The organism is Photobacterium salinisoli (assembly GCF_003614885.1).
GTDB classification, from domain to species: Bacteria; Pseudomonadota; Gammaproteobacteria; order Enterobacterales; family Vibrionaceae; genus Photobacterium; species Photobacterium salinisoli.
The window spans coordinates 1,440,447-1,498,117 of the sequence record NZ_QZMS01000007.1 but is presented as its reverse complement, the minus strand read 5'-3'; the positions used below and the strand labels follow the sequence as shown (position 1 = coordinate 1,498,117).

At 49.5% G+C, this 57,671-nt stretch carries 51 protein-coding genes, 3 tRNA genes and 1 other annotated feature (2 of these 55 cut by a window edge); of the genes, 30 read left to right on the top strand and 24 right to left on the bottom strand.

Annotated features, from left to right (window positions below; translation table 11 throughout):
* On the top strand, positions 1-460 hold the 3' end of the coding sequence (locus D6M16_RS07545) for a Na+/H+ antiporter NhaC family protein (protein WP_120511269.1). The gene continues 1,127 nt to the left of window position 1, outside the view; the window shows 460 of its 1,587 coding nt (coding positions 1,128-1,587); the start codon falls outside the window, past its left edge; it ends in the stop codon at positions 458-460.
* Positions 461-653: 193 nt separating this feature from the next.
* Positions 654-1,259, top strand: a complete 606-nt coding sequence (locus D6M16_RS07540; RefSeq protein WP_120511268.1) for a thymidine kinase — start codon at positions 654-656, stop codon at positions 1,257-1,259.
* A 75-nt stretch (positions 1,260-1,334) separates the two neighbouring features.
* Here D6M16_RS07540 and hisIE read toward each other — a convergent pair whose 3' ends face one another.
* From hisIE to D6M16_RS07480, 12 genes are all read right to left on the bottom strand, one after another.
* A complete protein-coding gene (gene hisIE, locus D6M16_RS07535; RefSeq protein WP_120511267.1) occupies positions 1,335-1,967 on the bottom strand; it encodes a bifunctional phosphoribosyl-AMP cyclohydrolase/phosphoribosyl-ATP diphosphatase HisIE in 633 nt (210 codons plus the stop codon).
* Entirely contained in the window at positions 1,964-2,737 is a 774-nt protein-coding gene (gene hisF, locus D6M16_RS07530; protein WP_120511266.1) for an imidazole glycerol phosphate synthase subunit HisF, read from the bottom strand. The genes hisIE and hisF overlap by 4 nt, the downstream gene beginning before the upstream one ends.
* Positions 2,738-2,750: 13 nt before the next feature.
* Positions 2,751-3,485, bottom strand: coding sequence for a 1-(5-phosphoribosyl)-5-[(5-phosphoribosylamino)methylideneamino]imidazole-4-carboxamide isomerase (gene hisA, locus D6M16_RS07525; protein ID WP_120511265.1), 735 nt, complete (start codon positions 3,483-3,485; stop codon positions 2,751-2,753).
* Between the two features lie 17 nt (positions 3,486-3,502).
* Positions 3,503-4,135 carry an imidazole glycerol phosphate synthase subunit HisH gene (gene hisH / locus D6M16_RS07520; RefSeq protein WP_120511264.1) on the bottom strand — a complete coding sequence of 211 codons (633 nt, stop codon included), beginning with the start codon at positions 4,133-4,135 and terminating at the stop codon, positions 3,503-3,505.
* Positions 4,135-5,205: a bifunctional histidinol-phosphatase/imidazoleglycerol-phosphate dehydratase HisB gene (hisB, locus tag D6M16_RS07515; protein WP_420812210.1), complete on the bottom strand. Its 1,071-nt coding sequence runs from the start codon at positions 5,203-5,205 to the stop codon at positions 4,135-4,137. The genes hisH and hisB overlap by 1 nt, the downstream gene beginning before the upstream one ends.
* 17 nt (positions 5,206-5,222) lie before the next feature.
* Positions 5,223-6,278, bottom strand: a complete 1,056-nt coding sequence (gene hisC / locus D6M16_RS07510) for a histidinol-phosphate transaminase (RefSeq protein WP_120511263.1) — start codon at positions 6,276-6,278, stop codon at positions 5,223-5,225.
* A gap of 1 nt (position 6,279) precedes the next feature.
* Positions 6,280-7,596: a histidinol dehydrogenase gene (gene hisD / locus D6M16_RS07505; RefSeq protein ID WP_120511262.1), complete on the bottom strand. Its 1,317-nt coding sequence runs from the start codon at positions 7,594-7,596 to the stop codon at positions 6,280-6,282.
* 5 nt (positions 7,597-7,601) lie between these two features.
* On the bottom strand, positions 7,602-8,498 hold the full coding sequence (gene hisG, locus D6M16_RS07500; RefSeq protein WP_120511261.1) for an ATP phosphoribosyltransferase: 897 nt from the start codon (positions 8,496-8,498) through the stop codon (positions 7,602-7,604).
* A 47-nt stretch (positions 8,499-8,545) separates the two neighbouring features.
* Positions 8,546-8,685: a sequence feature (His leader region), on the bottom strand.
* 157 nt (positions 8,686-8,842) lie between these two features.
* Positions 8,843-9,331, bottom strand: a complete 489-nt coding sequence (locus D6M16_RS07495; protein WP_120511260.1) for a YchJ family protein — start codon at positions 9,329-9,331, stop codon at positions 8,843-8,845.
* On the bottom strand, positions 9,332-10,546 hold the full coding sequence (locus D6M16_RS07490) for an EAL and HDOD domain-containing protein (protein ID WP_120511911.1): 1,215 nt from the start codon (positions 10,544-10,546) through the stop codon (positions 9,332-9,334).
* A gap of 296 nt (positions 10,547-10,842) precedes the next feature.
* On the bottom strand, positions 10,843-11,586 hold the full coding sequence (lpxH, locus tag D6M16_RS07485; RefSeq protein WP_120511259.1) for a UDP-2,3-diacylglucosamine diphosphatase: 744 nt from the start codon (positions 11,584-11,586) through the stop codon (positions 10,843-10,845).
* A gap of 47 nt (positions 11,587-11,633) precedes the next feature.
* A complete protein-coding gene (locus tag D6M16_RS07480; protein WP_120511258.1) occupies positions 11,634-12,131 on the bottom strand; it encodes a peptidylprolyl isomerase in 498 nt (165 codons plus the stop codon).
* 243 nt (positions 12,132-12,374) lie between these two features.
* On the opposite strand from D6M16_RS07480, the gene cysS reads away from it, so the two are divergent.
* The gene (cysS, locus tag D6M16_RS07475) at positions 12,375-13,754 is read left to right on the top strand and encodes a cysteine--tRNA ligase (RefSeq protein ID WP_120511257.1); all 1,380 of its coding nucleotides are present in this window, start codon (positions 12,375-12,377) and stop codon (positions 13,752-13,754) included.
* A gap of 89 nt (positions 13,755-13,843) precedes the next feature.
* Here the strand turns inward: cysS and D6M16_RS07470 are convergent, their stop codons facing one another.
* Positions 13,844-14,692 carry an ion transporter gene (locus tag D6M16_RS07470; RefSeq protein WP_120511910.1) on the bottom strand — a complete coding sequence of 283 codons (849 nt, stop codon included), beginning with the start codon at positions 14,690-14,692 and terminating at the stop codon, positions 13,844-13,846.
* A gap of 649 nt (positions 14,693-15,341) precedes the next feature.
* Between D6M16_RS07470 and adhE the strand changes: the two genes are divergently transcribed.
* Complete coding sequence (adhE, locus tag D6M16_RS07465) at positions 15,342-18,056, top strand: bifunctional acetaldehyde-CoA/alcohol dehydrogenase (RefSeq protein WP_120511256.1); 2,715 nt, start codon at positions 15,342-15,344, stop codon at positions 18,054-18,056.
* Positions 18,057-18,159: 103 nt separating this feature from the next.
* On the opposite strand, the gene D6M16_RS07460 is transcribed toward adhE, so the two are convergent.
* The 9 genes from D6M16_RS07460 to D6M16_RS07420 form a co-directional block, all read right to left on the bottom strand.
* On the bottom strand, positions 18,160-18,849 hold the full coding sequence (locus tag D6M16_RS07460; protein WP_120511255.1) for an SDR family oxidoreductase: 690 nt from the start codon (positions 18,847-18,849) through the stop codon (positions 18,160-18,162).
* 247 nt (positions 18,850-19,096) lie between these two features.
* On the bottom strand, positions 19,097-19,618 hold the full coding sequence (locus tag D6M16_RS07455; RefSeq protein WP_120511254.1) for a VC2046/SO_2500 family protein: 522 nt from the start codon (positions 19,616-19,618) through the stop codon (positions 19,097-19,099).
* Between the two features lie 88 nt (positions 19,619-19,706).
* Positions 19,707-20,855 carry a MalY/PatB family protein gene (locus tag D6M16_RS07450; RefSeq protein ID WP_120511253.1) on the bottom strand — a complete coding sequence of 383 codons (1,149 nt, stop codon included), beginning with the start codon at positions 20,853-20,855 and terminating at the stop codon, positions 19,707-19,709.
* A gap of 109 nt (positions 20,856-20,964) precedes the next feature.
* Positions 20,965-21,936: an alpha-L-glutamate ligase-like protein gene (locus D6M16_RS07445; protein WP_120511252.1), complete on the bottom strand. Its 972-nt coding sequence runs from the start codon at positions 21,934-21,936 to the stop codon at positions 20,965-20,967.
* Between the two features lie 3 nt (positions 21,937-21,939).
* A complete protein-coding gene (locus D6M16_RS07440; protein ID WP_120511251.1) occupies positions 21,940-23,445 on the bottom strand; it encodes an inactive transglutaminase family protein in 1,506 nt (501 codons plus the stop codon).
* A 97-nt stretch (positions 23,446-23,542) separates the two neighbouring features.
* Positions 23,543-24,298 (bottom strand): ATP-dependent zinc protease family protein, encoded by a 756-nt coding sequence (locus D6M16_RS07435; RefSeq protein ID WP_120511250.1) that lies wholly within the window; start codon positions 24,296-24,298, stop codon positions 23,543-23,545.
* A 102-nt stretch (positions 24,299-24,400) separates the two neighbouring features.
* Entirely contained in the window at positions 24,401-25,375 is a 975-nt protein-coding gene (gene cmoB / locus D6M16_RS07430) for a tRNA 5-methoxyuridine(34)/uridine 5-oxyacetic acid(34) synthase CmoB (protein ID WP_120511249.1), read from the bottom strand.
* A 30-nt stretch (positions 25,376-25,405) separates the two neighbouring features.
* Entirely contained in the window at positions 25,406-26,134 is a 729-nt protein-coding gene (cmoA, locus tag D6M16_RS07425; protein WP_120511248.1) for a carboxy-S-adenosyl-L-methionine synthase CmoA, read from the bottom strand.
* A 168-nt stretch (positions 26,135-26,302) separates the two neighbouring features.
* Positions 26,303-27,178, bottom strand: a complete 876-nt coding sequence (locus tag D6M16_RS07420; protein WP_240435543.1) for a DUF72 domain-containing protein — start codon at positions 27,176-27,178, stop codon at positions 26,303-26,305.
* A gap of 297 nt (positions 27,179-27,475) precedes the next feature.
* On the opposite strand from D6M16_RS07420, the gene aspS reads away from it, so the two are divergent.
* The 20 genes from aspS (at position 27,476) to D6M16_RS07320 (ending at position 48,295) form a co-directional block, all read left to right on the top strand.
* On the top strand, positions 27,476-29,257 hold the full coding sequence (aspS, locus tag D6M16_RS07415) for an aspartate--tRNA ligase (RefSeq protein ID WP_120511246.1): 1,782 nt from the start codon (positions 27,476-27,478) through the stop codon (positions 29,255-29,257).
* A gap of 172 nt (positions 29,258-29,429) precedes the next feature.
* Positions 29,430-30,173, top strand: a complete 744-nt coding sequence (locus tag D6M16_RS07410) for a YebC/PmpR family DNA-binding transcriptional regulator (RefSeq protein ID WP_120511245.1) — start codon at positions 29,430-29,432, stop codon at positions 30,171-30,173.
* A 5-nt stretch (positions 30,174-30,178) separates the two neighbouring features.
* Complete coding sequence (ruvC, locus tag D6M16_RS07405) at positions 30,179-30,700, top strand: crossover junction endodeoxyribonuclease RuvC (RefSeq protein WP_027253444.1); 522 nt, start codon at positions 30,179-30,181, stop codon at positions 30,698-30,700.
* A 173-nt stretch (positions 30,701-30,873) separates the two neighbouring features.
* Complete coding sequence (locus D6M16_RS07400; protein WP_120511244.1) at positions 30,874-32,331, top strand: methyl-accepting chemotaxis protein; 1,458 nt, start codon at positions 30,874-30,876, stop codon at positions 32,329-32,331.
* 102 nt (positions 32,332-32,433) lie between these two features.
* Positions 32,434-33,054, top strand: a complete 621-nt coding sequence (gene ruvA, locus D6M16_RS07395) for a Holliday junction branch migration protein RuvA (protein WP_120511243.1) — start codon at positions 32,434-32,436, stop codon at positions 33,052-33,054.
* A 10-nt stretch (positions 33,055-33,064) separates the two neighbouring features.
* On the top strand, positions 33,065-34,078 hold the full coding sequence (gene ruvB / locus D6M16_RS07390) for a Holliday junction branch migration DNA helicase RuvB (protein WP_120511242.1): 1,014 nt from the start codon (positions 33,065-33,067) through the stop codon (positions 34,076-34,078).
* Positions 34,079-35,121: 1,043 nt separating this feature from the next.
* Positions 35,122-36,705 (top strand): cytochrome ubiquinol oxidase subunit I, encoded by a 1,584-nt coding sequence (gene cydA / locus D6M16_RS07385; protein ID WP_120511241.1) that lies wholly within the window; start codon positions 35,122-35,124, stop codon positions 36,703-36,705.
* 25 nt (positions 36,706-36,730) lie between these two features.
* Positions 36,731-37,867, top strand: a complete 1,137-nt coding sequence (gene cydB, locus D6M16_RS07380) for a cytochrome d ubiquinol oxidase subunit II (protein WP_120511240.1) — start codon at positions 36,731-36,733, stop codon at positions 37,865-37,867.
* A gap of 11 nt (positions 37,868-37,878) precedes the next feature.
* Positions 37,879-37,998 (top strand): cytochrome bd-I oxidase subunit CydX, encoded by a 120-nt coding sequence (gene cydX, locus D6M16_RS07375; RefSeq protein WP_046222334.1) that lies wholly within the window; start codon positions 37,879-37,881, stop codon positions 37,996-37,998.
* Entirely contained in the window at positions 37,970-38,296 is a 327-nt protein-coding gene (locus D6M16_RS07370) for a cyd operon YbgE family protein (protein WP_120511239.1), read from the top strand. Before cydX ends, D6M16_RS07370 begins: the two co-directional genes overlap by 29 nt.
* A gap of 223 nt (positions 38,297-38,519) precedes the next feature.
* On the top strand, positions 38,520-38,924 hold the full coding sequence (ybgC, locus tag D6M16_RS07365) for a tol-pal system-associated acyl-CoA thioesterase (protein ID WP_120511238.1): 405 nt from the start codon (positions 38,520-38,522) through the stop codon (positions 38,922-38,924).
* Positions 38,925-39,611, top strand: a complete 687-nt coding sequence (gene tolQ, locus D6M16_RS07360; RefSeq protein WP_027253435.1) for a protein TolQ — start codon at positions 38,925-38,927, stop codon at positions 39,609-39,611.
* Between the two features lie 4 nt (positions 39,612-39,615).
* Complete coding sequence (tolR, locus tag D6M16_RS07355) at positions 39,616-40,065, top strand: protein TolR (protein WP_240435542.1); 450 nt, start codon at positions 39,616-39,618, stop codon at positions 40,063-40,065.
* Positions 40,066-40,073: 8 nt separating this feature from the next.
* Positions 40,074-41,120 carry a cell envelope integrity protein TolA gene (gene tolA / locus D6M16_RS07350; protein ID WP_120511237.1) on the top strand — a complete coding sequence of 349 codons (1,047 nt, stop codon included), beginning with the start codon at positions 40,074-40,076 and terminating at the stop codon, positions 41,118-41,120.
* Between the two features lie 13 nt (positions 41,121-41,133).
* On the top strand, positions 41,134-42,480 hold the full coding sequence (gene tolB / locus D6M16_RS07345) for a Tol-Pal system beta propeller repeat protein TolB (RefSeq protein WP_120511236.1): 1,347 nt from the start codon (positions 41,134-41,136) through the stop codon (positions 42,478-42,480).
* 36 nt (positions 42,481-42,516) lie between these two features.
* Positions 42,517-43,050: a peptidoglycan-associated lipoprotein Pal gene (gene pal / locus D6M16_RS07340; protein WP_027253431.1), complete on the top strand. Its 534-nt coding sequence runs from the start codon at positions 42,517-42,519 to the stop codon at positions 43,048-43,050.
* 14 nt (positions 43,051-43,064) lie between these two features.
* Positions 43,065-43,814 carry a tol-pal system protein YbgF gene (gene ybgF / locus D6M16_RS07335; protein WP_120511235.1) on the top strand — a complete coding sequence of 250 codons (750 nt, stop codon included), beginning with the start codon at positions 43,065-43,067 and terminating at the stop codon, positions 43,812-43,814.
* 158 nt (positions 43,815-43,972) lie between these two features.
* A complete protein-coding gene (gene nadA / locus D6M16_RS07330) occupies positions 43,973-45,034 on the top strand; it encodes a quinolinate synthase NadA (RefSeq protein ID WP_120511234.1) in 1,062 nt (353 codons plus the stop codon).
* 343 nt (positions 45,035-45,377) lie between these two features.
* On the top strand, positions 45,378-46,319 hold the full coding sequence (locus D6M16_RS07325) for a TAXI family TRAP transporter solute-binding subunit (RefSeq protein ID WP_120511233.1): 942 nt from the start codon (positions 45,378-45,380) through the stop codon (positions 46,317-46,319).
* Positions 46,320-46,393: 74 nt separating this feature from the next.
* Entirely contained in the window at positions 46,394-48,295 is a 1,902-nt protein-coding gene (locus D6M16_RS07320; protein WP_120511232.1) for a TRAP transporter permease, read from the top strand.
* A gap of 60 nt (positions 48,296-48,355) precedes the next feature.
* Here D6M16_RS07320 and D6M16_RS07315 read toward each other — a convergent pair whose 3' ends face one another.
* Positions 48,356-48,931: a UPF0149 family protein gene (locus tag D6M16_RS07315; RefSeq protein WP_120511231.1), complete on the bottom strand. Its 576-nt coding sequence runs from the start codon at positions 48,929-48,931 to the stop codon at positions 48,356-48,358.
* A gap of 247 nt (positions 48,932-49,178) precedes the next feature.
* Here D6M16_RS07315 and D6M16_RS07310 point away from each other — a divergent pair.
* The 3 genes from D6M16_RS07310 to D6M16_RS07300 all read left to right on the top strand — a co-directional run bounded on the left by D6M16_RS07310 (position 49,179) and on the right by D6M16_RS07300 (position 52,881).
* Positions 49,179-49,266: transfer RNA gene (locus D6M16_RS07310), tRNA-Ser, on the top strand.
* Positions 49,267-49,934: 668 nt separating this feature from the next.
* Positions 49,935-51,767 carry a M4 family metallopeptidase gene (locus D6M16_RS07305; protein ID WP_120511230.1) on the top strand — a complete coding sequence of 611 codons (1,833 nt, stop codon included), beginning with the start codon at positions 49,935-49,937 and terminating at the stop codon, positions 51,765-51,767.
* Positions 51,768-52,437: 670 nt separating this feature from the next.
* Positions 52,438-52,881, top strand: coding sequence for an L-alanine exporter AlaE (locus D6M16_RS07300; protein WP_276131388.1), 444 nt, complete (start codon positions 52,438-52,440; stop codon positions 52,879-52,881).
* A 63-nt stretch (positions 52,882-52,944) separates the two neighbouring features.
* Here the strand turns inward: D6M16_RS07300 and mscM are convergent, their stop codons facing one another.
* On the bottom strand, positions 52,945-56,259 hold the full coding sequence (mscM, locus tag D6M16_RS07295) for a miniconductance mechanosensitive channel MscM (RefSeq protein ID WP_120511229.1): 3,315 nt from the start codon (positions 56,257-56,259) through the stop codon (positions 52,945-52,947).
* A gap of 199 nt (positions 56,260-56,458) precedes the next feature.
* On the opposite strand from mscM, the gene D6M16_RS07290 reads away from it, so the two are divergent.
* From D6M16_RS07290 to D6M16_RS07280, 3 genes are all read left to right on the top strand, one after another.
* Positions 56,459-56,546: transfer RNA gene (locus D6M16_RS07290), tRNA-Ser, on the top strand.
* Positions 56,547-56,552: 6 nt separating this feature from the next.
* A tRNA-Ser gene (locus D6M16_RS07285) sits at positions 56,553-56,643 on the top strand.
* Positions 56,644-57,507: 864 nt separating this feature from the next.
* A protein-coding gene (locus tag D6M16_RS07280; protein WP_120511228.1) for a LuxR C-terminal-related transcriptional regulator crosses the window boundary here: on the top strand, positions 57,508-57,671 show its beginning. 499 nt of this gene lie beyond the right edge of the window; the window shows 164 of its 663 coding nt (coding positions 1-164); the start codon lies at positions 57,508-57,510; its stop codon lies off the right edge, out of view.

The window sequence follows — 57,671 nt, the reverse complement described above, 5'->3', positions numbered from 1 at the left end:
TAAATTCCTGTCGACTTTGGTACAGGGCAACATTAACCCTGTCTGGTTACCTGTGATTCTGTTTCTGCTGGCCGGCATTATGGCTTTCTCGACCGGTACGTCCTGGGGCACGTTTGGTATCATGCTGCCGATAGCTGGCGATCTGGCCGCGGCAACGGACATCAGCCTGATTCTGCCTATGCTCAGTGCGGTACTGGCGGGGTCCGTATTTGGTGATCATTGTTCACCTATCTCAGACACCACCATACTGTCTTCAACGGGCGCACGCTGTAACCACATAGATCATGTGTCAACTCAGTTACCTTATGCATTATCCGTGGCGCTCGTCTCTGCGGTAGGTTTTACCGTCTTAGGGATGACAGATTCTCTGTCGGTGTCTTTCGTGGCAGCGATGGCCGCTTTCTTACTGGTCTGTATCTGCCTTGGCTGGATTGCCAAACGCCCGCTGAAAAGCGCGTAAGAGAAGTCTGAATAATATCCCCGCCTAACATGGCACTAAACCGGCTTGGTACGCACTGAGCCGGTTTTTTTTATTTCTGTGTACGGTAAGTCACCGAAAAGTGGCTTCACCGCATGAAGCTGGGAGCCAGGCTTCCATTTCACATTTTTCTTCGGTAGCATCTTGCGACATTCAGAGTGATGCGGAAAGCCTGATGGCGCAAATGTATTTTTATTACTCGGCGATGAATGCCGGGAAGTCGACGACGCTGTTGCAGTCGTCGTTCAATTACCGTGAACGCGGTATGTCACCGGTTATTTTTACCGCGGCGATTGATAACCGGTTTGGTCAGGGTAAGGTCAGTTCGAGAATTGGCCTGTCTGAAGAGGCTGAGCTGTATAGCCCGGAAGATAACCTGTGGGATAAGTTGTCTCAGATGAACGGGCTATCACGCGTTGATTGTGTGTTAATGGATGAATGCCAGTTTCTGACAAAAGCTCAGGTGCACCAGTTAACTGAAGTGGTGGATAAACTGGATATCCCGGTACTTTGCTATGGCCTGCGTACCGATTTTCGTGGTGAGCTGTTTGAAGGCAGTCAGTACCTGCTGGCCTGGGCCGACAAACTGGTAGAACTGAAAACTGTTTGCCATTGCGGCCGAAAAGCGAACATGGTGATTCGTCATGACGCGTCAGGTAATGCGATTGCGGATGGCGATCAGGTCGAAATTGGTGGTAATGACAGATACGTATCGGTTTGCCGTAAGCATTATAAAGAAGCGATGGATCAAGCTCGCCAGGCTGCGAAAAGCGCCTGCTAATAAAGTACACGCAAAATGCAAGCACAATAAAAAGGAAGCTGTTGACGCTTCCTTTTTTAATGGGTTGTCGCAGGGTTAACCTTTGTGTCTTTCCTGAAGCTTGGCAATCACATCAGACAGACTCAGCCCCTGATCCTGAAGCAACACTATCAGGTGATACATCAGGTCGGCAGATTCGGAAATCACTTCCTCCTTATCACCCGCCGTTGCCGCAAGCGCGACTTCAACGCCTTCTTCGCCCACCTTCTGCGAAATCCGCTTGGTGCCACGCGCGTAAAGGCTGGCGGTGTAAGAAGATTCAGGATCGGCGCCTTTACGGGCTGCCAGCACTTGCTCCAGTCGGTGAAGAAACACCAGATCAGGGGCGGCGGCACTTTCACCGTTGTCTGTGCTGCCCTTATCGAAGCAGGTGGTTGTGCCAAGGTGACAGGTGGGACCAATAGGCTCGGCGCTGACCAGGAGGGTGTCCTGATCACAGTCGAGCTGAATCTGCTTAAGTTGCAGCACATTGCCGGATGTTTCGCCTTTGGTCCAAAGCCGCTGTTTGCTGCGAGACCAGAAGGTCACCTGGCGGGTATCCAGCGTTTTGCTGAGGGCTTCATCATTCATGTAGCCCAGCATCAGCACCTGGCCACTGCGGCTGTCCTGTACCACGGCAGGAACCAGACCATCGACCTTGTCCCAATTAATTTCACTGCTCAGGCTCATAGTCGGATCTCCACCTGTTGTTGTTTAAGGTATTGTTTGAGTTCGCCAATATTAATGATTTGCTTGTGGAAAACCGAAGCGGCCAGTGCGCCGTCAACTCTGGCGATAGTAAAGGCATCGGCAAAATGCGCCATTTCACCAGCGCCGCCGGAGGCAATAAGCGGTACTTTGCAAAGGTCACGAACCCGATTTAGCTGAGTCAGATCATAACCCTGGCGAACACCATCCTGGTTCATCATGTTCAGCACGATTTCACCTGCCCCGCGGCGTTGCACTTCCTCAATCCAGTCAGCGGTTTGCCATTGGGTGACCTGAGTGCGGCTCTCATCACCGGTAAACTGGTAAACCTGGTACTGCCCGGTTTTGGCATCAAAGTAAGAGTCGATACCCACCACGATACACTGTACGCCGAATTTATCGGCCAGCTCAGTGATCAGTGCAGGGTTTGCCAGCGCCGGCGAGTTGATAGAAATCTTATCCGCGCCATATTGCAGAATTTGCCGGGCATCGTCGGCAGATTTAATGCCACCTGCGACACAGAACGGAATGTCGATGACTTCGGCGACACGTTCGACCCAGCTTTTGTCGACCACCCGGCCATCGCTGGACGCCGTAATATCGTAGAAAACTAACTCATCAGCCCCTTCTTCGGCGTAGCGTTTTGCCAGCGGAACTATGTCGCCAATGATTTCATGATTGCGGAACTGAACGCCCTTTACGACCTGGCCGTCACGAACATCCAGGCAGGGAATAATACGTTTTGCTAACATGTCTGGCTCCTAATCATTCGTTCCAGCAGGCAAATGCCTGTTCTGCGGTAAATTTACCATCCAGCAGGGCACGGCCGACAATCACACCGGTAACGCCTGTGCCTTTCAGCGCAGCAATGTCGTCCAGTGACCCGATACCGCCGGATGACTGGAACTGAACGTCCGGGTACTGGGCACAGAGGTCGCGGTATAGATCGACATTAGAGCCAGCCAGAGTGCCATCGCGGGAGATATCCGTGCACAGAACATGCTTAAGGCCCACGGTGCGGAAGTCTTCAATCAGGGCTTCAATGGTGACGCCTGAATCTTCCTGCCAGCCGGAGACGGCCACTTTGCGCTGGCCGTTGTCATCAATGTTGACGTCCAGCGCCAGTACGATACGCTCCGGGCCGTACTTTTCCATCCAGGCCTTAACGACTTCCGGTTGTTTTACTGCAGTTGAACCAATCACAACACGCTGCGCGCCGGCATCCAGTAAATCAGCAACATCTTGCTCACTGCGAACGCCGCCTCCAATCTGGATATTGGCTGGTGTGCTGGCAAGCAGGGTGCGAATTAAATCGAGCTGACGAGCTGAAGTGTCTTTCGCGCCAGTCAGATCAACCAGGTGCAGCCAGTCAGCCCCTGCCTGATGATACAGCGCAAATTGTTCTGCAGGATTCACTTTATACTCGGTCACCTGACCGTAATCGCCCTGAAACAGGCGGACGACCTGACCATCTATTAAATCGAGTGCGGGAATAATCATAACCAGTCCTTGTCGTCCTACATATCGAGAAAGTTTTGAATCAGTTGCGCACCGGCTTTACCGGAGCGTTCAGGGTGGAACTGAACCCCGTAGTAATTGCCGCTTTGCACTGCTGCAGTAAAGGGCTGGCCGTATTCACAGCTGGCTATCGTTCTGCCTTGCTCGGTATTAAACGCTGGCATGGCGTAACTGTGGACGAAATAAAAATAGCTGCCAGCAGGAATGCCTTTGAACAGGGGGTGACCCTCTTCCGGGGTAATGGTATTCCATCCCATGTGCGGTAAGGGCAGTTCACCGGTGCGCATTTTCTGCACCGGAGCCGGACAGAGTTTCAGGCACGGCACTTGTTCCGTACCATTCTGGCCTTGCTCTTCTGAGTAGTCGCCCAGCAGTTGCATGCCTAAACAGATACCCAACAAAGGCTTGTCGACCTGGCTGATCAGTGTGATAAGGTCGCGTTCAGCCAGGTTTCTCATGGCTTCACTGGCTGTACCTACGCCGGGCAGGAAGAGTTTATCTGCCGCCAGCACAATGTCAGGATCCCGGCTGACGGTAACCGGATAGCCCAAACGTTCAATGGCAAATCGCACGGATGAAACGTTGGCGCATCCTGTATCAATGATCACAACTTTCTGTGTTGAATCAGTCATTACAATACCCCTTTGCTGCTCGGCAGCTCGTTGCCTTCCACTTTTATGGCCTGGCGCAAGGTACGGCCAAAGGCTTTAAACAGGCTTTCAACGATGTGGTGATCGTTGTTGCCATCGGAAGAAAGGTGCAGCGTGCAGGCCAGTGTATCGGTCAGGGAGCGAAAGAAGTGCGGGACCATTTCTGTTGACAGATCACCAACATTTTCACGGCTGAACTTGGCATCGAATTTCAGATAGGGGCGGCCGGACAAATCCAGCGCACACTGAGCCAGGCATTCGTCCATTGGCAGGCTGAAGCCAAAGCGACCTATGCCGCGTTTGTCGCCCAGCGCTTCTTTCAGCGCCTGGCCCAGTGCCAGCGCGGTATCTTCCACGCTGTGGTGATCATCAATGTGCAGGTCGCCATCCACTGTCAGGATGAGCTGGAACCCGCCGTGAGTGGCAATCTGATCCAGCATGTGATCGAAAAAGCCCAGACCGGTCTGAATCAGGTTGCCGCCGGACTGATCCAGATTAACCTTCACTCTGATATCGGTTTCTTTGGTTTTGCGGACTACTTCAGCAATGCGTGGGCGAGTGGTAAGGTCGGCCACAATTTGCGCCCAGCCCAGGTTTTCACGCTGGTACTGGATACCCTGGATAGCCATGTTACTGGCCAGCTGCAGATCGGTCTGACGATCGCCGATAACGGCAGAGGTGGCAAAATCGACCCGGCCCTGTTGCAGGTAGTCTTTAACCAGGCCAAGCTTTGGCTTGCGGCAACTGCAGTTGTCGTGTTCAAAGTGCGGGCAGATCAGCACGTCATCGAAGCGAACTCCCTGAGACTCGAAAATGGCCATCATCATATTGTGCGGGGCATCAAAGTCAGCCTGCGGGTAGCTGTCTGTGCCCAGCCCGTCCTGATTGGTCACCATGACCAGTTTGTAGCCTGCCTCTTGCAGTTTTAGCAGGGCAGGGATGACGAATGGCTCAAGCTCAAGTTTGTCCAGCCGATCGACCTGAAAGTCTACCGGCGGTTCGGCAATCAGCGTGCCGTCGCGATCAATAAAGAGAATTTTTTCCTTGCTCACAATAGAATCCTTCCAAATTACGAAATCTTTTCCAGCTGAGTGCGGATGAAGGCCAGCGTCTTCTCGCACTCATCCCGGCTGCCAATACTGATACGGATACAGTTATCAATCGGAGAGCGGCGCAAAATAATGCCGTTATCCCACAGGGCTTTGAACAAGGCATCACCGTCAGGAAAACGCACCAGCAGATAGTTACCATAGCCGTCGTATACCGTCACGCCGGGTAACATACTCAGCCCTGCCTGCAGGTAAGCCCGGTTGGCGCTCAGGTCGAGCACCTGAAACTTGGTTCTGGCCAGACCGGCGGGCGACAGGGCCTGGACCGCAATATCCGCCACAGGGACAGGTACCGGGTAAGGCGCAATGACTTTCAGCAGCAAATCAATCACTACAGAGTTCGCCAGCGTGAAACCACAGCGCAGGCCAGCCAGTGCAAAAGCTTTAGACAGGGTACGCAGGATCACCAGATTCGGGAACTGGGCCAGTAAATCAACGGTCGAAGCTTCCGGACAGAAATCGATATAAGCTTCATCCATTACCACCAGCGCTTTGTCTTGTGTCATGTTCAGCAGCTCAATAATGTCATCACGACGAATGAGATTACCAGTCGGATTGTTGGGGCTGCAGACAAATACCAGTTTGACGCCGTCCAGATTATCGGCAATAGAAGGTAAATCCAGCTGCCAGTCCGCAGTCAGCGGTACCTGCTTAACGCCTACATCAAAAGTTTCCGCGCTGATACTGTACATGCCGTAAGTCGGCGGGCAGTAAAGAATGCTGTCTTGCTTAGGCTCACAAAAAGTGCGGACCAGCAACTCAATGCCTTCGTCAGCACCGCGAGACGTCAACACCTGGGATGTCTCCACACGCGCATAATCGGCATAGGCCTGAATCAGCGCTTCTGGCTGGCAGGAGCTGTAGCGGTTCAGGCGATCACACTGAATCTTGAATTCATTGACGAACGGCGACTCGTTGGCATTCAGCCAGATGTCACCACTGCCACCAAGGCGGCGTGCTGACTGATACGGCGTAAGATCGCGAATGGTTTTACGAGCCAGTAATTCAGGGTTCATCTTAAGCCTCTTTCAACGTCGATGAGCGTGATTGTTTGATTTTTTCTACCCGGATGCTGACGGCACGACGGTGTGCGTCCAGACCTTCTGCGGTAGCCATGGTTTCTACAGTCGGAGCCAGTTCAAGCAGGCCATCGGCACTGAGTTCCTGCACCGTCATACGCTTGGTAAAATCGGCCAGGCCCAGGCTGGAGTATGTTTTGGTATAACCGTATGTGGGTAGTACGTGGTTAGTGCCTGAGGCGTAATCGCCAACGGATTCCGGCGACCAGTGGCCCAGGAAAATAGAGCCTGCGTTATCCAGCAGGGGCACTAAATCACGTGGATTGCGGGTCTGGACAATCAGGTGTTCAGGCCCGTAGTGATTAGAGATAGACACGCACTGAGTGATGCTGTCGGCAATGATCATCAGGCTCGAGCCGAGTGCCTGACGGGCAATATCGGCGCGGGACAGTGTGCTGAGTTGTTGTGCAATGGCATCCGCGACACGGTCAGCAATACTTGGCTCAGGCGTGACCAGTACAACCTGTGAGTCTGGTCCGTGCTCTGCCTGACTGAGTAAATCAGCCGCGATAAAATCCGGGTCAGCGCCACTGTCGGCAATCACCATGACTTCAGACGGGCCGGCTGGCATGTCAATGGCGGCGCCGTTGAAATCGTTGCTGACTTGACGTTTGGCTTCGGTAACAAACGCATTTCCTGGGCCGAAAATTTTGTCGACTCTGGATACAGATTCTGTGCCGTATGCCATTGCAGCGACAGCCTGCGCCCCACCGATATTGTAGACATCGGTAATGCCGCACAGTTGGGCGACATACAGGATCTCATCGGCGATAGGCGGGGGCGAACAAAGCACCACACGCCGGCATCCGGCAATTTGTGCCGGTACGCCCAGCATCAATACAGTCGATGGCAAGGGTGCACTGCCGCCCGGAATGTAAAGACCAACGGCATTAATTGGCCGGGTGACCTGCTCACAGATTACACCGGGTTGTGTTTCAACCTGAAGCGGCTTGGCTTTTTGCGCTTTGTGGAACTTGGCGATGTTGGTATAAGCCTGCTGCAGCGCTTGCTTCATCTGCTCTGACAGTCTGTCAGAGGCGGCCTGAATTTCTTCCTGTCTGACTGTGATGGATTCCGGACGGACTTTATCGAATTTTTCTGCCAGTTCCAGCAAGGCCTCATCGCCACGTTGACGAACATCGGTAATGATGTCTTTGACAATGGCCGTTACATTCTCGCCTGCTGTGATGGCCGGACGTTGCAGTAACGATTCACGCTGCTGTTCACTCAGAGATTGCCATACAACCGTTTTCATGGTCTTTACTCCATCATTTTCTCAATGGGCAGAACGAGAATTGAGCTGGCGCCCAGTGCTTTTAATTGTTCCATGGTTTCCCAGAACAGATTTTCTGAGCTGACAAGGTGAACGGCAACCCGGCTCTTGTCGTGAGACAGTGGCAGAACGGTAGGGTCTTCTGCGCCAGGCAGTAAAGCTGTCACTTGTTCCAGGCATTCAGTCGGTGCGTGCAGCATGATGTATTTTGACTCTTTGGCCTGAATCACACCTTGCATACGGGTTAACAGACGCTCGATCAATGCTTGTTTATCAGCGCTGAAATCACCAGAACGCTGAATCAGTACCGCTTTAGACTGCAGGATCACTTCGACTTCTTTCAGGCCGTTGGCTTCGAGTGTCGCACCGGTAGAAACCAGATCACAGATGGCATCGGCCAGACTGGCACGAGGGGCGACTTCGACAGAACCATTTAGCATACAGGTGCTGAACGTCACACCCTGTTCTGTCATGTAGCGTTTCACCAGTTGCGGATAGGTAGTGGCAATGCGCTTACCTTGCAGATCTTGCGGGCCTTGGTATTCCTCGTCTTTATCAATCGCAATAGACAAGCGGCAGCCACCGAAATCCAGACGGCGCAGCATTTCATAGTGGCTGGGTTCACCTCGCGCTGCACGCTCAAGCCCGACTTCTTCCAGTTCATTCTCGCCAATGAAACCCAAGTCGACGACACCATCCATGATCAGACCGGGAATGTCATCATCACGAACCAGTAGTAAGTCGATAGGCATGTTTTCACAGTGAACCACAAGGCGCTCACCGATTAGGTTAAATTTTACACCACAGCGTTTCAGGAGATCTTTGCATTCAGTGCTCAGTCGTCCTTTCTTCTGGATAGCAATGCGTAGTCGTTGTGTTTGCATGATGACATTCCCTATATGCTTAATTTATTTTTTAATTTCAATGCTAAAACGAAAAACCCCCGGAAGAGTTATCTTCCGGGGGTCTGAATGCTGCTTATATGTAGCGACCGCTGGAAGAGGCGAATTGTCGTCTTCCAGAGTGAGGCGTATCCTCCTGAAAGACTAATCAGGATGATGATGGTGGTGTAGGTTTACCATTTGGATACGCATAATTATGTACTCTGTCTAAATCATTATTGACTGTGGACTTGCTATTCACACTAACCAAGCTAAGGCGGTTTTGCAATAGTTAATTAGTACATTTTGAAAATTTCTTCGTGCTGCATGCCGCCATTGAGATTGGCTTACAGACAGCACTTTTTAAACTTCTTGCCGCTACCGCACGAACAGGGATCATTTCGGCCAATTTTCATCGGTTCGGCTGCTTCCGGATACTCACCGTCTACATAGAACCATTGCGGACTGTTTCCGACCATTTCACGTAAAAAGCGTGACTTTTCGTGCAGGCAATAGTCTTGGTTATCGTCACGGTAAAAGGCTTTGAATTCAACATAGCCTTCTGTATCACTGGCGATCCGGCTGCTGATAACCTCAAGCCCAAGCCATTCACTATTGACGGAGTCTGCGATGGCATCCCGGTATTGTTCTGCCTGGCAACTGGGATGGTAAGTCGCGACGACAAAATCGACTAATCCCAGAACATGCGCGCTGTATCGGGCACGCATAAGCTGCTCAGGATGGTGAGCCTCTGACGGATGCTGATGGACAGGCTGGCAGCAAAGGGACAAAGGTTGTTGGCTGCCACAAGGGCATAATTGTGTGTTCGTTATCATTTATTGCAGTTCTTCTATGCTGGTCACCCATTCTAAAGATTCCAGATAGCGGTTAGCAACATGTTCACTCGCCAGACCCAATTTAGCGCACATGGTATCTACCTGGTCCCAGTCCGCATGATCATAGGCACAGACCAGTGACAGCAGATATCCCAGTTTGCCGCTGCGGCGAATCAGGGCGTCCTGAATGCTGATATCGAGCGGCAGCATAGGGATCAACACATCAAGCGGCTGATCAAGCAGCGAATCCAGCATCGAGAAAAGCCCCGTCAGGAAAGCACGGTTACCATTTAATTTCGGTGAAATATCAGCAGCCAGCAGTTCACACAAGTGAGCCCGTTGTAAAGACAGGCAGTACAGTGATGGCGGTTTATCACGGGTAACGTGCGAGGTCGCGACAAAACTGATAAAGCGGCGGAGCCTTTCTTCACCCAGATAAATGAGCGCCTGCTTAAATGAAGAGATAGGGACGGCACGGTTTGATGTGATGGCATTCACATGGCGTAACAATTTGTACGATAGGGACAAATCGGTCGCAATGATCTCTTCCGCCTCATCAAAGTTCACGACATCCTGGCAGATTTGCTGATAGAGCCGCAGGGTGGTCAGCGCGGAAGGGCTGAGGGTCTTTTGCTGCATCATTTCGGGCTTGCTGAAAAAGTATCCCTGAAACAGATGAAATCCCGCTGCTTTGGCTTCTTTAAATTCGGCATAGGTTTCCACTTTTTCGGCCAGAAACTGAATTGGCTTGTCTTTGTGGCGGCGAATAAAGAATCGCGCTTTATCAATAGGTGTCAGCTGTAAATCAAATTTAATGATGTGGACGAAAGGTAAAAACCGGTTCCATTCTACGCTCGGATTAAAATCGTCCAGTGCTATCTGGTAGCCACGCTGATAAAGGTCCTTTACCGTTTCCAGAAGTGTGTCTGAGGGGATGCAGTCTTCCAGCACTTCAATAACAAAAGTATGGGATGGGAAAAGAAGAGGCGTGCCTTTAAGCAGGCTTTTTTCAGGGAAATTGACAAAGGCGAGCTTGCCACTGCATACATCGTTTGAACCGTTAGAGAAGAAATTGTCCAGTAACAAGCGATTTGTTGCCTCTTCGGGCGGCACATCCGGAAAACAATTTTTGGGCCCGTCGCGAAAGAGCAATTCGTAGCCAATGGTCGTTTTGTCGCGATCTAAAACGGGCTGCCGGGCAAGATAAGAATACATGATATCAGCACTGTTTATGGTTATCGTTGTGTTGGCGAGGGCTTGCATTGCCAGTGATTCTCTTTGGTGAATAGTCCGCATGACAGGAGTGAGCCAGTATATTACTAATAATTATCACTGTTGCGTAACATTAGCAGTAGAATTTTCCACTGGCTGTGACCTTTCGCTGAGAAATTGCGCGGCTTGTGATCTTAAGCCCAAAAGATAGGGTTGATAAGTAAAAGTAATGCCCGGTGCTGACCCGAATTCAGTCTCTGGTTATGAATCACCGGGTTATGCGTGGGTTTGAGTATGTGTCACTGATTTTGTTCTGCCATTCTGAAGCTGCGCGTTTGAAGCTGACAGCCTGCAGGTGTGCAGAGCAAAACGGAGCCCTGATCATACCAGTCTCCCAGTACGGTTCGCGTGGCATGTTGACCATCAATGGTTAAATCATGAACGGCCGGACGATGGGTATGGCCGTGTATCATATGGCTCACCTTGCGTTCTGACATCAAGTCAATCACAGCTTGCGGCGTCACATCCATGATGTCATAGGATTTCATTTGATTGTTGCTACTGCTGCCAGAGCGCATCTTGCGGCCGACAGCCTGGCGCCATGCCAGAGGTAAGCGTAAAAATAGCCACTGAATAAATGGGTTATGGACTTTTTTTCGGTAACGCTGATAGCTTTCATCCAGGGTACACAAAGTGTCACCATGCAAAATCAACGTTGGCGTACCGAACAGGTCAATCACTGTGTGTTCTGGTAATAACTTGACGCCCGTTTCACGGCTGAATTGCTTGCCGATCAGGAAATCACGGTTGCCGTGGATGAAAAAGCAGGGCACACCAGAATCCGTCAATGCTTTGAAGGCACTTTTGATCTGGCGGTGAAAGGTATTGTCATCATCATCACCAATCCACATTTCAAACAGATCACCCAACACATAGAGTGTGTCGCATTGGGTTGCTTCAGTTGACATAAAGTGCAGAAAACAATCGGTAATATCAGGGCGATCCGCACTCAGGTGCAAATCAGCTATAAAACATATGGTCATAAGTATTGAGACAGGTGGCCGGTGTGAGCGGCCACCTTGGCAGGAAATTATTCTTCGATGGTAACAGAATTGATGACAACTTCTTCAACCGGCACGTCCTGATGGACATAACCCCAGTTACCTGTCGCAACCGATTTGATCTTGTTGACGATATCCATACCTTCGACCACTTCACCAAATACGCAGTATCCCCAACCATCTGGTGTTTCAGATTTGAAATCCAGGAAGTTGTTGTCATTGACGTTGATGAAGAATTGAGAGCTTGCGGAATGTGGCTCCATGGTGCGGGCCATCGCGATGCTGCCAGTTTTGTTGCTCAAACCATTGTTAGCTTCATTCTTGATGGGTGCGCGGGTTTCTTTTTCAACCATGCCAGACGCCATGCCGCCGCCCTGAACCATGAAGCCGTCAATCACACGGTGAAACAGCGTACCATTGTAGAAACCGTCACGGCAGTACTGCAGGAAGTTCGCACTGGTTTCCGGAGCTTTTTCTGTGTTGAGCTGGATTTTAATATCACCAAAAGTGGTGTGAAGCGTTACCATGAGCTTATCCTTAACTGGAGTGTATTGCTTTAAACCCTGAATTCTAACGAACTAAGGCAAAGCGTCAATACAGTTTATATAGGTGAACCAAGTTAATTCTATAACTATAGAAGAGGGTTGGGATTGGTAAAATCGGTAGTGTGGCCGTTAACCATGCCAATCGCGCTGAACCTAGCATCTTGAGGCGACTTGGGTATAATCAGCCCTTTGAATCGTAACCCCTGAAATGAGTAATTATCAGACATGTTAAAGATCTATAACTCACTGACTAGACAAAAAGAGGAATTTAAACCCATAGTGCCAGGTAAAATCGGCATGTACGTCTGCGGGGTTACTATTTACGATTTATGTCACATCGGCCACGGCCGTACCTTTGTTGCATTCGACGTGGTGTCACGCTACTTGCGTTACAGCGGCTATGATCTGACATTTGTCCGTAATATCACAGATATTGACGATAAAATCATTAAACGCGCGGCAGAAAACGGTGAAAGCTGTGATTCTCTGACAGAGCGCCTGATTGGCGAAATGTACGCCGATTTTGATGCCTTGGGCATGGCGCGTCCGGATATTGAGCCTCGTGCAACCAAATTCATTCCTGAAATTATTGCGCTGTGTCAACGTCTGATCGAGCGTGGTTTCGCGTACGTCGCAGATAACGGCGATGTCATGTTTGAAGTCAGTAAATTTGACGAATACGGTAAGCTGTCTGGTCAGGATCTGGAGCAGCTGCAAGCCGGTGCACGTGTCGACATTGAAACAGCAAAACGCAGCCCGCTGGATTTTGTACTGTGGAAAATGTCCAAGCCGGGTGAGCCGACCTGGGAATCGCCATGGGGTCCTGGCCGTCCGGGCTGGCACATAGAATGTTCTGCGATGAACTCTGCCATTCTGGGCGATCATTTTGATATTCACGGCGGCGGCTCTGATCTTCAGTTTCCGCATCACGAAAATGAAATTGCACAATCCTGTTGTGCCCATGATACCCAGTATGTGAATACCTGGATGCACAGCGGTATGGTCATGGTTGATCGTGAGAAAATGTCCAAATCACTAGGTAACTTCTTTACTATTCGTGACGTACTTGGGCATTACGACGCTGAAACTGTTCGTTATTTCCTGATGTCAGGTCATTATCGCAGCCAGCTTAATTACAGCGAAGAGAACCTGAAGCAAGCGCGTTCCGCGCTGGAGCGTCTGTATACGGCACTGCGTGGCTTGGATACGGACGTTGCCGCACAGGGTGGTGAAGCCTTTGTCGCACGCTTTACCACGGCCATGGATGACGATTTTAATACACCGGAAGCCTACTCTGTGATGTTTGATATGGCGCGTGAGATTAACCGCCTGAAAGGTGAAGATCTGCAGGCGGCCTCAGCGCTCGGTGCTCAGTTGCGTGAACTGGGCGAAGTACTGGGACTGCTGGCGCAGGATCCAGAAACCTTCTTACAAAGCAGTGCTAAGGCAGATGATGTGGCTGAGATTGAATCTCTTATCCAGCAACGCCTGGATGCCCGTGCTGCCAAAGACTGGGCAGCTGCAGATGCCGCCCGTGATACCTTGACTGCAATGGGCATTATTCTTGAAGATGGCCCGCAAGGCACGACCTGGCGTCGTAAATAACCGTTTATCGGATCATGGCAAAACTGAATGAGAAAGCCCTCTTGCGAGGGCTTTTTTGTGCGTGCTGATCCGGCTTCGTTATTCTGAAATCATTTTGAGACAGGTGCAGAGACGACCCTGTCGTCGGGATGGGCGAGCTCGCTGCCGCAGTGCTTACAGAAGACAGCATCGGGTTCATGCCCTGAGCGTGAGCAGTTCATGCATTTCACCAGGGTTCGGTGTAACTGACTCTGATGGCCAATTTCTGCCGTGATAATACCGGTGGGGATGGCAATAATGGAGTAACCCAGCAGCATAGTGAAAGAGGCGAGTGTTTTGCCGAGATCTGTCTGAGGCACCAGATCACCATAACCTACAGTAGTTAAGGTCACTATAGCCCAGTAAATACTGTAAGGAATGCTGGTAAAACCATGCTCCGGCCCTTCAATGACAAACATGAGTGAACCAAACACAGTGACCAGTATTGCGACCGTAGTGAAAAAGATAAAAATCTTACGGCTGGATTGTAACAATGACCTCAGCAGCAAATTAGAATCCTGCAGATAGCGGACCAGCTTTAGTACCCGAAATATGCGCATTACTCTCAGTAACCGGATGACCATCAGGTAATGGGCGGCCGGGAAAAAAAACACCAGATAGGTCGGTAAGATAGCGAGTAAATCGACAATGCCGTAAAAACTGCGGGCATAGGCGGCCGGCTTGGGAGAGCAGTACAGCCTGAGCAGATACTCAAGCGTAAAGATCAGCGTAAACCCCCATTCCATCAGGTAGAACACCTGTCCCCACTCCTGGCTTATCGGACTGATAGACACGAGCATCAGAACAATGATTGATGCCAGTATGGTCAGAATTAATGTGATATCAAATGCTTTGCCCGCCGGGGTGTGGGTGCCAAATATGGTGATGTAGAGTCTTTCTTTTAGTGTTGAGTGGGACATAAATAACATCTGAGCGATTGAAAAATAAAGCATACTTAAGAGTCGCGGCCTTTGCCAGAGCCATTTCCGCGCTGTGTGCACCTGCTGCCGGTAAGAGCTGACTCAGTTGACAGCAGCAGGGAGAAGACAAGGTTGGCTGCTTCTATTTCACTGTTTTTCTTTGTTATTCCTGCTTTCTCTACTAGGTTTATGCTCGGTGTTGCTTATTGGCAGTAAAAAAGTCATACAGTGACATTGTCGTTCTGAGCGTTACTGGATTAGGCTTTATGTGGTGTGAATACTACCCAGAAAGGGGTATGGACCGGTAGCCGTTAAGTTGAGCCAATCCGCTGTCTCTTTGTGAATAAAAATTACCAAAATGAAATTTATTTTCATGGTGGCGAGTGTGTAAACATTTGTTTTGTGAATGATTTCAATTGGGTTGCTTTTTAAATAATTGACTTAATTGCTTTTTTCTGGGTAGTGACATCGTGTTGATGTGTGCATTTAGTATGATCCAGATCAAGCCTCACCTGGCAATGAAGTCATAAAATCAGTTTTGAAAGCAATTTACTAAGTGTGCTCAATCGGCGATAAGCGATCTCATGGCAAGGAATCTGAGAGGTATCCTTACTAAAAAGTTTTCAATCTTAAAGTTAGGAGTTTGACTATGCCTGTAACGAATTTGGCAGAACTCGATGCAATGGTTGCCCGTGTTAAAGCCGCACAGAAGATTTTTGCCACTTACTCGCAGGAGCAAGTAGACAAGATTTTCCGTGCCGCCTCACTGGCGGCAAACAATGCCCGTATTCCTCTGGCCCAGCAAGCCGTACAAGAGTCCGGTATGGGAATCGTTGAAGACAAGGTGATCAAAAACCACTTTGCCTCTGAATTTATTTACAACAAATACAAAGATGAAAAGACCTGCGGCATTCTGGAAGAGAATGACGAGTTCGGCACTATCACCATCGCAGAGCCTGTCGGTATTATCTGCGGCATTGTGCCGACGACCAATCCCACCTCAACGGCTATTTTCAAATCCCTGATTTCACTCAAAACCCGTAACGGTATTATTTTTTCTCCGCACCCACGGGCGAAAGCATCCACCAACGCAGCGGCGAAACTGGTGCTGGATGCCGCTGTTGCGGCTGGCGCACCCAAAGATATCATTGGCTGGATTGATCAGCCTTCGGTTGAGTTGTCCAATGCCCTGATGAAACACCCGGATCTTAACCTGATTCTGGCCACTGGTGGTCCGGGCATGGTGAAAGCCGCATACTCGTCAGGTAAGCCGGCCATTGGCGTCGGTGCGGGTAATGTGCCTGTGGTGATTGACGAAACGGCCGATGTAAAACGTGCGGTGGCATCTGTGCTGATGTCTAAGACATTTGATAACGGCGTGGTGTGTGCCTCAGAACAGGCCGTGATCGTGATGGATGAAATCTATGACGAAGTGAAGGCGCGTTTTGCCAGTCATAAAGGTTATGTACTGAACAAGGAAGAAGCCGATAAAGTACGCAAAGTCATCTTGATTGAAGGCAGCCTGAATGCCGATATCGTGGGCCAGCCAGCTACAAAAATTGCTGAAATGGCAGGGGTGTCAGTGCCTTCCGATACTAAGGTGCTTATTGGTGAAGGTGATGCCATTACTATTGATGAAGAGTTTGCCCACGAGAAACTGTCACCAACCCTGGGGATGTTCCGTGCCAAAACCTTCGAAGATGCAGTAGATATGGCCTGCAAGATGGTTGATCTTGGCGGTATTGGTCACACCTCGGGCTTGTACACCAACCAGGATATCAATGAAGATCGCATTAAGTATTTTGGCGACAAGCTGAAAACCGCGCGAATTCTGGTCAATATCCCGACTACCCATGGCGGTATTGGTGATCTGTACAACTTCAACATAGCGCCATCATTAACCTTAGGCTGCGGTTCATGGGGTGGGAACTCTATCTCTGAAAACGTAGGGCCTAAGCACTTAATTAATAAGAAAACAGTGGCGAAGCGAGCTGAAAATATGCTGTGGCACAAACTGCCTAAGTCCATCTATTTCCGCCGCGGCAGCCTGCCTGTGGCACTGACGGATCTGGAAGATAAGAAACGTGCCTTTCTGGTGACTGACCGTTTTCTGTTTAACAACGGCTATGCCGATGAAGTGATGACGTTACTCAAAGCACAGGGTATAGATGTCCATGCTTTCTACGATGTGGAAGCCGACCCAACGCTGACTATCGTCAAAAAAGGTGCAGAAGCAATGAAGAGCTTCCAGCCTGATGTGATCATCGCACTGGGTGGTGGTTCGCCGATGGATGCCGCGAAAATCATGTGGGTAATGTATGAGCATCCGGAAACCCACTTTGAAGAGCTGGCAATGCGCTTTATGGACATCCGTAAACGTATTTATAAGTTCCCTAAAATGGGTAAAAAAGCGGAGTTGGTGTGTATTACAACCACTTCAGGGACGGGGTCTGAAGTGACACCGTTTGCGGTCGTCACCGATGATGAGACAGGCGCGAAATACCCGCTGGCGGACTATGAGCTGACACCTCAGATGGCAATCGTTGATGCCAATCTGGTGATGAACATGCCAAAATCCCTGACTGCGTTTGGTGGTTATGACGCAGTGACCCATGCGTTGGAAGCCTATGTCTCTGTGCTGGCAAACGAGTATTCAGATGGCCAGGCATTGCAGGCACTGCAACTGCTCAAGCAATACCTGCCTTCCAGCTACGCGAACGGTGCGAAAGACCCGATTGCCCGCGAGAAAGTCCATAACGCGGCCACTATCGCTGGTATTGCATTTGCCAATGCCTTCCTGGGAGTGTGTCACTCTATGGCGCACAAAATCGGTGCTGAGTTCCATATTCCGCATGGTCTGGCAAACGCCTTGCTGATAGCGAATGTGGTGCGTTATAACGCCAACGACAATCCAACCAAGCAGACGGCTTTCTCTCAGTACGACCGCCCGCAAGCTCGTCGACGTTATGCTGAAGTGGCCGATCACCTGGGCCTTTCACAGCCCGGCGACCGTACCGCACAGAAAATTGAACGTCTGCTGAGCTGGCTGGATGAACTGAAAGACGATTTGGATATTCCTAAGTCAATTCAGGCAGCAGGAGTCTCAGAGTCTGACTTCCTGGCAAAACTGGATGAGCTGGCTGTTGAAGCCTTTGATGATCAGTGCACCGGAGCGAACCCGCGTTATCCGCTGATTGCTGAGCTGAAAAAGGTGCTATTGGCTTCTTACTACGGAAAGGCGTATGTAGAAGGCGAAACTTTTGAAGGCACGACTGTGATTAAGAAGAATGCAGATCAGAAACCTGCAGAGGTCATTCAGGTGGCACCCGCAGCCAGAAGCAAAAAGGTTGCAGCCAAGGCTTGATAACCTATTGGTTGAGTGAAACAAAAACCCGCCGAATGGCGGGTTTTTTAATGCCGTCTGACAAAATCTGCCTATGGCGTTAGTGATTGCTGAAGTGACGGCTTCAAACCACTTCTGCTTCAATCATTCTGCCATTGAAATAGTCGTTCGAGACTATGTACTCAGCACTACGGGCAATTTCATACTGCATGGGCAGGCTGAGCAGTGTGCTGGGAGGCAGATCTTGCCGCTCATCAAAGATCAGCGGGAAAACACCACCGACACGAATTTTGTACTGCGCCAGTTCTTTGGACCAGCTTTGAGTAAAGCCTGCCAGCATAGCTTTGGAGCTGCTGCTCAAAGGTATGGGATTATCCGGCCTGCAAGCGGCTAAATTGATGATCACACCAGACTGATGATGTTCGCGCATATAGTTTGCGGTTTGTTTACCAAAGGAAAGAAACGCCGATGTGCCTTCTGTCATCAGCTGGCAGAATTCTTCAACTGAGGTCTGGGTCAGCAGCATGGGAATATCGACCCCCAGCCAGCAATTGATCAGTACATCGATTTTTCCGTACTGTTCGTGTACCGCTTCAATGGCACTGGCAATAGTGGCTTCTTTATTGTCGGACAGACACAAGGCGTAACATTCACTGCCTTTGGCTAAGCATTCCTGATGGTTGATGTGCAATCGTTCACTGTCTGTATCTACCAGGGCTATCCGTGCGCCTAATGAGGAGAAATGGAACGATGCAGCTTTTCCTAATGGGCAGCCTGCAGCAGTAATAAGAATAACTGAGTCTGCAATATTCATAGCGCAATCTTCCTATATGTGGATACCGAGAAGTCGTAACAGCAATGACGGTTTAAACCATCTTCACCCTCACTATTCAATAAACTAATAACACCCTGATAATGTTAAATCTTAGTTAAGTGCGCAGGTAAAGCGGCATTGAATTGTTTGGCCTATGACGCTTGTCACGAAATTTAGTACTTTGTGAGATGTCGCGGAAAATTTACTTAATTGACTGAAAAATAACGAAAAGAAAAGGTGATATTGATCAGCAGACCTTAGCAACGGCGCCATACATTTCAGCGGAACGTTTGGCCCGGATAAGGTTAAGGTAGAGATCCTGCGGGGATCCTTTGAGGGGTTCCGGCTGGGTGGGCGGCAGACGGCGGCGCTCATGCCCGGACAGATTATGGTACAGCTCTTCCGGCAAGCCTTTAGTGTCTTGAGGGGGAAACGTCATCGCGATGGGTTGCAACGAGCTGAGTAAGCGGGTTGCGGAAAGACCACCATAATGGAACGCTCTTGACTGCTCTGCACCGCGGGGGTAGCAGAACTCGGATGTCGACAGTGGTGCAGGGTCTTGCAACTCGAAATAGGAACGCAGTTGTTCTTCTGATGTTGCAGGGGGGAGTGGTTTTTCGGTCGGCGTGGTTTCCAGATAATCCGGCGACAACATAGCCAGCATCAGTGCGAAGTCAGATCGGCGCCCTTGCTCAACCGCGCGGTTGAGCTGGTTACCAAGCTGCACTTCACTGATAAGCTGTGCTTTGTCTATGGTATGGATTTGCATGGAGTCCGACAGAAATTAAAACCAGTGTTATCTCTATCGGACAGGCAGTGAAAATCTTTAGGGGTAATGGCTATCAGATGGCTAATTATTAACCGATTGAATCAATGGCGTGTTTCATGCGCGATATCGCCAGTTCCAAAGTCTGACTGGTACAGCCAAAATTCATTCTGACAAATCCGGAATGGCCAAAATCAGCACCAGGCGAGAAGCCAACACCGGCGGCTTCAAAAAAGGCATGCGGGTTTGCCACAGGCAGGCCGGAGGCATCAATCCAGGCCAGGTAGGTCGCTTCAATTGGCTGCAGTTTGAGCCCCGGCATGCTGTTGATAGCTGTCATCAGCCTGTCTCTGTGCTGACGCAGATAGTGCAGCTGGCTGTCGAGCCAAGGTTGGCAATCACGGTACGCGGCTTCGGCGGCGGTATAAGCCAGCACATTGACCTCAGGGACTATGCCGGCCCGTGTACGGTTGAAACGGCGTCGCAGTTCGAAATTGGGAATGATTGCCATTGATGCGCCAAGTCCGGCAATGTTAAAGGTCTTGCTCGGTGCTATCAGGGTGATGGAGCGCTGGGCAGCATCTTCATCCAGACTGGCAAAGGGAATATGGCGGGCGTTTTCATCCAGGATCAAATCACAGTGGATTTCATCGGAACAAACATACAAGTCATGCTTTTTGGCAAAATGGTGCAGGGCATTGAGTTCCTGTCGTGTGTAGACGGTACCGCCGGGATTTAAGGGATTACAGAACAGCAGCAGCTTGCTTTCTGGCGGGAGGTCAGTCGCCTCTAAATCCATCAGCCAGCGCCCTTGCTGTAATGTCACGGGGGAATAAGCCAGCGGGCGTGATGCGTATTTTGCTGCGGTAAAGAATTTCGGGTAAACCGGCTTGGGACTGACGACAGCCTGATGTTGCTCGGTACAGGCGCGAACAGCCAGATTGAGACCACATACCAGACCGGGTAAATAGACAATCCATTCCGGTTTGATCTGCCAGTTATAAAGCGTTGCCATGCGCTCAACGAGTACCTCGCTGAGTGATTCAGGCACTGAGCCGTAGCCAAAGACACCGTGCTCGACATGCTGGTGGAGGGCGCGTGTAATCGCATCCGGTACTCTGAAGTCACTGTCTGCCACCCACATAGGCAGGACATCCTTTCCCTGATACTTCAGCCACTTTGTACTGTTACTGTTGGTGCGATCCACTGGCTGGTCAAATAAACGCAGGATCTCTGACATAGGTTCTCCAATAACCAATTGAAATCAATGACTATGATGACTTAGCTATTATGCGCCTAATTGGCCTGAAGAAGAAAGCCCCGGCAGGAAGCCGGGGCGATTGTAAGATTCAGAACAGCGGCTTAGCACCAAACTGCTCGGCGGCATAGGCGACGCGTTCAGCCGGCGTGGGCATCTTGGACGGTGTGCCCAGACTTTCGATGTGATGAAGGCGTGGAAGCAATCCGCAGCCATTGGCTGTCTGGATCGCAAGGCCCGGTCGGGCATTAAGCTCCAGTACCATAGGGCCTTTGACTTTATCCAGTACCATGTCAGTACCCAGATAGCCCAGCCCTGTCATTTCCCAGGCACTGGCTGCCAGTTCCAGTAACTTCAGCCAGTTGGGTACGGTGAGCTCGCTGAGCAACCTTTCAGTGTCCGGGTGACGCTCTACCGGCAGGTTAAACTGCACCGCACGAACAGCTTTGCCGGAGGCGATATCAATACCGACCCCGACGGCGCCCTGGTGGAGGTTGGCTTTGCCGTCAGAGGCTGCGGTAGAACATCGCATCATGGCCATGACAGGGTAACCTTTAAATACGATCACGCGTATGTCCGGCACGCCTTCAAAGCTGAACCCGTCGAAGACATTATCAAACTGGATCAGGTTTTCAACCATGGCAACATCATTCTTGCCGCCGAGCGAAAAGAGCCCGGCCAGGGTGTTGGTGATGTGCCTTTCTACATCCTGCTTATTAATAACAGCCCCGGACGGTTTGGTGTATAAACCGTTTTCATGCTTGATAATGACAAGAATGCCTTTCCCGCCAGAACCCTGAGCCGGTTTGATAACAAAGCCCGGCCAGTCACGCACCATGTCGTGGATCTCTTTAACATGCACCTGACTTCTGATCACCCCAATCAGTTCAGGTACGGTTGCTCCCGCACGCTGGGCGATGATCTTGGTTTTCAGTTTATCATCAACAAGCGGGTACAGACTGCGGTCGTTATAACGGCCGATATAGCTGTGATTGCGCTTGTTCATGCCCATGATGCCGCGTTCGCGCAGACGCCACGGCGTAGTATAACGCGATAAAAACATGGCTTAATCCTCCGCTAACGGCTTAAAGCGTCGTAGCTCACTCAGGCGGTAGCCTGTGTAGTTACCCAGCATCAGGATCAGTGCCATTATAATGAGTTGCAGGCCGATAAAGTTAAAGGTTAAGTGGCGAACCAGATCATTAGTCATGACCAGATACACTATGATAGCCGTTAACAGCGAACCACCACCCTGAATAAAGACCTCTTTAGCTCCTTCCTCTTCCCACAGAATCGACATGCGTTCGATAGTCCACGACAGGATGATCATCGGGAAGAAAGTAATAGTCAGACCTTCCACCAGACCGATCTTGAAGGCCACTACGGTGAAGATTGAAATAATGAGTATCACTGTCACTATGACGGCGGATATTCGGGCCACAAGCAGCAAGTTCAGTCGTGATAAGTAGCTGCGTATGATTAAACCCGTACCCACGATCAGCAGAAAACCAAGTACACCGGTAATCAGCTGAGTCTGCACAAAGGCCACCGCAATCAGTACCGGCATGAAAGTCCCTGAGGTTTTCAGGCCCACGATAACCCTGAGAAAGACCACAATTAACGCGCCAATCGGCACCAGCATGATGGTTTTGAACATAGCCTGCTCCTCAATAGGCAGACTGTGTATTGAGAAGTTCAGCAGATCTTCAGCCTGGATTTTTTCACGGGTGGCCTGCTGCGGGGTAATGTCCTGCGAAATAATCGAGAAGCTGATATTGGAGTTACGGCCACCTATCACATCCAGCAAGGAGTGACCTTGCTGGTTCCAGACCAGCACGTCGTTAGGTTTGCCTTCCTGACCCGTCTGCGGGTCAAACAAGTGCCATTTTTCGCCGCCCCAGACTTCCACCATAGGGCTGATGCTTTGACGACGTCGGCCATCTTCGAGCTGCAAGCCACCCACGATGCGGGAATTTATCCCTTCCATCGAGAGTAGGAAAACCACCACATTTTCCCGCGGAAAAGCATTGAGCAGCAGGGAGGCGTTTTGGTTATTCCTGTCATTGAGCTGTTTCAGGATTTCCCGTGTCATCGTCAGATTGTCTGCCGATAGTGTTCTGGCCTGAGCCAACATGGCTTTGGCTGCCGTTTCCTGAGGGTTATCCAGGCTGGGGGCTTCAGGCTTGCCTCTTGGTTTATCCGTCGAAAAACTGGCCAGTGGGTCGACAAGCATCTGTGTTTTGTAATACAGCACCTGTTTGCCGGATGCCTGACGAATTGACCATTCCGCCCGGCGTCCCTGATCGGTATCGATCAGTGCGACGCCATAACCTGGTGATGAGGTGCTTTCGTCGATTTGCGTGAAGCCCTGCTGTGATTCCGGTGCGGCCATTGAAACCTTGACCGGCTTGCCGATGGCATCAAACTCGACTCTGGCTTCCAGCTCCCACAAGGCGCGCTCTTCGCCCGGTGTCCAAGGCACACCGTAAATATCATGGCGGTAGAGACTGAGCGCTGTCCCGGCAATGACGAGCAAGGTGATGAGAAAATAAAATGGAATTCTTGACGTCATGACAACCTCTAATTTTTCCTTTATTGGTTGAAGCAAACGAAACGATGAAAACGAAAATGGGGCAATGACAAGTTGTCATGCCCCAAACTGAAAACGGTTATCGCCCTTGAATGAACTGTTTACCGACATCAACCAGTGCGACGTCTTTAAAGAATTCCCGCCCAAGCAACACCGGATATGTCATCTGTGTTCGGTCTGCCAGGGTAAATTGGGCTTTCTCATGCAATTTGCCGAGTTTAAGCCACATTTCTACCACGGGGCGCCGTTCAGTATCGTCGGCCGATGACTGGCGAATTTTGACCCAGCGGACAATCGGGGCTTCCACGATTTGGTCGGCAGGTTGATTCTCTTCGCCGCTGTGGCTGAGATTAAACTTGGCCCACTGTTTGCCATCCCGTTCAAAGATCTGGATATCCAGTGCATTGATCGAAGAGGTTGTCGCACCCGTGTCAACCCGTGCTTTAAAAAAGGATTGCACTGAGTCCAGCCAGATCCATTCTTCTTCGCCCAGGATAACTTTGCCATGGGCAGTTTTAGGATCGATATCAATAGTTTTTTGTGGTACCGGCACTATTTTTTTCTCAACAATGACTTCAGGTTTAGACGATGAAACAGAAGCAACTTTATTCAGCTCTTCTGACATTGATGATAGCTCTTTTTCTAACTTAGCAATGTTTTCATTTTGTTCATTTATTTGTTGAGACATACGATTAAGACGAAAATGAACATTGGTTTCCATCATTTCAATCGCAGTCAGTGTATTTGTTTCCCGCTGCGGGCTGGGTTCGGTTTTCAGCATTGAGCAGCCGGAAATAAAAGTCAATGCAATAAAGGTTACGCTGCGGCCAAGCATGCTCACTCCCAAAAGTGGATATAGTGTAATTCTTAGTTTTTCTTTAGGGGGCCGTAGTTTAGCGTACAAAAAAGGATGCGGGTAGCACCCTTTTGTTAACACTTAGTCAGGATTTACGGCGACCAGTACAGCGCGTCGGGGGGCAGGGTAACCTTCTATCGTTTTTGACGGATCTTGCGGATCGAGATATTCAGGCAATGAATTATTTGTCATCCAGTCGGTTGAGCGTTGCTCATCGGTGGTAGTGACACTTTCATCCACAATCCGCACATCGACAAAGCCGCTTTTCTCCAGCCAGACTTTCAGGGCTTTGGCAGAGGGGAAAAAGTAGACGTTGTGCATCTGAGCATAACGGTGACCCGGCACCAGTACGGCATTTTCATCGCCTTCGATGACTAAGGTCTCCAGCACCAGTTCACCGCCTTTGCGCAGCTGGTTTTTCAGTTGCAGCAAGTGGTCAAGTGGCGAGCGGCGGTGATAGAGCACGCCCATACTGAAGACGGTATCAAACGCTTTCAGCTCCGGCAGTTGTTCTATGCCCAGTGGCAACAGATACGCACGCTCATCCTGACCCATCAGGCGACGGATTGCCTCGAACTGGATCAGAAACAGATTCGACGGATCGATACCGACCGTCAGTGCGGCACCTTCACCCAGCATGCGCCACATGTGGTAACCGTTGCCGCAGCCGACATCCAGCACCTTACGGTGTTTGAGCGGCGAGATATGCGGCAGGACGCGATCCCATTTCCAGTCGGAACGCCATTCGGTGTCGATGTGAATACCGTGGATATGGTACGGGCCTTTGCGCCAGGGATGGAGCAAACGCAGCAAACTTTCCAGGCGTTTTTGCTCACCGTCGGCAAGCGGCACTTCATTCATTACACTGACTTGGGTTTTCAGGTCGATAAAGTCCGGCTTATCGGCAGGAAACTTTTTCAGCGCCCGAACCCAGCGAGCCATGTCGCCATGTTGGGCGGTTTCCCAGTCGGATAATTGCTGCGGCAAAATGTTAAGCCAGGGACGCAGTTGCTCGTCATTGGCCAATAAGCGATAGAATTCTGAAAAGCTAAACATGGAGCGTCAAAGTTACCTTAAATTCGTTAATTACTTGATGGCAAACATAGAGCCGAAGTTGAAGCACTGGAACCAGACTTCTACGCTGCGAAAGCCTATATCAGACAAACGCTCACGATGGGCCGGAATGCTGTCCGGGCGCATGACATGCTCGATGGCGCTGCGTTTCTGGCTGATTTCCAGCTCGCTGTAGCCGTTGGCGCGTTTGAAATCATGATGAAGATCGATCAGCAATTCGTGCGCCTGCTCGTTCTCGAAGACATATTTCTCTGACAGAATCAGAATGCCGCCCGGGCGCAGGCCAGCATAGATTTTTTCCAGCAACTGGCGGCGATCTTCCGGTGCCAGAAACTGCAGGGTGAAATTCAGCACCACCACAGAGGCATTGTGAATATCCACATCACGGATATCCGCTTCAATAATGTCTGCCGGGGTGTCGGAGCGGTAAGCGTCAATATGCAGACGGCAGCGCTCAACCATGGCGCGGGAGTTGTCGACGCCAATGATCTTACAACCTGGCTGCCGGATATGGCGCCGCATGGAAAGCGTGGCAGCGCCAAGCGAGCAGCCCAGATCATAAATAGTGGAATCCGGCATCGCAAAGCGCTCGGCCAGCATGCCAATGGCGGAGATGATATTGCTGTATCCCGGTACTGAGCGTTGGATCATATCCGGAAATACTTCGGCGACGCGTTCGTCAAAGGTAAAATCACCCAACTTATCGATCGGGGCGGCGAACAAATTGTCGTGGCCAGCCATTATCTCTTCCTCACACCTGATATCTTAATCTCGGACGGTTCCTTCCGGCATACCTCGCCGCACGGCGATTTATGGCTAAGGGGAGTCCTTCTCCCGCTGAAAAGGCGCGTATTGTAGATAAAATAGCGCCAGTTGTCTTGTGGATTTACAGGGCCGGTCAGGTCGGGTTCAGAGCAGTGATACCTGGTCACCACCTTGCGGTAATTTCAGCTCGGGCAGGCACGTTGCTGTGCCAGCCAGCTGCTGTGTTAACTGACGGTGAAGGCGGACGGCCAATTCCGGCGCAAAGTCGTTGTCGGGCGTATGAATGAACAGATAAGGCTGGCGGCCCTCACTCAGCCACAGAGGAAGACGTTGTAACCAATTGGCAAAAAAGGGATCGTTGGCCTCAAGATCCGGATGTCCGATGAAGCGCACGACAGGGTGCATGGCAGTAGCAATGGCGTGAACCGGCACTCTGGGTTTTTTCTGATGGGCATCAATGACGGCCTCGCTGGTAGCGGGGGCTGAAAAAACCGGGCGTGTGTCCATGATAATCCGATTGACCTGGTGTTCTATAAGCAAACGGTTTAGTGCTTTTTCTTCTGCGCCTTTACTGAAAAAAGCCGGATGACGGACCTCAACCCCAACCGTCAGCTCTGACGGCAGCCGTTTGAGAAAAGCGGACAGCGCTGGCAGCTCAGCAGGGCCGAAACTGGCGGGTAATTGAATTTTCCAGATACCGGTTTTTTCTGCCACAGGCGCCATGACATGAAAAAATTCACCGAGCTGACCCTGGCAGTGCATCAGTTTGTATTGGTGGGTGATGGTTTTCGGCAGCTTGAAAGTGAATCGAAAATCGTCCGGTGTGGCATCAGCCCAATTCTGTACAGTGGCCGGCTTGGGTGTGGCATAGAAAGTAGTATTGCCTTCGACAGTGGAAAAGGTTTCTGCGTATCGGTTTAACCTCTCCGTGGACGGACAACCACGGCCATAGAGTCTACGTTGCCAGGGCGCATGTGACCACATTGCCATTCCGATCTTAAGGGGTGAAGAAAAGGGCATTGAAAAACCTTAGTGAATATTTTTTATCCATCCGGATAGGGGCTTGGCTGACATTGTGGAGAATATCCCGCCATTCGGTCAACATTCGCGACTGGAATCAGGCTATTTTGCTTGATTTACGCCAGAGGTTTTTCCTACAGTGGTGTTTTTCATTTATAATACCGCGTTATTTTTATTTCGGACGTCAGTCAGGCCGCAACCGGGCACTGAAGATGGCCGAAACTGGCACAGTTGGTGTCTGTCATACCATTTTGGGCGGACACACAGGATTGTAAGTAAACAGATCGGGAAATTCTTATGCGCACCCAATATTGTGGTCACCTGAACAAGTCCCATGCGGGACAAACCGTTGAGCTTTGCGGCTGGGTAAACCGCCGTCGTGATTTAGGCGGTCTTATTTTCATTGATATGCGAGATCGTGAAGGTATCGTTCAGGTAGTGGTTGACCCGGATATGAAAGATATCTTTGAGGTGGCAAACCAACTGCGCAATGAATTTTGTATCCGCCTGACCGGTGAAGTCCGTCAGCGTCCGGACAGCCAGGTCAACAAAGACATGGCGACCGGCGAAGTGGAAGTGATTGCCAAAGGCCTGGAAATCATCAACCGTTCCGATGTGCTGCCGCTGGACTTCAATCAGAAGAACACTGAAGAGCAGCGCCTGAAATTCCGCTACCTGGACCTGCGTCGTCCGGAAATGAGTGACCGTATCAAACTGCGTGCGAAAGCATCCAGCTTCGTGCGTCGTTTCCTGGATGAAAACGGTTTTCTGGATATTGAAACCCCTGTGCTGACCAAAGCGACACCGGAAGGTGCCCGTGACTATCTGGTACCAAGCCGTGTGCACAAAGGCAGCTTCTATGCACTGCCTCAATCACCACAGCTCTTTAAGCAGCTGCTGATGATGTCTGGTTTTGACCGTTACTATCAAATCGTAAAATGTTTCCGTGACGAAGACCTGCGTGCAGATCGTCAGCCGGAATTCACCCAGATCGATATCGAAACCTCGTTCATGACCGCCGACCAGGTGCGTGCCGTGACTGAGCAGATGGTCACCGAAATGTGGCAAGAACTGCTGAACGTTGATCTGGGTACTTTCCCTGTCATGAAGTACGAAGAAGCAATGCGCCGTTACGGTTCGGACAAGCCGGATCTGCGTAACCCGCTGGAGCTGGTAGACGTGGCCGATATCCTGAAAGATGTCGACTTCAAAGTCTTCGCCGGCCCTGCCAATGATCCTAAAGGCCGTGTGGCCGTTCTGCGTGTACCGGGCGGTGCGGAACTGTCTCGCAAGCAGATTGACGAGTACACCAGCTTTGTGGGTATCTATGGTGCAAAAGGCCTGGCATGGATGAAGGTGAATGATCGTGCGGCCGGTTTTGACGGCGTGCAGTCACCTGTGGCTAAATTCCTGAATGAAGAGATAGTGACACAGCTGCTGGAGCGCACTCAGGCTGAATCTGGCGATATTCTGCTCTTTGGCGCCGATCGCAAAAATGTGGTTGATGAAGCGATGGGCGCACTGCGTCTGAAGCTGGGTAAAGACCTGAAACTGACCGACGAATCGGCATGGGCACCTTTGTGGGTGGTTGATTTCCCAATGTTCGAAGAAGACGAAGAAGGTAACCTGCACGCGATGCACCACCCGTTCACCGCTCCGCTGAATATGACTGCGCAAGAGCTGGCGGCCAATCCTGGGGCAGCCAGTTCCAATGCCTACGATATGGTCATCAACGGTTACGAAGTGGGCGGTGGTTCTGTACGTATTCATAACGCCGACATGCAGGCGGCCGTGTTCAACATTCTGGGTATTGACGCGCAAGAGCAGCAGCTGAAATTCGGTTTCCTGCTGGATGCGCTGAAATTCGGTACACCGCCACATGCTGGTCTGGCGTTTGGTCTGGATCGTCTGGTGATGCTGCTGTGCGGCACCGAGAATATTCGTGACGTGATTGCTTTCCCGAAAACCACGGCAGCCGCGTGTCTGATGACAGACGCACCAAGTCTGGCCAACCCTGCCGCCCTTGAGGAGCTGGCGATTTCGATCAAAGCTGCTGTTAAGCCAATGGAAAACGTATAAGTATATGAACTATTCCGGGCTGGCAACTCTGCCAGCCCGATCACTCTTCAAGACATTGCAGTCTGCTTCATACCATCTGATGTACGATCTCTCGCCGTGTTCTGAACAGTGATCAGCGCCTCCCAGTGACGCAGAGCTGGGACAACACCCTCTATCAATCCGGAGCATTGTTATGGCAGGTCATAGTAAGTGGGCCAACATCAAACACCGTAAAGCGGCGCAAGACGCCAAGCGCGGTAAAATTTTCACCAAGTTAATCCGAGAAATCGTGGTGTCGACCAAAGAAGGCGGCCCTGAAACGGAAAGCAATCCGCGTCTGCGTGCTGCTGTCGATAAAGCGCTGTCCAATAACATGACGCGCGACACCATCAACCGTGCCATCAGCCGTGGTGCCGGCGGTGAAGGTGACGACAACATGGAAACCGTGATTTACGAAGGATACGGCCCGGGCGGCACCGCTGTGATGGTTGAATGCATGACAGACAACCGCAATCGCACGGTATCCGGTGTGCGCCATGCGTTCAGCAAAGCGGGCGGTAATCTGGGCACAGACGGTAGCGTTAATTACCTGTTCGAGAAAAAGGGTGTGATTTCCTACGCACCGGGCCTGGATGAAGACGCCGTCATGGAAGCAGCACTGGAAGGGGGTGCCGATGATGTTGAAACCAATGATGATGGTTCTATCGATGTCTACACCACACCGGCGGATTTTGGCCCGGTGAGAGACGCGCTGGACAGTGCCGGATTTGAGGCCCAGAACGCAGAAGTAACCCTGATTCCGTCAACCAAGGCCGAGCTGGATGCGGACACCGCGCCAAAACTGCTGCGTCTGATTGATGCACTGGATGATCTTGATGATGTGCAGGAGGTATACCATAACGGTGATATTTCCGACGAAGTGGCGGAACAGTTGTAATATTAATGGCCATTATTTTAGGGATAGACCCAGGCTCCAGAATCACGGGATACGGTGTTATCCGTCAGGTGGGCAGGCAACTTGAATATCTGGGCAGCGGTTGTATCCGCACCAGCTGTGACGATATTCCGGGGCGGCTGCATCAGATTTATGCCGGGGTCACCGAAGTGATCACTCAGTTTCGACCCGATGATTTTGCCATCGAAGAAGTCTTTATGGGTAAAAATGCCAATTCGGCCCTGAAACTCGGTCAGGCACGGGGCAGTGCCATTGTCGCCGCTGTGAATGCCCATATCCCTGTCAGCGAATATGCGGCCAGATTGATTAAGCAGGCGGTGGTTGGCAAGGGCAGTGCCGATAAAGTACAGGTTCAGCACATGGTCTGCCATATGCTGAAATTACCGGGTAAGCCACAGGCGGATGCGGCAGATGCTTTAGCGGTGGCTATCTGTCACGCCCATACCCATAAAACCCTGGTTGCTATGGCAGGACAGGCATCGGGTTCAAAACGGGGACGATACAGATAGCAGTCACGTGCTGCTGAGTCAGATTATCCATATCCCTGTCAGGAATGCGTTCTGTTGGACGGATCAAAAAAAGCAGCCTTGTGCTGCTTTTTTCTTTGTTAATTCATTGTTAACTGAATATAGTGGTCGGAGCTGTTGGATAGTTCATAAATAACAATGACAAGGATGACCAAATGTCCCCAGTCGCTTTTTGGCGAGGCCTGTTTTTGCCTACTGCACATCAGTGGCAAGGCGAGCAATCCCGCCTTGTTGATACCCTGCTATTTTTTACCCTCATCTCGTTTTTTGTCGGCTTGTACAGCTGGATAAAATGGTCAAGCCACGCTCACACCAGTCTGGTTATTACCTCTGTGGCTCTTATTGGCTGTGAAATACTGGCCGGTTTGCTCGTTCGCTGGTTGAAACAGATTGAGCTCGCAGTGAACGTGGGTTTTCTTGGCATGGTGATCCATGCCGTGAATATTGTCTATCAAAGTGGCGGTATTGTTGTCTCCACACAGGCATTCTGGATGCCCTTGCTGATAGTGGCTTTCTTCCTGGCGGCCAAACCTGTCACTGCCATGATCTGGAGTGCATTAGTGGTACTGGTCTCAGGCTGGATGGTTAAAGAATCACTGGCTGGCCATGATTTTCCCCACCTGGTATTGACGCCAGCGGCAGAGCGTCTGGAAACCTGGTCTGGCTTATTGTTGCCTCTGATTGTGATTGGCATCGCCCAGGCCTTTACCGTGCGTCAGCGGGAAGCCGCGCTGGTGAAGTCTTCCGAGGCTGAACGGGCCAGCTATACATTGGCTGAACAAGCCAGAAAAGGTGAGCAGGCGTTGGGTAGCATTATGGACCGTGCCAGTGACAATGCCAGCCAGCTGGCGCAGTTAGCTGATGACCTGGAACAACAGTCTGATGCGCTGCATCATCAGGTGAAAGATCTCAATCAAAACTGTCTGTCACAGGCCAGTGCGGCAGAGCAGATGAGTCAACAACTCGGACAGATGACAGAAGGGCTGGATGAATCGGATCGCTCCGTGACTGAGCTGCGCCAGCGAAGCCGGACGATAGAAACTCAGGCACAGCACAGCTCGGCATCGCTGAATGCCTCGACCGAAGCTATCGCCCGTATCCTGCACAGTAATAATGACGTTATGTCGGCTGCCGAGCTGATCACTGCCGTTGCTGAACAAACCAATCTGCTGGCATTGAATGCGGCGATTGAAGCGGCGCGAGCCGGGGAGTCAGGGCGAGGATTTGCCGTAGTTGCCGATGAAGTCCGTAAACTGTCTGCAAAAAGTAATGCATCAGCGACAGAGATCCGCAGCTTGCTAGAGAAAAGTAAAAACGAAGTGCAGCAGGGGCAAAAAGTCATTCACGCAACGGCAACTGAACTGGGCGGCATTATTGCCGAGATCACAGGGTTGTCTGAGGATGTTAATCGTCTGGCTGATACTCTGGGGATTCAGGTCCAGTCACTCAAAGAGCTGAATCTGGCCAGTACCGAAGTGGCGCACAGCGTGGTGCAGACGAATCAGGTTTCGGATCAGGTGGCTCAGCAAGGCGCAAAGCTGGCCAACAGAGTCGAAACGTTAAAAGGACTTGCCGATAGTCTCAATAGGTTGGTGTCGCGCCATCAGGCTTGATCTCGTCTGTCATTTCTTGCTACATCCTGATAAAGCGCTGGATATCCATCCAGCGCTTTATTATGCTAGAGCCAATTTAATTTGCGAGATAGAGGCAAGGCAGTGATTGGCCGATTACGAGGAATCATAGTAGAAAAACAGCCTCCGGAAGTGGTGATTGAGGCCGCCGGAATCGGGTATGAAGTTCAGATGCCGATGAGCTGTTTTTACGAATTGCCGGAAGCAGGGCAGGAAGTCACTATCGCTACCCATTTTGTGGTGAGAGAAGACGCCCAGCTGCTGTACGGTTTCAATAAGAAAAGTGAGCGGGATTTATTTCGTGAAGTCATCAAAGCCAATGGTGTCGGGCCTAAACTGGGTTTGGCTATTTTGTCTGCGTTGACGGCCAGCCAGTTTGTGCTTTGTGTGGAAACTGAAGATATTTCTACCTTAGTGAAGATCCCCGGCGTTGGTAAAAAAACCGCAGAGCGCCTGCTGGTTGAAATGAAAGACCGCCTGAAAGGCTGGGGGGAGGGCGATCTCTTTACACCAGCGCTGGATACCGCAGCCAGCCGAGCACAGTCTGCCGCATCCGATAAGAATCGGGCGGAAGATGAAGCGGTGAGTGCCCTGATAGCGCTGGGTTATAAACCGCAGCAGGCTTCTAAAGTGGTGGCTCAGGTCGCGCAGGATGATATGCCAAGTGAAGCCATTATCCGTGAAGCCCTGCGCTCCATGGTGTAAGTGAGATTGTATGATAGAAGCTGATCGCCTGGTATCGGGGAGTTACCCGGTCAACCGCGAAGAAGAGGTCATAGACCGTGCCATCCGCCCGAAATTATTGGAGGATTATCAGGGCCAGGATCATGTTCGTGGCCAGATGGAAATTTTTATTCAGGCTGCGAAACTGCGTGCTGAAGCGCTCGATCATCTGCTGATTTTTGGGCCTCCCGGATTGGGTAAAACCACACTGGCTAACATTGTCGCGAACGAAATGGGCGTCAGTATACGGACCACCTCAGGGCCGGTGCTGGAAAAGGCCGGTGATCTGGCCGCACTCCTGACCAACCTTGAAGAAAATGACGTGCTCTTTATCGATGAGATTCATCGTCTCAGTCCTCAGGTGGAAGAAGTGCTCTACCCGGCGATGGAAGATTACCAGCTTGATATCATGATTGGTGAAGGGCCGGCAGCACGCTCTATCAAGATAGATCTGCCCCCTTTTACTCTGGTGGGCGCGACAACCCGTGCCGGTTCGCTGACCTCTCCGCTGCGTGATCGTTTTGGTATTACTCAGCGGCTGGAATACTACAAAGTTGCCGATCTGCAAGATATTGTTCAACGCAGTGCCCGCTGCCTCGGGTTGTCTATGGTGCCTGAAGGGGCGCTGGAGATTGCACGCCGTGCCCGCGGCACGCCGCGTATCGCGAACCGCTTGTTACGGCGCGTACGGGATTATGCTGAAGTGAAAAGTGATGGCCATATCAGTGAAGAAGTGGCGAGCCAGGCGCTGGATATGCTGGATGTGGACAGCAGCGGCTTTGATTATATGGATCGAAAATTGCTGATGGCGATTATTGATAAATTTATGGGTGGCCCGGTGGGGCTGGACAATCTGGCGGCCGCTATCGGAGAGGAGAAGGATACAATAGAAGATGTGCTCGAACCTTATCTGATCCAACAGGGTTATTTGCAGCGCACACCCAGGGGACGGATCGCGACCCATCGCGCCTATCTGCATTTTGGCCTGGATATCCCGAACAGCTGAGAGACAGATAATCAAATGTTAAAAACGGAGCCTTGGGCTCCGTTTTTGTTTGTTTTTCACGCATGGTTTTTTCGGCTAAAGCCGTCTGAGTAATCTAATGTCATTAACATTTTCTGAAAAAGTTTGTGAGTCAGACGGGTCAAATCCAGACAGTTTCCATCGCCTGGATGCTGGTAAAGGCTCAAATGGTGAATGCTGAGCATGAGCTGCGAATTTTTCTGTCAGGCCCGGGATGGGTAGTGATTGTTTAAAACTTGGACATGGGTGCCGCAACCTGGCTGGGAAATGTTAATAGGAATATCTTTATCTCCGATCAAGCGTCACAGCTGTTATGTCTGCCAGTGTGGTGATACCTGCAGTGTGAACTTGTCGTCTCTCTTTATTTATATACATTAGAAAAAGTAATCGATAAGGCGTATCGGTTTTAATTTAATTGTACTGTTCTTACGCTTGTTTATTGACGTTATCTTCTGCGCTCAAGCCGTTTTTGTTCTTCAGCTTTACTGAGAAAAAGTACCCGTATTTTGCTGTGTTTTTAGACTCTGCAGAAGTGATTAAGTTTGCATTTTTTGTAACTTTATAATTGAAAAATCACATTTATTTAAAGTGTTAGCTACAAAACTATGCAGTTAGTAAAAGTTTGATCTCGAGCATGGAAATAACTTATCTATACGATTTAAATCGAAATCTACTTAGCGAATCCGCGCGTTTTTTATAAATACCTTTGAACCTGTGTGGCGAAGTCAGTAGTATTAGTTTCAGCTTTTCTGTTTGTGGTTTTACATTAAAATCTATAATTCGAAACAAGTCTGCAACATCCGATTTGGCGAGCTAACCGCCAGTCAGGAAATGATCTTGAAAAACAGGCAGGCCTGTTCGCTGACGTTTTGCGTAGCCTAACGATGGAAAACGCGTTGTCGGGTTATCAACCAATGATTGCTGAAATTTTAACCGATTAACGGTAATCTTGAAGATTGCTTGCTGGGCGTGCTCGATCAACTATGTTGTACGTTGCCGGGAGACTGGCGACTTAAGGAGTTATCATGTTTGATATCGTCGAACTATCGCGGTTACAGTTCGCTATGACTGCGATGTATCACTTTTTGTTCGTCCCGCTGACTTTGGGCATGGCGTTTCTGCTTGCCATCATGGAGTCTGTGTATGTGATGACCGGAAAGCAAATCTACAAGGACATGACCAAGTTCTGGGGTAAGCTTTTCGCCATTAACTTTGCACTGGGTGTAGCCACTGGACTTACCATGGAATTCCAGTTCGGCACGAACTGGGCTTACTATTCTCACTACGTCGGCGACATCTTCGGCGCCCCGCTCGCCATTGAAGCGCTGATAGCCTTTTTCCTTGAATCCACTTTTGTCGGCTTATTCTTTTTTGGTTGGGATCGACTCAGCAAGCGCCAGCACTTAACGGTGACCTGGCTGGTGGCGTTGGGCTCAAACTTCTCTGCATTGTGGATTCTGATTGCCAATGCCTGGATGCAAAACCCGGTTGGCGCTGAGTTCAATTTCGAAACCATGCGCATGGAGATGGTGAGCTTTGCCGAGGTGATACTCAACCCGGTTGCTCAGGTGAAATTTGTTCACACTGTGGCATCAGGCTATGTGACAGGCGCCATGTTCATTCTGGGTGTCAGTTCTTACTACATCCTCAAAGGCCGTGATTTGCCGTTTGCCCGCCGTTCATTCGCGATTGCGGCTTCTTTTGGTATGGCCTCTATCCTGTCTGTGATCGTGCTGGGTGATGAATCCGGTTACGAGTTGGGTGATGTGCAAAAGGCAAAACTGGCCGCTATTGAAGCGGAGTGGCACACCGAAGAAGCGCCGGCAGCTTTCACCTTGTTCGGTATTCCCAACCAGGAAACCATGCATACGGATTACGCCATTAAGATCCCCTATGTGATGGGTATTATTGCTACGCGCTCATTTGATACTGAAGTCACAGGTTTACGTGATCTGAAAGATGAGCATGAAGTGCGTATCCGTAACGGTATGGAAGCCTATGGCTTGCTTGAGAAGTTGCGTGCGGGTGACAAATCACCTGAAAATGTCGCTGCGTTCGATGCCGTGAAACAAGATCTTGGTTATGGTCTGTTGCTGAAGCCTTATACCGACAGGGTAGTGGATGCCACCGAAGAGGATATCGCACAAGCAGCGGCTGATTCGTTGCCTACCGTCTGGCCATTGTTCTGGAGCTTCCGCATCATGGTGGGCTGTGGCTTTATCATGCTGGGTGTGTTTGCTGCAGCATTTATCCAAACGTGTCGTCATAAAATCACTGAGAAAAAATGGGTGCTCCGTGCGGCGCTGTATGCCATTCCGCTACCTTGGATCGCCATTGAAGCAGGCTGGTTTGTCGCTGAGTACGGTCGTCAGCCCTGGGCAGTGGGTGAGATTTTGCCTACAGCGATGGCGGCGTCCAATGTGGCCGTGTCGGATGTGCTGACGTCAATGGCCGTCATTATTGCTCTGTATACCTGTTTCCTGATCGCAGAAGTCTATCTGATGCTGAAATTTGCCCGTTTGGGTCCAAGCAGTCTGAAAACCGGGCGTTATCATTTCGAACAGAATGTCGCGCCGCATGACTTAACTGACAACCCGGTCATGAAGTGATCTGAGACGGACAGGAGAATTAAAAATGTTTGATTACGAAGTGTTACGTCTTATCTGGTGGTTGCTGATTGGTGTATTGTGCATCGGTTTTGCTGTGACAGATGGATTCGATATGGGCGTCGGTGTGCTCACCAACATTATTGGTAAAACAGATACCGAACGCCGGATCATGATTAACTCCATTGCACCGCACTGGGACGGTAACCAGGTTTGGTTAATCACAGCCGGCGGTGCATTATTTGCGGCCTGGCCGCTAGTCTATGCGACGGCTTTTTCCGGGTTTTATCTGGCCATGGTTCTGACAGTCGCGGCTCTCTGGCTCCGTCCTTTGGGGTTTGATTACCGCTCGAAAATTGAAGATCCAAAATGGCGTAACCTGTGGGATCGTGCGATTTTCATCGGTAGCTTGGTGCCACCTGTGATCTTTGGTGTCGCTTTCGGTAACTTGCTGCAAGGCGTGCCTTTTGTGCTGAGCGAACTGCTGATTCCGACGTATAAAGGCTCGTTTTTTGGCCTTCTGAATCCCTTTGCTTTGCTCTGCGGTATTGTCAGCCTGGCGATGATAGTGACTCAGGGCGCGGTATATCTGCAGATGAAAACCACTGAGGAGTTGCATGCGCGCGCACGTAACATCGCGCCAATCACAGCGTTAATTACCTTAGTCGCTTTTGTTCTGGCCGGATTTTGGGCGAAAAACCTGGAAGGGTATGTGATCGCTTCTGAGATGGTAAAAGATGCGGCGTCAAACCCGCTCAATAAGGAAGTGATTCGCCAGACTGGCGCATTGATGATGAATTTCAATGCTCAGCCGCTGCTGTGGATTGCTCCGGCACTGGGTATTGTGATGCCTGTGCTGACGATTCTGGCATGTCGTATTGAACGGGCAGGGTTTGCTTTCCTGTTCTCCAGTCTGACCATGGCGGGCATTATTCTGACTTTCGGCTTTGCAATGTTCCCGTTCATCATGCCGTCCAGCGAGATCCCGAACCACAGTCTGACACTCTGGGATGCAACGTCCAGTGAGCTGACGTTGAACATTATGACAGTGGTCGCTTTTGTCATGGTACCTATTATTCTGGCCTACACCTGCTGGTGTTATTACAAAATGTTTGGACGTCTCGATAAGCAATACATCGAAGACAATAAAAATTCACTGTACTAAGGAGACTGACTATGTGGTATTTCGCCTGGATCCTGGGGGTCTTGTTAGCCTGCTCATTCGGTATCATTAATGCACTGTGGCTAGAAACGACAGAGAATATGGATGCTGAAAACCAATCTGACAGTGAGTAATCGCATCGACGTCTGGGTCAGAACCAGCCATGCCTGGCTGGCGCACGGTGTGTTACGTGTGCTGGCCCTGATGATGGGACTGGTAACAGGCGGTCTCGTGATCTGGGATCCCGTTTTGTTCGCCAGAGAGATAGGTGGTTTTGGACCTGTTATTTCTCCGGCACTCATCTGGTCATGCTGTAGCGCGATTATCTTTGGCGTAGGTTTCGTGCCTCGCCGCTGGTATTGGCAGCTGTTTTTCACGCCTTATGCCGCTTTGCCCATATTGGCGGGTCTGTTGTGGCTCCGTCTGAGTTGAAGGCATGTAGGTTATACAACACAGCCCGCTGAAAATAGCGGGCTGTGCTTTATGTGGCAGTATTTCCCGGAAATACCGACAAGGTCAAAAATTGAAAGGAAATAATTCATGGTGAAAGTCAGGGGTTTCATTCTCTAATTTAACTCCGGTATAGTTATTGCTGGATTACCTTCTGACGTCATTTTTTTGGCGTTGGTTATGCATCATCATTAGTGGTATTGGGATGACGGAAGAAAACGCCTTTGAATGGCCAATCACTATTTATATTGAAGACACTGACACAGGCGGCATTGTTTATCATGCCAATTATCTTAAGTTTTTTGAGCGTGGCAGAACGGAACTATTCAGAAGCTTTGGGGTCAGCTTACAGGACATGTTAGAGCAGGGTTTCAGTTTTGTGGTGCGCCATCTTGAAATTGATTTCCTCAAAGGTGCCAGATTAGACGATCAGCTTAAGGTTCGTACCTGGCCGTTGAAAGTACGCAGAGCCTCCATCGAATTTTGTCAGATTTTAGTAAACAATGAGGGGCAATGCTTGTGTAAAGCTACTGTTCAGGTAGCCTGTGTCGACCCTAGTTCAATGAAACCTATTGTGATACCAGAACATATACTGTCGGAGATAGCCTAAGTGAGTGCTGAACTTTCTATTCTGGATTTGTTTTTGCAGGCAAGCCTGCTGGTCAAAATTGTCATGCTGATCCTGCTGGGAATGTCGGTCATCTCCTGGGCGATGATTGTGAAACGTTCGCAGATATTGTCTCAGGCAGCATCTAAAGCCGAGCGCTTTGAAGACCGTTTCTGGTCTGGCATTGATTTATCCCATTTATTTCAGGAAGTGCAGAGCCGTAAAGACGATCTGAGCGGAACGGAACAGATCTTTTATGCGGGCTTTAAAGAGTTTGCCCGTTTACACCGTAATAATGGCAAAGCCCCTGAATCTGTTATGGAAGGAGCTGGCCGTGCGATGCGTGTGTCGCTGTCACGGGAAGTGGAAGAAATGGAAACCAATCTGCCGTTTCTGGCCACTGTGGGTTCAATCAGCCCTTATATCGGTCTGTTCGGTACAGTATGGGGCATTATGCACGCCTTTATTGCGCTGGGCGCCGTGAAGCAGGCAACACTGGCTATGGTCGCTCCGGGTATTGCCGAAGCATTGGTTGCAACGGCGATGGGCCTGTTTGCTGCTATTCCTGCCGTGATGTTTTATAACCGCCTGACCAACAAGGTTGCCAAACTGGAGCATAACTACGCCACCTTTATGGAAGAGTTTTCCAGTATCCTGCACCGTCAGGCATTTGCTGCTAACCAGGAGTAACATCATGGCGGTTTATCAACCGAAAAAGCGCAAGATGACGGCGGAAATCAATGTTGTTCCGTACATTGATGTGATGTTGGTACTCCTGATCATCTTTATGGTGACAGCACCATTTGTGACTCAGGGCGTGGATGTCGAGTTACCGGCAACACATACGGCAAAAACCGCGGCAGAGCTGGCCGGTGAAAACGATACTGGCGCACCTATCATTGTCGAGGTGGACAAAGATGGTCAGCTTGGTCTGAGCGTCAACAACGATGACATGATACGTGGCTTGCCGTTGACGGAACTGCTGACGCGCGTTAAAGCCGAATTGCAGCTTAATCCGAAAACGCCCGTTATGGTGGGTGGTGATGCCAGAGTCCCTTATTCAGCGATTATCGAAACACTGGATGCTTTGAATCAGGCAGGTGTTGGCTCTGTGGGTCTGATGACTGAGCCATTTGAGCAATAGGGAAGTAAATGAAAAAAAACAACTATACAGTTGCCATCATCATTTCGTTATTTTTCCATGCTGTATTGTTTGCTGCTCTGATTTGGGGAACGGATTTTACTATGTCGAAGCCTAAGCCTCAGGGTTCGACTATTCAGGCCGTTGTCGTGGATCCTGCTTTGGTTAATCAGCAGGCCCGTCAGTTTCGCGAGCAGCGTGATGCGGCGAAGAAAGCCGAGCAGGAACGTCTTGAGCGCCTTGAGCGCCAGGCTGTCGCACTGGAACAGCAGCGTCAGGCTGAAGAAGAGCGCATTCGCAAGCTGAGAGCAGATAAGCTTCAGGCTGAGAAAGCGGCGCGCGAAGCAGATGCTGAAAGAGCCCGGATTTCTCGTGAAAAAGAAAAAGCAGCAGAAGAAAAGCGTCAGGCGGACGAACAAGCGAAACTGGCTCGTGAAGAAGCGAAAAAAGCAGAAGCTGAGCGCCAGGCTAAGTTAAAAGCTAAGCAGGAAGCTGAAGAAGCTACACGTAAAGCTGAAATTGCGCGTCAGCAGAAAATTGAAGAGCAAAAGCGCGCGGAAGAAGCGGCTCGCCAGGCAGAAGCTGAACGTAAAGCGAAGGTAGCGGCGAAGAAAAAAGCGGAAGAAGAAGCGCGTAAAGCTGAAGCCGCCCGTAAAGAAGCCGAACGTAAAGCGAAAGAAGCAAAAGCACTGCAGCGACAGCAGGAAGCGGCCCTTAATGACATGTTTGCAGGTCTGGAAGCGGAAACTGAGCAACGCGGCAGTGCGAAGGGGCAGTTCATCGCTGATGAAACTGCCCGTTACGGCGAGATTTATAAACAGATGATTCAGCAAAATTTGCTGTTTGATCAAAATTTCTCGGGTAAAGAGTGCAACCTGCAAATGCGACTGTCAGTGAGCGGACTGCTGCTGGATGTGTCGGATGTGGGGGGCGATACAGGTTTGTGCCGCGCAGCAAAAGCGGCCGTTGCAAAAGTCAGCCAGTTTCCCATGCCAGAAGATCCGGCAGTGGTGGAAAAACTGCGTTCAATTCGCTTAACCGTGAAGCCAGTAAGTTAAGAGGGAAAGCTAAATGAAACGTTGGATTTTGGGCTTGTGTGTCGCCCTGCTCACCATGAGCCAACTGGCACACGCTGAACTGGAACTGGTCATTACAGAAGGTGTCGACTCGGCACGCCCAATCGGCATTATTCCCTTTCGGTGGGAAGGTGGTGGCGCAGCGCCTGTTGATATGGCGTCAGTAATTGCCTCGGATTTACGTCGCAGTGGCAAATTTAGTCCTGTCGCACCTAATGCCATGCCGCAAACGCCGACCAGCGAGGCAGATATCAACTATGCCGCCTGGACAGCACTGGGGGTAGACGCGCTGGTAACAGGCTCTGTCAGCAAAAACGCTGATGGTAATTATGTTATCAATTACCAACTGATTGATGTGGTGCGTGGTCAGTTAACCAACGGTGAGAGTCGTGGTCTGGAAGACGGTAAACTGGTTCAGACCAGTGATCACGTTTTGCTGAACAACCGAGCGACAGTCAGAACTAACCGTATGCGTCAGTATGCACATCGTATCTCGGATGTGGTTTATGAAAAACTGACCGGTGAAAAAGGGGCGTTCCTGACGCGTATTTCTTATGTGGTCATCGACGATAATTCGGATTATCCGTATCAGCTTCGCATTGCTGATTACGATGGCTATAACGAGCAACTGGTCCTGAAATCCAAACAGCCGCTGATGTCGCCATCCTGGTCTCCTGACGGCAACAAACTGGCTTATGTCAGCTTTGAGAATCAGCAGTCCCAGATTTTTATCATGAACATTACGAATGGGACTCGTGAAATGGTCGCCTCATTCCCTAGACACAATGGTTCACCGCGTTTTTCCCCTGACGGGAAGAAACTGGCCATGGTCTTGTCGAAAAGTGGGAGTTTGCAAGTTTACGTAATGGACTTACAAACTAAAGCGATGAAACAGGTGACGGACGGGCGTGCAAACAACACTGAAGCGTTTTGGGATCCAAGCGGTCAATCTATGATTTTCACGTCAGACAGAGGTGGTAAACCTCAGATATATCGAGTAAATTTAGCTGACGGTTCGACTGAGCGTCTGACATGGCAAGGATCGCAAAATCTCGGTGGTCAGCTGACTCCAGATGGCCGCTATTTGGTAATGGTGAACCGATCGGACTCGGGTTACAACATTGCCAAACAGGATTTGAAAACGGGTGCTGTACAGATTTTGACGAAAACATTTTTGGATGAATCTCCAAGCATTGCCCCTAACGGTGGCATGGTGATCTACAGCTCGGTTAATAACAAATCCAACGAGTTGTCTCTGGTATCAATAGATGGTCGTTTTAAGGCTCGTTTACCAGCTACCAGTGGGCGAGTAAGAGCGCCATCTTGGGGACCGTTCTTATAGGGTTCACTGCAATATAGCGATAAATAAGGAAAAAAAATGCAACTGAATAAAGTTTTAAAGGGTTTGGCAATTGCGCTGCCAATGTTTACTCTGGCTGCTTGTAGCTCTACAGACAGCACAGACAGTTCTGCCGCTCAAACTAACACTGGCGCTGGTACAACTGGCTCAGAAACCACAGTTGTAACACCTGTAGATTCTGGTTCAGCGGCGATGTCAGAGCAAGAAATCCGCAACCAGCAACTGCGTCAGGAGCAAACTGTTTACTTCCAGTTTGACAATGCTGAAATTCAAGCCAGCTACCAGGCGATGCTTGAAGCACATGCTGAATACCTGCGTAACAACAGTGATGTGAAAATTGTTGTAGAAGGTCATGCTGATGAGCGCGGTACGCCAGAGTACAACATTGCACTGGGCGAGCGTCGTGCCAATGCTGTTGCTAAGTACCTGCAGGCTCTGGGTGTGTCTTCAAGCCAGATCTCTATCGTAAGCTACGGTGAAGAGAAGCCGCTGGTACTGGGCCACACTGATGCCGATTACGCTAAGAACCGTCGTTCGGTTCTGGTTTACTAATTAAGGTTATGAATATGAACAGTAACATGATGCGGAATATCGCATTAACGTTGCTGATTGGTGCGGTGACCCCTGTGGTCGCCGCACCTGCTCCTGTTTCTGAGCTCAAAGGCAGCTCATCAAGCAGCGAAAGCAGTCTGCAACGTTTAGAACGTATGTTCGAGGCGCGTAGCCAGATGCAACTGGATATGCAGCGCCAACTTGATGAATTGTCTCGCGAAGTTGGCGAACTCCGCGGTATGGTTGAACGTAACAGTTATGATATGAAGCAGATGCTGGAACGCCAGCGCGAGCTCTATCGTGAAATTGACAAATTAAGCCGCGAGCAACCTGCTGCAGCCAAAACAGAGAAAAAGGATGTATCCGGCGGTGAAACTTATGCTGCCAGTGCTGATGAAAATACCGCTTATGAAAGTGCCGTGAATTTGATCCTGAAAGAAAAGGATTATGACGGTGCGGTGAAGGCGTTTAACGGATTTTTGTCCAGTTATCCTGATTCTGTGTATGCGGCCAATGCCCATTACTGGCTTGGACAGCTTTATTTTACCCAGAACAAGATGGCAGATGCTCAAACACACTTTGAAGCTGTAGCCAGTTTCAAAGACTCCAATAAGCGCGCCGATGCACTGTTGAAGATGGGTGTGTTAGCCGAGCGTGGCAACAAACCGGATGTGGCGAAAAAGCTCTATGAGCAGGTAGTGGCTGAATATCCGAATACGGCAACATCCCAGCAAGCCGAAAAAAGCCTCAAGAGTCTTAAATAACAAGGTATCAGACTTCTTCTCTTCCTCGCCGCTAACCTCTCAAAATTGGGTTAGCGGTGTCTGTTTGTCCCTTCCATGCCTTATCCAGATTAGTATTACAGCGTAATTGCAGTGTATAATGCGCGGATTGTAAGGACGAGCTGATAGAGCAAGACGTAATGAGCCTGACATTTGACCCTTCAGAAATGGTGTATCCATTTCCGCCCAAACCGATTCCACTGACTCAAAGTGAGCAAGTGGATTACAAAGCGAAAATCAAAGCACTGCTTGAAGAAAAAGAAGCGGTGTTGATCGCCCATTACTACACCGATCCTGAAATCCAGGCCCTGGCCGAAGAAACCGGTGGTTTTGTCGGTGATTCGCTGGAAATGGCACGGTTTGGTAATCAACATCCTGCAAAAACCCTGATTATTTGCGGTGTGCGTTTCATGGGGGAATCGGCCAAGATTCTTACGCCAGAAAAACAGGTGTTGATGCCGACGCTGGAAGCTGAATGCTCACTGGATCTGGGCTGCCCGGAAAAAGAATTCAGCGAATTCTGCGATGCGCACCCTGATCACACTGTCGTGGTGTACGCGAATACGTCTGCGGCGGTCAAAGCACGCGCTGACTGGGTGGTGACGTCCAGTATAGCGCTGGAGATTGTCGAGCATCTGGATGCTGAAGGTAAGCCGATCATCTGGGGGCCAGACCGCCATTTAGGCAGCTATATCCAGAAGAAAACAGGCGCTGAGATGCTGTTGTGGCAAGGCGAGTGTGTTGTTCATGATGAGTTTTCCGCTAAAGCGCTCAAAGACATGAAGCACCTGCATCCGGATGCGGCTATCCTGGTCCATCCTGAATCGCCGGCCAGTGTTGTTGCCCTGGCAGATGCTGTAGGTTCTACCAGCCAGTTGATCAAAGCGGCGAAGAGCCTGCCGCAACAAAAACTGATTGTTGCGACCGACAAAGGCATTTTCTTCAAAATGCAGCAGATGGTGCCAGAAAAAGAACTGATTGAGGCACCGACGGCCGGAGCTGGCGCGACATGCCGAAGCTGTGCACATTGTCCCTGGATGGCAATGAATGGCCTGAAAGCCATTGAAGCGGCTTTGCGCGAAGGCGGCGAGAAGCACGAGATCTTTGTCGATGAAGCCATCCGTGTGAAATCTCTTATCCCGTTGAACCGTATGCTGGATTTTGCTGCGTCACTGCAATTGCAAGTAAAAGGCAACGCCTGACCGGCAAGAAAAGGATCCACTGATATGAAAAGCGACCCGATGGTCGCTTTTTTTGTATCCGAAGACTTTACATCCCAAGGTGTGATGAGATTTAACAAGGGCCGTGAAACCAGATTGTGATGGTCAGAAATTGTGGGGGGGTGTCAGTCTTTACCGATACCGGAGCAGCGGCTTTTACTGACCGGTGTATAACAAAATAAATCAAACTTGTAACATTTAGTGGTACCTGAGATCTCATTGTCAGTATTTTTTAGTTGATCATATATACCAACAAGGCAATAACATTTGTGGAATAAGTAAAATGCAAGAACCCTAATAACTATCTGAAACTAGGACCATAACTATGCTTACACAATTCAGAAAAGGCTGGCTGGCCTTCACGACTACAGCATTACTGACATTTTCGGTTCAGGTGAGTGCGGAAAATTACACCATAGGAACAGGCAGTCAGAGCGGTACTTATTACCCGTTAGGCGGGATGCTGGCCAAGATCTGGAGTGAGAATATTGATAACTTTGACATGCGGGCTGAAGTCACTGCCGCATCGGTTGAAAACGTGATCAAAGTGTCGACCCACAAGCAGCTTGCAGGGATCGCTATGGGTAATGTGGTTGAGCAGGCCTACGAAGGCACTAAACCCTTTCCGAGAAAAATGGACGCGGTAGTCTTGTTTGCTTTATATCCTAATGTTGTGCAGTTTATGGTGCCTGCTGATTCAGATATCCGCAGTATTACAGATCTTAAAGGTAAAAAAGTCTCGCTTGGCGCGCCTGGTTCAGGTACGCGAGTCAGCGCCGTTAATATTCTGAATGCCTTGGGTGTTGAAGAAAAAGATATTGAGGCTCAATCGTTGAACTACACCGCTACCACCAGTGCGATTGCCAATGGTCAGATTGATGCCGGAGCCATTGTGGGCAGCTTAGGTGTAGGTGCAATCACAGAGCTGGCATTGACCCGTAATATTCGTATTTTGTCGTTTACCGAAGCGGAGATGGCGAAAATCACTGCGGCTAATCCCTCTTACCAATTGATCGAAGCACCCGCTGACACCTATAAGAACGTTGCAAGCTTTAAGGCACCGGCAATCTGGAATGTGTTAGTGGTGAATAAAGATCTGGATAACAAACTGGCGTATGAAATGACCAAAACCGCCTTCGAGAATATGGATAAGATTCGTAAAACGATCAGTGTGACGCAGTATACAACGCTTGAAAATATGAAAAAACTCGAGGGTGTGCCATTGCATCCTGGTGCCCAGCAATATCTGGATGAGCAGTCTCAGTAATTATGGGTTGTATTCAGGGCTGGGAAGCGCAGGCTTGGGTCTGTCTGTCAGCCCTTGTGTGAATTGGAGTCTTTATGTCAACGACAGCTACTGCCCGGCACGGGCAAAAGCTTGCCGATATGTTGATGAAAATAGCCGCTGTAGCGGCTATCGTTTTGTCAGCCTTTCAGATTTGGCAAGGGGTGACGGCAGAATTAGCGGCGCCTGTATTTCGTCCGGTACACCTGAGCTGGATTCTGGTATTAGTGTTTCTCACTCAACCATTAATCAAACAGAGTCATTCTTTTCCATTATATCTAGCGGCACGCAGTGTCGATTTTGGGTTGTCGGCAGCCACCATCTGGGCGACCTGGCACATTGTTCAGTTTGATTACGACGATATCAGTTTTTTACTGGATGGGTTGAAAGGGTCAGACCAACTGGCAGGGCTGATCACTATTGTTGCCTTGCTGGAAGCGACCCGGCGTTCTGTCGGCATGGTGATGGTGGTGATAGCGGCTGTTTTTATCACCTATGCGCTGTTTGGCGATGCTTTACCTTCAGGTATAGCCAGCAAAGGTTTTGAGCTGGAAGAGCTCATCCGCTTCCATATTTTTTCTACCAACGGAGTATACGGCGCACCTTTAGCGATTGCGGCAGGAGTGGTGTTTATTTTCGTGCTGTTTGGGGCTTTTTTGCAGGTGACCGGCGCCGGGCAATTTTTCATCGATATTGCCTTTGCGGTTGCCGGAAAATACCGCGGGGGGCCGGCAAAAGCCAGTGTGATCGCCTCGGCGGCGTTAGGCTCTATCTCTGGCTCTGCCATTGCTAACACAGTAACAACCGGGTCGTTAACGATTCCGATGATGAAAAAGCTGGGCTACAAACCCGAGCAAGCTGCCGGTATTGAAGCCGCGGCATCCACCGGCGGGCAGATTATGCCGCCTGTTATGGGGGCGGGCGCGTTTGTCATGGCCCAGTTTACAGGAATTCCCTATAGCGAAATATTGCTGGTGTCGATCGCACCTGCCATTTTGTATTTTGCCTGCACGCTGCTTTATGTTCATCTGATGGCCTGCAAGCTGGGGCTGGAAGGGATGGACGTCAAAGCTGGTGTGCGTGAGGTGCTGAACAAAGGCTGGCACTTTCTCGCACCATTGATTCTGGTCACTGCGCTGCTGATGATGAGTTACTCACCGGTGCTGGTCGGGATTGCAGGATGTGTCGCTATTCTTGTTTCTGCCTTGTGCCGCCGTTCGAGCCGTGTCAGCCTGAGCCAGGTGCTGGAAGGCATGAAAGAGGGGGCATTGATGGCCCTGCCGATTTCAGTGGCCTGTGCAACGGCCGGTATTGTCGTTGGCGTTGTCGGGCAAACCGGTATAGGGCTACAGTTCACCCAGTTCCTGCTGGCGCTGTCCGGCGGCCACTTATGGTCGGCACTCCTTCTGATTGCTCTGGCGGCGGTGGTGCTGGGCATGGGCTTACCTGTCACAGCCGCGTACATAGTCTTGTCCGTGATGGCGGTGCCGGCACTGAATGATTTCGGCTTGCCTATTCTGACGGCCCACATGATCGTTTTCTGGTTGTCACAGACTTCTAATGTTACCCCTCCCATCGCTCTGGCAGCCTTTGCCGGTGCCGGTATTGCCAATGCATCGCCGATGCGTTCCGCGGTGCAGGCTTTTAAGCTGGCTCAGGGCTTTTTCCTGATCCCTGCCATGATGGCCTTCTCCGGACTCATTCTGGGTGAGGGGGAAACACTGCATTTTGTGATTGGCATAGCGACGACGGCAGGATTGATTATCGCTTTTGCGGGGGGGATTGAGGGGCGTCTGATTAACCCGCTCAATAAGCTTTTCAGAGTAGTACTGCTGGCATTGGCGCTGCTCATCCTGTTCATGGATGATTCGGCCAGGCTAGCGGCGTTAGTTGCTGTTATCGGAATAGTAGTGGTAAACACTAGAGTAAGCCGACAGAAAGCGGAAATGACTCACTGACACTTGTTTCCTGTCAGTCTAATCAGCCGGGCAGAAGAGTCTGCCCGGCTGTTATTAGTATCACTGGTTTTCGGTAAGCTGTTGTGCGCGCTGAGTAAGGCCGCACAGCATGGGAGGGATGGCTTTGAATACTTCTTCAAATTGTGCCAGACCTTCGGCGCCTTGCTCAGACAAGGCGGCCATCGCACTTTCCGGATCATACAGCAGGCTGACAGAAAGCAGCACGCCGCCCAGCAGGGCATTGTCCTGGCTGTTTTCCGGCATGATGGTTTCCCAGTCATCCCGCGCCAATTGCCAGCCTTGTAATACGCCTTCGGCAAATTCACGGGTGGCTGGTGTGACTAATTCTTTGTCATCCAAATCGCAGCCTTCCGGCCATTCCCAGCTATTGGATAACAAGGCCTGACGCGCTTCGTTCCATATCTGAACGATGGCGTTGGCATAGTTCTCTAACTCTTCATGACTGGTAAATGGCGAGGTTTCATCGCCACCCCACAGATAGGCCAGCCATTCAGCCGGATCCAGTAGATGAGGGGCAGCCGCCATTGCCGTTACAAAGCCACGGGTTTGATACTCAGACAGCAAATGCTGACTGAGTTCAGGGTCTTGCAAAATTGCCGAAAGTTGCGCAGACATTTTCAGGTTCTCTTTCAAATAGTCAGGCGCACTGTTTAAGCGCCTGTGAGCAGAATAGCGGTATTGTAGCAGGCAGAGCCAGAAGACATAGCCCTGTAACAGGGAAACCTGAAAAAAGAGGGGAGTGAGCCTGACTATGCTGCAAAAGTATCCACTTGACTGATAATGTGATGATTTGGGTTGACCTCGGTCATGGGCAACACTATAGTTACGCCCCGTTGCTGAGCAAGCGCAGTAACCAAAATTAGGTGAGGTGTCCGAGTGGCTGAAGGAGCACGCCTGGAAAGTGTGTATACGGCAACGTATCGAGGGTTCGAATCCCTCCCTCACCGCCATATTCAGAAAAGACCCGTTGAGTAATCAGCGGGTCTTTTTTTATGTCTCTGATCTGAGATATATCTGCATTGCTTATAAGCTAGCAAAAATAAAAACGTCTTCATTATTTCATTTCTGACTCAAATATTATTCATGAATTGTTGTTTAATTGTATTGATGATTTAAAACAGAGTCGTTATTTCTAAATGGCAGCGAACCGGTGTTTATTCACGAAATACTCATTGCGAATTTGGCAGGTAAGCGATTTTGATAAGCCATGAATATTTGCGAGTCACTATTCATTTTATATTTATCCGTTACATTCAATATTACATTTTCACTACATCTGTACATTAGGAACACCTAATTTGTAAATATTTATATACAACATGTGGTGTACAACTAGTTGATTTTATATGACATTAGAGTAATAGCTCTTATTTATTGTTTTATTTGTTATTTAAATGTTAACTTTTTTGTACGTTTCGCTATTGATTTTTTGTTTATTTAGTTTGCAAAGTATTGAAATACTGAGCCAAAGTTGAATCGCTTTCTTGAAAAGCATACATATTTGCAACAGAGCTGAAACAAGAAGTTCTCAGAAGTTAGGCGATGAAACATTTGCTGTATGAATGGTTTGTTGGTTGGGATGCGCAGGACAGCTCACTAAAATCTCTAGGAATGAGTAATGAAAACAAACAAACAACAAGCATTGGCTGTATTGACACTAGGTTCACTTTTCACCTTGCCGGCTATGGCCGCAGAAATGGTTGACGTAACCGATTCTGCTGTTCTGGAGCAAGGGTTAATGGCACGTTCACTGACACCATTAAATAACAGCTTTAAACCTGTTAAATCGGTCACTTTGCCAAATGGCAAACAAAAGGTCCGCTATCAGCAGCTTTATAAAGGATTACCCGTTTATAATACTTCAGTAGTGGCAACGACAAGTAATAAAGGCCTGACTCAGGTTCATGGCCGAATGGCGCAAAATGTAGAGCAGGATCTGCCATTAATTCAGGCAAGCATTGATGAAAAACAAGCACTGAATATTGCTAAATCACACCATGCATCTTTACATTCTCCGCAATTAATCGGTGAGCTGCCACTTGAAAATGAACAAGTGACGCTGATGGTTCGTCTGGATGAAAACAATCTGGCCGAGTTGGTTTACCAGGTGAGTTTCTTTGTTCCTTCGGATGAGCCATCCCGTCCTTATTTCTTCATTAATGCCAACACAGGTGATGTACTGGATACCTGGGACAGCATCGCTCATATCCAGGCACCTGGCTCTGGCCCTGGTGGTAACACTAAGACAGGGCAATACCAGTTTGGTGTGGATTTCCCGAATTTCATGGTGGAGAAAAACGGTACCACCTGTACCATGAATAACAGTGCGGTAAAAACCGTCGATCTGAATGGTGCGACGTCAGGCTATAACGCTTTCAGCTATAACTGTCCTACAGACAGTAATGCCAATAATCACAAACAGATCAATGGCGCCTATTCACCGCTGAATGACGCACATTACTTCGGTCAGGTGGTCTTTGATATGTATAAAGACTGGCTGAATACGGCCCCGCTGACCTTCCAACTGACAATGCGTGTGCACTATGGCTCCCAATATGAAAATGCCTTCTGGGACGGCAGTGCGATGACCTTTGGGGACGGTTATTCTACCTTCTATCCATTGGTGGACATCAATGTCAGTGCTCATGAAGTCAGCCATGGTTTTACCGAACAAAACTCAGGTCTGGAATACCGCAATATGTCTGGTGGTATTAATGAAGCGTTTTCTGATATTGCCGGTGAAGCGGCTGAATTTTATATGCGCGGCAGCGTGGACTGGGTAGTAGGAAGCGATATTTTCAAACAGTCCGGCGGTTTACGCTATTTTGATCAGCCATCCAAAGATGGTCGTTCAATCGATCATGCTTCGCAATACACATCGGGCCTGAATGTGCATTACTCAAGCGGTGTCTTCAACCGTGCTTACTATTTGCTGGCCAATAAATCAGGTTGGGATGCCCGTAAAGGTTTCGAAGTTTTTGCCGTGGCTAACCAGCTGTATTGGACGGCCAACTCTACCTTTGATCAGGGCGGCTGTGGTGTTGTTAAAGCAACCCAGGACCTTGGCTATAATACTGCCGATGTCGTCGATGCTTTCAATACAGTAGGCGTCAATGCCGCGTGCGGGGTAACACCACCAACAGGTGATACGCTAGAAAAAGGCAAGCCTATCAGTGGTCTTTCCGGTAACAGAAGTAGTGAACTTCACTACACATTCACTGTTCCAGCTTCAGTATCAAGTGCTTCTGTAAGCATTACTGGCGGATCTGGCGATGCCGATCTGTATGTGAAGGCAGGCAGTAAGCCCACCACGACCTCATGGGATTGTCGTCCATATGTGGGTGGGAACAATGAAACCTGCAACGTCGCTGTTTCTTCTGGTCAGACCTACTACGTGATGCTGCGTGGTTACAGCAACTTCTCAGGCGTGACACTGAGCCTGAACTATTAAGCCGTTTTCAACGCTATTAACCGGAAGGGAGCCTTGTGCTCCCTTTTTCTTTGCTGCGATCTTGGTCACGATATGTAATTAAATTTCACTTCTGTAGTTATACCTCTTTTGTATGCCTGTGTTCCCGCGATAAAAACCTGTCGTTTTATCTCAACTTGGAAGAATATTCATGCCTGACTCAGTAAAGTGCATCTTATGTGTACACATTTTGGCAAGATTAATCGTATTAATTGCCATTCAGATATGACCTTCGAGTTTGTCCTCTCCTAACTTAATGAAAAAAATATAAAAATAGTGAAGAAGCACGGGTGTGAAGATGAAGGTGAATTTTTGTATAAATAAACCGAATCTTGGTGATAAAGCATGCTTATCAACTGATAAACTGAGTTCAATGGCCGTTTTTGTGCCAGTAAACATGCAGAAAAACCAGATAACAAAAGGTAAGAAATACTTGAGTAGCACGTCAGTAGTGCGCAAGTAGCTAAAGATGCGGCTTTGATCACGATTATTGGTTGTAAATAGACAACATTAATATTAATACAGTGAGATATTTTATCTAAAAGTTGATTTAATATAACAAATGACTGGTTTGTCGTGTCATTTGTGGTCGTATGGTCTTTTGGAATGGCCTATGTTGGCTTTTATCTCTGGTTGATGATTCGGGGCGGCAGTGAAAGAACAATTTAATGTGCGTAATGCGGCAGCAGACACTTTTGCAATGGTGGTGTTCTGCTTTATCACAGGCATGATGATCGAAGTGTTTATCTCTGGGATGACCTTCCAGCAGTCGCTGGCTTCGCGAACGTTGTCAATTCCGGTTAACATTGCCATTGCCTGGCCTTACGGCGTATTCCGTGACTGGATGATCCGTCGGGGAGCAAAACTGAGCCCGTCAGGCCGGATGAAGTTTGTATCCGATATGCTGGCTTACGTGCTGTTCCAGTCGCCGGTTTATGCCGCTATCCTTTGGTTTGTGGGGGCAGAGCCTGAGCAAATTATGACCGCGGTAGCCACGAATGCGCTGGTGAGTGGTGTGCTGGGTGGCGTCTACGGCCAGTTTCTTGAAGTTTGTCGCCGTATGTTCAGAGTACCTGGTTACTACCAGCAGGCCTGAAACCGCGAGCTGAAGAGTTTTGATGAGGGGCAGTCCAATGGACTGCCTTTTTTGTTGTAATTGCTAGCGGCTCAGAGGGTGGCGCTGCTGCTTCTTGATGGCAATTTCAAGTTGAGGGTGCGCAATACTGATATCGTGTGCCAGGAACTTACGTTTAATCCGGCTGTGAAGGTCATGGGTCAGGCTGAGCCGGTGACCGGTTTCAGCAGCATAGGCCCGCACTTCAAAATTTTGCGCATCGGCGGTAATACTCAGGAAAAACACCTCAGGTTCAGGGTTGTCCAGAACCAGTTCGCATTCATCTGCTGCTTCAAATAACAGCCGGGTCACTAATTCAGTATCAGCCATATATTTCACACTGATAGCTATGGTTACCCGGGTAATAGAATCCGATAACGACCAGTTGACAAACTGCTCTGTCACAAAAGCTTTGTTCGGTACGATGACTTCTTTTCTGTCCCAGTCGACTATAGTCGTTGCCCGTGTATTAATTTTTGCCACAATTCCGGTCAGATCGCGAATGGTGAGCGTATCACCAATGCGGATCGGCTTCTCAAACAAGATGATCAAGCCGGATATGAAATTGGCGAAAATTTCCTGCAGCCCGAAACCCAGCCCGACACCCAGTGCCGCAATCAGCCACTGCATTTTTGACCAGTCAAAACCAATCAAGGCCGAGCCGATAATGATGCCAAAGAAGATGGTCAGATAGCGGGTAAGCGAGGTAATTGCATAGCCGGTCCCCGGACTCAGGCTGATGTGCTGCAGCACTAACAGCTCCATTGCGCCAGGCAAATCACGGGTTAGAATGGCCGTCAGCCAGAGCGCCATAATTGCAAGCAGCACACTTTTTAGCGTGATATGGCTGAGCTGTTCTATCCCGTCAATGTTGGCATTGACATCCCAGAGTGTAATGTCTTCAAGGAAGCTGGTGGCCTGGTATAAATCTGACGATAAGAGCGCAAGAATAAACAGGTAAATCAGCAGCAGCAGCGAGCGCAAAAGTCGCAGCGACTGCGCACTGATGACATCGAGATCAACTTCTGGCTCTTCAATTTCAATGTGCAGCTCGCTGCTTATTGGCTCTTCTTTCCCCTCAAGCAATTCTGCTCTTCGTTGCGCCAATATTTCCTGGCGTTTTGCTTTTGCCCGCTCGAAAGCCAGCCTGCGTCGCTGAATCAGCATAAGCCGCTTGATCAGGTAATACACCAGGAGGGTAAATACACCCAGCACCGCCGCATATTCAAGCTTTGACATCAGTTGTTGCGCCGAGCCCAGATAGCCCAGCAGTGCAAAGTAGTTGAGCGCCTGCGGCAATAAAATCAGCAGCCACCAAAATAAATGATGGCTGAGATGTAAATGGCCTTGGGGTAAATCCCGGTAAGTCATTGGAATGCGCTCATTGGCCATTTTCCACATAAAGTAACTGACGGCTATGTTACTGATGATAAATGCAAGTCGTCCCAGTGTGGCATTCACATCAATGTCGTTGTAATAAAAGGCAAAGTTCTGGATCACCATCATAGGGAGATATATCCAGATCAACCGGCGGTAATGGCCGAAGCAGCGCATGACCAGGTTGGGCTGCCAGTCAAAATGCTTGATGAGCAGACCTTCCGGCCGCACCAGCTCCCTCATGAAACAGTACATAACCAGAGGCAATGGCAGCGCCAAGGCCTGACCTAAGTGGTGGATGAAAGGCAGTTGCCACAGTGCACTTAACAGGGCGCCAACGACGGCGACAACCAGCGGTGCCGGCCAGGCAAACAGGCCGGAGAAGATGACATTGATCGTACTGAAGCTGAACCTGTCTTTAGTGACTTTACCTATGTATTGGCTGGTTTCTTTTAAATATTTCTTCCAGCGTGCGCGGCTCCAGCTGAGGGCAATAATCAGCAGTGCAACAATAATCAGGCAGAAAGTCAGTAGCACAGGATCGGCGACCATAGGGATTTTGAGTAATCCCAGCCAGTGCGTAGGTGAAAAAAACCACTGCAGCTTTTCCAGTGTGTCGGAAGCTAATTTGATACTGAAAGCGTTGCTGTCCGGAGCCAGAAACAGTAATCGTGCCGCTCTGTTTTTCAGTTTGTTCAGTGATGAATCCAGCTTGTCATAGGCGACTTTTAAGGTGGCTTGCTGATAAATCAGGATGTCACTGCTGTCGATTAGCTTTTCTAACAAAGACAGGTTGTTCTGAATGAGTTCGGATTGCAGTGCCTGCTGATCTTCCGACAGATTTTTTTCCGGCGCAGATTTTGCGCTTTCGGTCAGATCTTCAAACCGTTGCTGGTATTCATATTTACGGATCTGATTTTGAGCGATGTTATTGTCCAGCCCTGACATATCTGGCGGATCTGGCAGTCTCTTGAGCCGGGTACGCATGTTTTCACTGAAAGCCGGGCTGAGGGACAGCCACTCGGCCATGTTATTCAGATCCTCAGCCGTTTTTGCCACTTGTTCTAATTGCTGATCGGCTTTTTCCTGTTGCAGCTGAACCTGATCAAGTTGATCGGACAGTGAGGACAGCACACTGGCATAGCGGCGGTTTTCTTCACTGAGCTGCTTGAGTTCAGGGGGAAGATCGACCAGCTCCTGTACCAGTTCATCGGTATCAAGCGCGGATTGTTCGGCATCGGTTCGGAGTTGCCGGTTCAGCATCAGTTGCAGATTGTTGCGGTAAGCCTGCCTGGCTTCTATTTCTACATTGACCAGCTGAAGCTTTTGTTTACTGAGCGTGCGGCGATTATCACCCGTTAACTGTTCGGCTTCGAGGGCTGATAACTGATTATCATAAAACTCATACTCAATGTTATGAACCAGCAAGAGTGGGTTATCACGATCTCTTTCCGCTTGTTTACGGGCTTTGTCGGCATTATCTATCTGCTGGCGTAGCTGCTCGGCCCGCTTGGGAAACGCATCCATACTGCGCTCTATGTCTTCAATCTCGTTGCGATAGTTATGTCGCTGTAATTCAAGCTGTTCTAACTTATTGTCCTGCTCAGCAATCTCAAGGGTAAGCTGGTCCTGGCCCCACTGGCTGAAGTCAGGAAAGTTTGAGGCATTGAATTCACTGATTTGAGTTTTTATGGCTTCAGTTTGCTCATTGAAATTATCCAGCAGTTTCCGGTTCTTTTCGATTTGTGCCTGGTAGGTTTCCGTTTTTTGTAATTGATCCTGTGCCTGAAGCAGTTTCTCCAGAAATTTCTCATTCTCTGGCGTTGTCTCCAGCTCTTTGGCCAATGCAATCTGTTTGTCCAGCGCTTTACGGTAATCGGACGTTTGCTGGGGGGGGGCGGAATCTGACTCTTCACTGGCATAGCAGGGAAAGACGGCGATAAATAAGACTAACGAGAGTACAAGTACGGTGAGATTGCGCATAGTGAAGTGGTAAGACTCAAATAAGAATTATCTTACAAGTGTAGAAATAAGCGTGTGTTAGGCCTAAGAAAAAACCGATTTGATCTTTTGATCATCGCTTAAGATAAGAAAGTACAACTAATTGGGAAAAAACCTTGACCCGATTAGCACAAGTCAGTAAATTAGCCGCCGTTGACGCGACAGGCGTTGGCAACAATTTGGTGAGGTGTCCGAGTGGCTGAAGGAGCACGCCTGGAAAGTGTGTATACGGCAACGTATCGAGGGTTCGAATCCCTCCCTCACCGCCACATTCCGGAGAGATGGCTGAGTGGTTGAAAGCACCGGTCTTGAAAACCGGCATACGTTAATAGCGTATCTAGGGTTCAAATCCCTATCTCTCCGCCACATTTGAAGAAACCGCTGAATTATCAGCGGTTTTTTTTCGCCTGAACCTTGGTAAAATGAGATAGGGTGAAGAAGCCTAGAGGGGGTTCAGCCGAGCGAAGCGAGACCACGTTGCCTTCAGGTAACGCCCGAAGGGGCGCGAGCTTGCGAGCGATAAATCCCTCTATACCTTTATCTGGCTCCGCCATATTTGAAGAATCCGCTGAATTATCGGCGGTTTTTTTTCGCCTGAACTTTGGCAAAATGAGATAGGGTGAAGAAGCCTAGAGGGGGTTCAGCCGAGCGAAGCGAGACCACGTTGCCTTCTGGCAACGCCCGAAGGGGCGCGAGCTTGCGAGCGATTCAGTCAGATGTAATACCAAACAGTTACGCCGGCTGAAATACACTGTCCCACGCAATGCCTTTCACATCCATCATCCTGCTTTTCAATGTGTACATTAATACTGTTAACTTCTTCTATATACTACACGATGAATATTGAGTCGATTTATCTCAGATTCAACCTGCCTAAAAAGACAAACGTAAAGAATATTGACACTTACTTTTCTGATACAAATGTTTATATGTAAAATGCCCTTATCAACTATCTAATTTAACTGAATAATTGAAAATTAATACTTAAGTTTACTACCAAACTAAACTTCCAGTGCTAAAAATAAGAAGGTGATTTTTTATATAACTTTATTGAGTTATAAAAAGCAAATTTGTCTCAAAAATAAAATGTAAGACCAATTGTAACCATATGTTTTTAAAAGGTTAACTTTGCCTTGTTTGTATGTTGACTTTATTGTTTGTTATTTTTTTAACCTGAACTAAAGTTAACTTTATTAAAATGCTAATATAATAAAGAAAGGACGAGTAGGGATGTCTAGAAAATCATACACTAGATTGGCATTAGTGTCGGACGAGAGTATCCAGTCTTCTATTCTTAAAGAGTACTTGGTAAAGAAGCTTACATTTTCTATAAGCTGTATAAAGCTGGATGAAATCAGCAAGTTATCAGCTAAACAGATAGAAGAGACATTGTT

What these genes read in the sequence shown, in the direction of transcription:
- D6M16_RS07460 (WP_120511255.1), bottom strand. Translation starts at nt 18,849, where the DNA reads ATGAATATTGCAGACTCAGTTATTCTTATTACTGCTGCAGGCTGCCCA.
- D6M16_RS07325 (WP_120511233.1), top strand. Translation starts at nt 45,378, where the DNA reads ATGCTTACACAATTCAGAAAAGGCTGGCTGGCCTTCACGACTACAGCA.
- D6M16_RS07320 (WP_120511232.1), top strand. Translation starts at nt 46,394, where the DNA reads ATGTCAACGACAGCTACTGCCCGGCACGGGCAAAAGCTTGCCGATATG.
- ybgF (WP_120511235.1), top strand. Translation starts at nt 43,065, where the DNA reads ATGAACAGTAACATGATGCGGAATATCGCATTAACGTTGCTGATTGGT.
- cydB (WP_120511240.1), top strand. Translation starts at nt 36,731, where the DNA reads ATGTTTGATTACGAAGTGTTACGTCTTATCTGGTGGTTGCTGATTGGT.
- hisH (WP_120511264.1), bottom strand. Translation starts at nt 4,135, where the DNA reads ATGACTGATTCAACACAGAAAGTTGTGATCATTGATACAGGATGCGCC.
- cmoB (WP_120511249.1), bottom strand. Translation starts at nt 25,375, where the DNA reads ATGTTTAGCTTTTCAGAATTCTATCGCTTATTGGCCAATGACGAGCAA.
- lpxH (WP_120511259.1), bottom strand. Translation starts at nt 11,586, where the DNA reads ATGACCATATGTTTTATAGCTGATTTGCACCTGAGTGCGGATCGCCCT.
- D6M16_RS07450 (WP_120511253.1), bottom strand. Translation starts at nt 20,855, where the DNA reads ATGTCAGAGATCCTGCGTTTATTTGACCAGCCAGTGGATCGCACCAAC.
- aspS (WP_120511246.1), top strand. Translation starts at nt 27,476, where the DNA reads ATGCGCACCCAATATTGTGGTCACCTGAACAAGTCCCATGCGGGACAA.
- D6M16_RS07480 (WP_120511258.1), bottom strand. Translation starts at nt 12,131, where the DNA reads ATGGTAACGCTTCACACCACTTTTGGTGATATTAAAATCCAGCTCAAC.
- cydA (WP_120511241.1), top strand. Translation starts at nt 35,122, where the DNA reads ATGTTTGATATCGTCGAACTATCGCGGTTACAGTTCGCTATGACTGCG.
- D6M16_RS07420 (WP_240435543.1), bottom strand. Translation starts at nt 27,178, where the DNA reads ATGCCCTTTTCTTCACCCCTTAAGATCGGAATGGCAATGTGGTCACAT.
- mscM (WP_120511229.1), bottom strand. Translation starts at nt 56,259, where the DNA reads ATGCGCAATCTCACCGTACTTGTACTCTCGTTAGTCTTATTTATCGCC.
- D6M16_RS07410 (WP_120511245.1), top strand. Translation starts at nt 29,430, where the DNA reads ATGGCAGGTCATAGTAAGTGGGCCAACATCAAACACCGTAAAGCGGCG.
- cysS (WP_120511257.1), top strand. Translation starts at nt 12,375, where the DNA reads ATGTTAAAGATCTATAACTCACTGACTAGACAAAAAGAGGAATTTAAA.
- pal (WP_027253431.1), top strand. Translation starts at nt 42,517, where the DNA reads ATGCAACTGAATAAAGTTTTAAAGGGTTTGGCAATTGCGCTGCCAATG.
- hisD (WP_120511262.1), bottom strand. Translation starts at nt 7,596, where the DNA reads ATGAAAACGGTTGTATGGCAATCTCTGAGTGAACAGCAGCGTGAATCG.
- tolA (WP_120511237.1), top strand. Translation starts at nt 40,074, where the DNA reads ATGAAAAAAAACAACTATACAGTTGCCATCATCATTTCGTTATTTTTC.
- hisF (WP_120511266.1), bottom strand. Translation starts at nt 2,737, where the DNA reads ATGTTAGCAAAACGTATTATTCCCTGCCTGGATGTTCGTGACGGCCAG.
- D6M16_RS07540 (WP_120511268.1), top strand. Translation starts at nt 654, where the DNA reads ATGGCGCAAATGTATTTTTATTACTCGGCGATGAATGCCGGGAAGTCG.
- D6M16_RS07370 (WP_120511239.1), top strand. Translation starts at nt 37,970, where the DNA reads ATGCTGAAAACCAATCTGACAGTGAGTAATCGCATCGACGTCTGGGTC.
- hisA (WP_120511265.1), bottom strand. Translation starts at nt 3,485, where the DNA reads ATGATTATTCCCGCACTCGATTTAATAGATGGTCAGGTCGTCCGCCTG.
- ruvB (WP_120511242.1), top strand. Translation starts at nt 33,065, where the DNA reads ATGATAGAAGCTGATCGCCTGGTATCGGGGAGTTACCCGGTCAACCGC.
- D6M16_RS07490 (WP_120511911.1), bottom strand. Translation starts at nt 10,546, where the DNA reads ATGTATTCTTATCTTGCCCGGCAGCCCGTTTTAGATCGCGACAAAACG.
- D6M16_RS07435 (WP_120511250.1), bottom strand. Translation starts at nt 24,298, where the DNA reads ATGCTTGGCCGCAGCGTAACCTTTATTGCATTGACTTTTATTTCCGGC.
- tolR (WP_240435542.1), top strand. Translation starts at nt 39,616, where the DNA reads ATGGCGGTTTATCAACCGAAAAAGCGCAAGATGACGGCGGAAATCAAT.
- cydX (WP_046222334.1), top strand. Translation starts at nt 37,879, where the DNA reads ATGTGGTATTTCGCCTGGATCCTGGGGGTCTTGTTAGCCTGCTCATTC.
- nadA (WP_120511234.1), top strand. Translation starts at nt 43,973, where the DNA reads ATGAGCCTGACATTTGACCCTTCAGAAATGGTGTATCCATTTCCGCCC.
- D6M16_RS07470 (WP_120511910.1), bottom strand. Translation starts at nt 14,692, where the DNA reads ATGTCCCACTCAACACTAAAAGAAAGACTCTACATCACCATATTTGGC.
- D6M16_RS07495 (WP_120511260.1), bottom strand. Translation starts at nt 9,331, where the DNA reads ATGATAACGAACACACAATTATGCCCTTGTGGCAGCCAACAACCTTTG.
- ybgC (WP_120511238.1), top strand. Translation starts at nt 38,520, where the DNA reads ATGACGGAAGAAAACGCCTTTGAATGGCCAATCACTATTTATATTGAA.
- tolB (WP_120511236.1), top strand. Translation starts at nt 41,134, where the DNA reads ATGAAACGTTGGATTTTGGGCTTGTGTGTCGCCCTGCTCACCATGAGC.
- D6M16_RS07440 (WP_120511251.1), bottom strand. Translation starts at nt 23,445, where the DNA reads ATGACGTCAAGAATTCCATTTTATTTTCTCATCACCTTGCTCGTCATT.
- D6M16_RS07315 (WP_120511231.1), bottom strand. Translation starts at nt 48,931, where the DNA reads ATGTCTGCGCAACTTTCGGCAATTTTGCAAGACCCTGAACTCAGTCAG.
- D6M16_RS07400 (WP_120511244.1), top strand. Translation starts at nt 30,874, where the DNA reads ATGTCCCCAGTCGCTTTTTGGCGAGGCCTGTTTTTGCCTACTGCACAT.
- D6M16_RS07305 (WP_120511230.1), top strand. Translation starts at nt 49,935, where the DNA reads ATGAAAACAAACAAACAACAAGCATTGGCTGTATTGACACTAGGTTCA.
- cmoA (WP_120511248.1), bottom strand. Translation starts at nt 26,134, where the DNA reads ATGGCTGGCCACGACAATTTGTTCGCCGCCCCGATCGATAAGTTGGGT.
- hisC (WP_120511263.1), bottom strand. Translation starts at nt 6,278, where the DNA reads ATGAACCCTGAATTACTGGCTCGTAAAACCATTCGCGATCTTACGCCG.
- D6M16_RS07455 (WP_120511254.1), bottom strand. Translation starts at nt 19,618, where the DNA reads ATGCAAATCCATACCATAGACAAAGCACAGCTTATCAGTGAAGTGCAG.
- hisG (WP_120511261.1), bottom strand. Translation starts at nt 8,498, where the DNA reads ATGCAAACACAACGACTACGCATTGCTATCCAGAAGAAAGGACGACTG.
- ruvC (WP_027253444.1), top strand. Translation starts at nt 30,179, where the DNA reads ATGGCCATTATTTTAGGGATAGACCCAGGCTCCAGAATCACGGGATAC.
- D6M16_RS07445 (WP_120511252.1), bottom strand. Translation starts at nt 21,936, where the DNA reads ATGTTTTTATCGCGTTATACTACGCCGTGGCGTCTGCGCGAACGCGGC.
- hisIE (WP_120511267.1), bottom strand. Translation starts at nt 1,967, where the DNA reads ATGAGCCTGAGCAGTGAAATTAATTGGGACAAGGTCGATGGTCTGGTT.
- adhE (WP_120511256.1), top strand. Translation starts at nt 15,342, where the DNA reads ATGCCTGTAACGAATTTGGCAGAACTCGATGCAATGGTTGCCCGTGTT.